At 70.9% G+C, this 55,164-nt stretch carries 58 protein-coding genes and 1 riboswitch (1 of these 59 running past the window's edge); of the genes, 27 read left to right on the top strand and 31 right to left on the bottom strand.

Features of this window, described 5'->3' with window-relative positions; genetic code table 11:
- The first annotated feature begins 196 nt into the window (after positions 1 to 196).
- From arcC to AB0B45_RS01325, 4 genes are all read left to right on the top strand, one after another.
- Positions 197 to 1,132, top strand: coding sequence for a carbamate kinase (gene arcC / locus AB0B45_RS01310; RefSeq protein ID WP_358123602.1), 936 nt, complete (start codon positions 197 to 199; stop codon positions 1,130 to 1,132).
- 10 nt (positions 1,133 to 1,142) lie between these two features.
- Positions 1,143 to 2,567 carry an amino acid permease gene (locus tag AB0B45_RS01315; protein ID WP_358123604.1) on the top strand — a complete coding sequence of 475 codons (1,425 nt, stop codon included), beginning with the start codon at positions 1,143 to 1,145 and terminating at the stop codon, positions 2,565 to 2,567.
- A complete protein-coding gene (locus AB0B45_RS01320) occupies positions 2,564 to 3,448 on the top strand; it encodes a universal stress protein (RefSeq protein ID WP_358123606.1) in 885 nt (294 codons plus the stop codon). Before AB0B45_RS01315 ends, AB0B45_RS01320 begins: the two co-directional genes overlap by 4 nt.
- A 264-nt stretch (positions 3,449 to 3,712) precedes the next feature.
- Complete coding sequence (locus AB0B45_RS01325; RefSeq protein ID WP_026214021.1) at positions 3,713 to 4,207, top strand: transcriptional regulator; 495 nt, start codon at positions 3,713 to 3,715, stop codon at positions 4,205 to 4,207.
- 274 nt (positions 4,208 to 4,481) lie between these two features.
- Here the strand turns inward: AB0B45_RS01325 and AB0B45_RS01330 are convergent, their stop codons facing one another.
- Entirely contained in the window at positions 4,482 to 5,303 is an 822-nt protein-coding gene (locus AB0B45_RS01330; protein WP_358123608.1) for an MBL fold metallo-hydrolase, read from the bottom strand.
- A gap of 50 nt (positions 5,304 to 5,353) precedes the next feature.
- Here AB0B45_RS01330 and AB0B45_RS01335 point away from each other — a divergent pair, with 50 nt between their 5' ends.
- On the top strand, positions 5,354 to 5,737 hold the full coding sequence (locus AB0B45_RS01335; RefSeq protein WP_358123610.1) for a MerR family transcriptional regulator: 384 nt from the start codon (positions 5,354 to 5,356) through the stop codon (positions 5,735 to 5,737).
- 144 nt (positions 5,738 to 5,881) lie between these two features.
- Here AB0B45_RS01335 and AB0B45_RS01340 read toward each other — a convergent pair whose 3' ends face one another.
- From AB0B45_RS01340 to AB0B45_RS01355, 4 genes are all read right to left on the bottom strand, one after another.
- Positions 5,882 to 6,535 carry a DUF6801 domain-containing protein gene (locus AB0B45_RS01340; RefSeq protein ID WP_358123612.1) on the bottom strand — a complete coding sequence of 218 codons (654 nt, stop codon included), beginning with the start codon at positions 6,533 to 6,535 and terminating at the stop codon, positions 5,882 to 5,884.
- Between the two features lie 265 nt (positions 6,536 to 6,800).
- A complete protein-coding gene (locus AB0B45_RS01345) occupies positions 6,801 to 7,247 on the bottom strand; it encodes an SAV_6107 family HEPN domain-containing protein (RefSeq protein ID WP_358123614.1) in 447 nt (148 codons plus the stop codon).
- A 465-nt stretch (positions 7,248 to 7,712) separates the two neighbouring features.
- A complete protein-coding gene (locus AB0B45_RS01350; RefSeq protein ID WP_358123616.1) occupies positions 7,713 to 7,916 on the bottom strand; it encodes a ferredoxin in 204 nt (67 codons plus the stop codon).
- Positions 7,917 to 7,932: 16 nt separating this feature from the next.
- Complete coding sequence (locus tag AB0B45_RS01355) at positions 7,933 to 9,096, bottom strand: cytochrome P450 (RefSeq protein WP_358123618.1); 1,164 nt, start codon at positions 9,094 to 9,096, stop codon at positions 7,933 to 7,935.
- A gap of 82 nt (positions 9,097 to 9,178) precedes the next feature.
- On the opposite strand from AB0B45_RS01355, the gene AB0B45_RS01360 reads away from it, so the two are divergent.
- From AB0B45_RS01360 to AB0B45_RS01380, 5 genes are all read left to right on the top strand, one after another.
- On the top strand, positions 9,179 to 9,805 hold the full coding sequence (locus AB0B45_RS01360; protein ID WP_358123620.1) for a helix-turn-helix domain-containing protein: 627 nt from the start codon (positions 9,179 to 9,181) through the stop codon (positions 9,803 to 9,805).
- Between the two features lie 114 nt (positions 9,806 to 9,919).
- Positions 9,920 to 11,092 (top strand): ROK family protein, encoded by a 1,173-nt coding sequence (locus AB0B45_RS01365; RefSeq protein ID WP_358123622.1) that lies wholly within the window; start codon positions 9,920 to 9,922, stop codon positions 11,090 to 11,092.
- 194 nt (positions 11,093 to 11,286) lie between these two features.
- Positions 11,287 to 11,523: a hypothetical protein gene (locus AB0B45_RS01370; protein WP_358123624.1), complete on the top strand. Its 237-nt coding sequence runs from the start codon at positions 11,287 to 11,289 to the stop codon at positions 11,521 to 11,523.
- Between the two features lie 66 nt (positions 11,524 to 11,589).
- A complete protein-coding gene (locus AB0B45_RS01375) occupies positions 11,590 to 11,835 on the top strand; it encodes a hypothetical protein (RefSeq protein WP_358124750.1) in 246 nt (81 codons plus the stop codon).
- Positions 11,836 to 11,925: 90 nt separating this feature from the next.
- Positions 11,926 to 12,093, top strand: coding sequence for a hypothetical protein (locus AB0B45_RS01380; RefSeq protein WP_358124753.1), 168 nt, complete (start codon positions 11,926 to 11,928; stop codon positions 12,091 to 12,093).
- Between the two features lie 86 nt (positions 12,094 to 12,179).
- Here the strand turns inward: AB0B45_RS01380 and AB0B45_RS01385 are convergent, their stop codons facing one another.
- Positions 12,180 to 12,995 (bottom strand): L,D-transpeptidase family protein, encoded by an 816-nt coding sequence (locus AB0B45_RS01385; RefSeq protein WP_358123626.1) that lies wholly within the window; start codon positions 12,993 to 12,995, stop codon positions 12,180 to 12,182.
- 97 nt (positions 12,996 to 13,092) lie between these two features.
- Here AB0B45_RS01385 and AB0B45_RS01390 point away from each other — a divergent pair, with 97 nt between their 5' ends.
- Together AB0B45_RS01390 and AB0B45_RS01395 are read left to right on the top strand one after the other, a co-directional pair.
- Entirely contained in the window at positions 13,093 to 13,572 is a 480-nt protein-coding gene (locus AB0B45_RS01390; RefSeq protein WP_358123628.1) for a YbaK/EbsC family protein, read from the top strand.
- Positions 13,569 to 14,114, top strand: a complete 546-nt coding sequence (locus AB0B45_RS01395) for a GNAT family N-acetyltransferase (RefSeq protein WP_358123630.1) — start codon at positions 13,569 to 13,571, stop codon at positions 14,112 to 14,114. Before AB0B45_RS01390 ends, AB0B45_RS01395 begins: the two co-directional genes overlap by 4 nt.
- Before the next feature lie 41 nt (positions 14,115 to 14,155).
- On the opposite strand, the gene metF is transcribed toward AB0B45_RS01395, so the two are convergent.
- Positions 14,156 to 15,076: a methylenetetrahydrofolate reductase [NAD(P)H] gene (gene metF, locus AB0B45_RS01400; protein WP_358123632.1), complete on the bottom strand. Its 921-nt coding sequence runs from the start codon at positions 15,074 to 15,076 to the stop codon at positions 14,156 to 14,158.
- Between the two features lie 98 nt (positions 15,077 to 15,174).
- On the opposite strand from metF, the gene AB0B45_RS01405 reads away from it, so the two are divergent.
- A complete protein-coding gene (locus AB0B45_RS01405; protein ID WP_358123634.1) occupies positions 15,175 to 16,221 on the top strand; it encodes a polyprenyl synthetase family protein in 1,047 nt (348 codons plus the stop codon).
- 8 nt (positions 16,222 to 16,229) lie between these two features.
- Here AB0B45_RS01405 and thiE read toward each other — a convergent pair whose 3' ends face one another.
- From thiE to AB0B45_RS01420, 3 genes are read right to left on the bottom strand one after another with little or no spacing between them, the layout of a single operon-like run.
- The gene (gene thiE / locus AB0B45_RS01410) at positions 16,230 to 16,859 is read right to left on the bottom strand and encodes a thiamine phosphate synthase (RefSeq protein ID WP_358123636.1); all 630 of its coding nucleotides are present in this window, start codon (positions 16,857 to 16,859) and stop codon (positions 16,230 to 16,232) included.
- The gene (locus tag AB0B45_RS01415) at positions 16,837 to 17,211 is read right to left on the bottom strand and encodes an Rv2175c family DNA-binding protein (protein ID WP_358123638.1); all 375 of its coding nucleotides are present in this window, start codon (positions 17,209 to 17,211) and stop codon (positions 16,837 to 16,839) included. Before AB0B45_RS01415 ends, thiE begins: the two co-directional genes overlap by 23 nt.
- A 30-nt stretch (positions 17,212 to 17,241) precedes the next feature.
- Positions 17,242 to 18,411, bottom strand: coding sequence for an FAD-dependent oxidoreductase (locus tag AB0B45_RS01420; RefSeq protein WP_358123640.1), 1,170 nt, complete (start codon positions 18,409 to 18,411; stop codon positions 17,242 to 17,244).
- A gap of 57 nt (positions 18,412 to 18,468) precedes the next feature.
- Positions 18,469 to 18,584: riboswitch (TPP riboswitch) on the top strand.
- Here AB0B45_RS01420 and AB0B45_RS01425 point away from each other — a divergent pair.
- From AB0B45_RS01425 to AB0B45_RS01450, 6 genes are all read left to right on the top strand, one after another.
- The gene (locus AB0B45_RS01425) at positions 18,573 to 19,718 is read left to right on the top strand and encodes an FAD-dependent oxidoreductase (RefSeq protein ID WP_358123642.1); all 1,146 of its coding nucleotides are present in this window, start codon (positions 18,573 to 18,575) and stop codon (positions 19,716 to 19,718) included. Its footprint overlaps the riboswitch before it by 12 nt.
- Positions 19,718 to 19,918 carry a sulfur carrier protein ThiS gene (gene thiS, locus AB0B45_RS01430; protein ID WP_358123644.1) on the top strand — a complete coding sequence of 67 codons (201 nt, stop codon included), beginning with the start codon at positions 19,718 to 19,720 and terminating at the stop codon, positions 19,916 to 19,918. Before AB0B45_RS01425 ends, thiS begins: the two co-directional genes overlap by 1 nt.
- Positions 19,911 to 20,666, top strand: coding sequence for a thiazole synthase (locus AB0B45_RS01435; RefSeq protein WP_358123646.1), 756 nt, complete (start codon positions 19,911 to 19,913; stop codon positions 20,664 to 20,666). The genes thiS and AB0B45_RS01435 overlap by 8 nt, the downstream gene beginning before the upstream one ends.
- Before the next feature lie 212 nt (positions 20,667 to 20,878).
- Complete coding sequence (gene pknB / locus AB0B45_RS01440; protein ID WP_358123648.1) at positions 20,879 to 22,813, top strand: Stk1 family PASTA domain-containing Ser/Thr kinase; 1,935 nt, start codon at positions 20,879 to 20,881, stop codon at positions 22,811 to 22,813.
- Positions 22,814 to 22,853: 40 nt separating this feature from the next.
- Entirely contained in the window at positions 22,854 to 23,996 is a 1,143-nt protein-coding gene (locus AB0B45_RS01445; protein ID WP_358123650.1) for a hypothetical protein, read from the top strand.
- Positions 23,997 to 24,152: 156 nt separating this feature from the next.
- Entirely contained in the window at positions 24,153 to 25,031 is an 879-nt protein-coding gene (locus AB0B45_RS01450) for a CAP domain-containing protein (protein ID WP_358123652.1), read from the top strand.
- Between the two features lie 115 nt (positions 25,032 to 25,146).
- Here AB0B45_RS01450 and alc read toward each other — a convergent pair whose 3' ends face one another.
- The 7 genes from alc to AB0B45_RS01485 all read right to left on the bottom strand — a co-directional run bounded on the left by alc (position 25,147) and on the right by AB0B45_RS01485 (position 32,656).
- Positions 25,147 to 26,094 (bottom strand): allantoicase, encoded by a 948-nt coding sequence (alc, locus tag AB0B45_RS01455; protein ID WP_358123654.1) that lies wholly within the window; start codon positions 26,092 to 26,094, stop codon positions 25,147 to 25,149.
- 35 nt (positions 26,095 to 26,129) lie between these two features.
- Positions 26,130 to 27,434, bottom strand: coding sequence for an allantoinase AllB (gene allB, locus AB0B45_RS01460; protein ID WP_358123656.1), 1,305 nt, complete (start codon positions 27,432 to 27,434; stop codon positions 26,130 to 26,132).
- A gap of 28 nt (positions 27,435 to 27,462) precedes the next feature.
- Positions 27,463 to 28,638, bottom strand: coding sequence for a glycerate kinase (locus tag AB0B45_RS01465; RefSeq protein ID WP_358123658.1), 1,176 nt, complete (start codon positions 28,636 to 28,638; stop codon positions 27,463 to 27,465).
- A gap of 93 nt (positions 28,639 to 28,731) precedes the next feature.
- Positions 28,732 to 30,429, bottom strand: coding sequence for a glyoxylate carboligase (gcl, locus tag AB0B45_RS01470; RefSeq protein ID WP_358124706.1), 1,698 nt, complete (start codon positions 30,427 to 30,429; stop codon positions 28,732 to 28,734).
- Between the two features lie 279 nt (positions 30,430 to 30,708).
- Complete coding sequence (locus AB0B45_RS01475; RefSeq protein WP_358123660.1) at positions 30,709 to 31,533, bottom strand: NAD(P)-binding domain-containing protein; 825 nt, start codon at positions 31,531 to 31,533, stop codon at positions 30,709 to 30,711.
- Positions 31,530 to 32,297 (bottom strand): TIM barrel protein, encoded by a 768-nt coding sequence (locus tag AB0B45_RS01480; protein ID WP_358123662.1) that lies wholly within the window; start codon positions 32,295 to 32,297, stop codon positions 31,530 to 31,532. The genes AB0B45_RS01475 and AB0B45_RS01480 overlap by 4 nt, the downstream gene beginning before the upstream one ends.
- Complete coding sequence (locus AB0B45_RS01485; protein WP_358123664.1) at positions 32,294 to 32,656, bottom strand: gamma-glutamylcyclotransferase; 363 nt, start codon at positions 32,654 to 32,656, stop codon at positions 32,294 to 32,296. Before AB0B45_RS01485 ends, AB0B45_RS01480 begins: the two co-directional genes overlap by 4 nt.
- A 174-nt stretch (positions 32,657 to 32,830) precedes the next feature.
- On the opposite strand from AB0B45_RS01485, the gene AB0B45_RS01490 reads away from it, so the two are divergent.
- Positions 32,831 to 33,979 carry a winged helix DNA-binding domain-containing protein gene (locus AB0B45_RS01490; protein WP_358123666.1) on the top strand — a complete coding sequence of 383 codons (1,149 nt, stop codon included), beginning with the start codon at positions 32,831 to 32,833 and terminating at the stop codon, positions 33,977 to 33,979.
- On the opposite strand, the gene AB0B45_RS01495 is transcribed toward AB0B45_RS01490, so the two are convergent.
- From AB0B45_RS01495 to uraD, 9 genes are all read right to left on the bottom strand, one after another.
- Positions 33,948 to 35,042 (bottom strand): XdhC family protein, encoded by a 1,095-nt coding sequence (locus AB0B45_RS01495; RefSeq protein ID WP_358123668.1) that lies wholly within the window; start codon positions 35,040 to 35,042, stop codon positions 33,948 to 33,950. The two genes, AB0B45_RS01490 and AB0B45_RS01495, sit on opposite strands and share 32 nt — an antisense overlap.
- The gene (locus AB0B45_RS01500) at positions 35,042 to 36,439 is read right to left on the bottom strand and encodes an NCS2 family permease (RefSeq protein WP_358123670.1); all 1,398 of its coding nucleotides are present in this window, start codon (positions 36,437 to 36,439) and stop codon (positions 35,042 to 35,044) included. Before AB0B45_RS01500 ends, AB0B45_RS01495 begins: the two co-directional genes overlap by 1 nt.
- A 105-nt stretch (positions 36,440 to 36,544) precedes the next feature.
- Positions 36,545 to 38,866, bottom strand: coding sequence for a molybdopterin cofactor-binding domain-containing protein (locus AB0B45_RS01505; RefSeq protein WP_358123672.1), 2,322 nt, complete (start codon positions 38,864 to 38,866; stop codon positions 36,545 to 36,547).
- Positions 38,863 to 40,242, bottom strand: a complete 1,380-nt coding sequence (locus AB0B45_RS01510; protein ID WP_358124709.1) for an 8-oxoguanine deaminase — start codon at positions 40,240 to 40,242, stop codon at positions 38,863 to 38,865. Before AB0B45_RS01510 ends, AB0B45_RS01505 begins: the two co-directional genes overlap by 4 nt.
- Before the next feature lie 2 nt (positions 40,243 to 40,244).
- Positions 40,245 to 40,718: a (2Fe-2S)-binding protein gene (locus tag AB0B45_RS01515; protein ID WP_358124712.1), complete on the bottom strand. Its 474-nt coding sequence runs from the start codon at positions 40,716 to 40,718 to the stop codon at positions 40,245 to 40,247.
- Positions 40,718 to 41,578 carry an FAD binding domain-containing protein gene (locus AB0B45_RS01520; RefSeq protein WP_358123674.1) on the bottom strand — a complete coding sequence of 287 codons (861 nt, stop codon included), beginning with the start codon at positions 41,576 to 41,578 and terminating at the stop codon, positions 40,718 to 40,720. The genes AB0B45_RS01515 and AB0B45_RS01520 overlap by 1 nt, the downstream gene beginning before the upstream one ends.
- A 3-nt stretch (positions 41,579 to 41,581) precedes the next feature.
- Positions 41,582 to 42,445 (bottom strand): factor-independent urate hydroxylase, encoded by an 864-nt coding sequence (pucL, locus tag AB0B45_RS01525; protein WP_358123676.1) that lies wholly within the window; start codon positions 42,443 to 42,445, stop codon positions 41,582 to 41,584.
- Entirely contained in the window at positions 42,446 to 42,745 is a 300-nt protein-coding gene (gene uraH, locus AB0B45_RS01530; RefSeq protein ID WP_358123678.1) for a hydroxyisourate hydrolase, read from the bottom strand.
- On the bottom strand, positions 42,742 to 43,215 hold the full coding sequence (uraD, locus tag AB0B45_RS01535; protein WP_358123680.1) for a 2-oxo-4-hydroxy-4-carboxy-5-ureidoimidazoline decarboxylase: 474 nt from the start codon (positions 43,213 to 43,215) through the stop codon (positions 42,742 to 42,744). Before uraD ends, uraH begins: the two co-directional genes overlap by 4 nt.
- Positions 43,216 to 43,348: 133 nt before the next feature.
- Here uraD and AB0B45_RS01540 point away from each other — a divergent pair, with 133 nt between their 5' ends.
- From AB0B45_RS01540 to AB0B45_RS01550, 3 genes are read left to right on the top strand one after another with little or no spacing between them, the layout of a single operon-like run.
- On the top strand, positions 43,349 to 44,896 hold the full coding sequence (locus tag AB0B45_RS01540) for a PucR family transcriptional regulator ligand-binding domain-containing protein (protein WP_358123682.1): 1,548 nt from the start codon (positions 43,349 to 43,351) through the stop codon (positions 44,894 to 44,896).
- Positions 44,897 to 44,937: 41 nt separating this feature from the next.
- Positions 44,938 to 46,422, top strand: coding sequence for a beta-N-acetylhexosaminidase (locus AB0B45_RS01545; RefSeq protein WP_358123684.1), 1,485 nt, complete (start codon positions 44,938 to 44,940; stop codon positions 46,420 to 46,422).
- 44 nt (positions 46,423 to 46,466) lie between these two features.
- On the top strand, positions 46,467 to 47,306 hold the full coding sequence (locus tag AB0B45_RS01550) for a deoxyribonuclease IV (protein WP_358123686.1): 840 nt from the start codon (positions 46,467 to 46,469) through the stop codon (positions 47,304 to 47,306).
- 347 nt (positions 47,307 to 47,653) lie between these two features.
- Here AB0B45_RS01550 and AB0B45_RS01555 read toward each other — a convergent pair whose 3' ends face one another.
- The 5 genes from AB0B45_RS01555 to AB0B45_RS01575 form a co-directional block, all read right to left on the bottom strand.
- Positions 47,654 to 49,165 (bottom strand): cation acetate symporter, encoded by a 1,512-nt coding sequence (locus AB0B45_RS01555; RefSeq protein ID WP_358123688.1) that lies wholly within the window; start codon positions 49,163 to 49,165, stop codon positions 47,654 to 47,656.
- Positions 49,162 to 49,452, bottom strand: a complete 291-nt coding sequence (locus AB0B45_RS01560) for a hypothetical protein (protein ID WP_358123690.1) — start codon at positions 49,450 to 49,452, stop codon at positions 49,162 to 49,164. The genes AB0B45_RS01555 and AB0B45_RS01560 overlap by 4 nt, the downstream gene beginning before the upstream one ends.
- On the bottom strand, positions 49,449 to 50,186 hold the full coding sequence (locus AB0B45_RS01565) for a LytTR family DNA-binding domain-containing protein (protein ID WP_358123692.1): 738 nt from the start codon (positions 50,184 to 50,186) through the stop codon (positions 49,449 to 49,451). The genes AB0B45_RS01560 and AB0B45_RS01565 overlap by 4 nt, the downstream gene beginning before the upstream one ends.
- A 66-nt stretch (positions 50,187 to 50,252) precedes the next feature.
- Complete coding sequence (locus tag AB0B45_RS01570) at positions 50,253 to 51,389, bottom strand: histidine kinase (protein WP_358123694.1); 1,137 nt, start codon at positions 51,387 to 51,389, stop codon at positions 50,253 to 50,255.
- Positions 51,390 to 51,442: 53 nt separating this feature from the next.
- Positions 51,443 to 52,075 (bottom strand): molybdopterin-dependent oxidoreductase, encoded by a 633-nt coding sequence (locus AB0B45_RS01575; protein ID WP_358123696.1) that lies wholly within the window; start codon positions 52,073 to 52,075, stop codon positions 51,443 to 51,445.
- Positions 52,076 to 52,293: 218 nt separating this feature from the next.
- On the opposite strand from AB0B45_RS01575, the gene aroF reads away from it, so the two are divergent.
- From aroF to AB0B45_RS01595, 4 genes are all read left to right on the top strand, one after another.
- A complete protein-coding gene (gene aroF, locus AB0B45_RS01580; RefSeq protein WP_358123698.1) occupies positions 52,294 to 53,328 on the top strand; it encodes a 3-deoxy-7-phosphoheptulonate synthase in 1,035 nt (344 codons plus the stop codon).
- 126 nt (positions 53,329 to 53,454) lie between these two features.
- On the top strand, positions 53,455 to 53,745 hold the full coding sequence (locus AB0B45_RS01585) for a YiaA/YiaB family inner membrane protein (RefSeq protein WP_358123700.1): 291 nt from the start codon (positions 53,455 to 53,457) through the stop codon (positions 53,743 to 53,745).
- 158 nt (positions 53,746 to 53,903) lie between these two features.
- A complete protein-coding gene (locus AB0B45_RS01590; protein ID WP_358123702.1) occupies positions 53,904 to 54,509 on the top strand; it encodes an RNA polymerase sigma factor in 606 nt (201 codons plus the stop codon).
- On the top strand, positions 54,502 to 55,164 hold the 5' portion of the coding sequence (locus AB0B45_RS01595) for a hypothetical protein (RefSeq protein WP_358123704.1). The gene runs 462 nt beyond the window's last position; the window shows 663 of its 1,125 coding nt (coding positions 1–663); it begins with the start codon at positions 54,502 to 54,504; the stop codon falls past the right edge of the window. The genes AB0B45_RS01590 and AB0B45_RS01595 overlap by 8 nt, the downstream gene beginning before the upstream one ends.

The raw sequence follows: 55,164 nt of genomic DNA on the forward strand, positions 1-55,164 counted from the left end.
AAACACCATCAAGGCACGCGCACACTGCGCAACCCTGGGGAGCTGACATGCCTTCCATCGGTGCCCTGCGGGCAAACACCATCAAGGCACGCGCACACTGCGCAACCCTGGGGAGCTGACATGCCTTCCATCGGTGCCCTGCGGGCAAACACCATCAAGGCACGCGCACACTGCGCAACCCTGGGGAGCTGACGACATGAGGGTGCTGGTCGCGCTGGGGGGCAACGCGCTCTTGCGGCGCGGCGAGAAGCCGGACGCCGAGACGCAGCAGGCGAACGTGGCCGTGGCGGTCAAGACGCTCGCCAAGGTGGCCGAGCGGCACGAGCTGATCATCACCCACGGGAACGGCCCGCAGGTGGGCCTGCTGGCGGTGGAGAGCGCCGACGACCCCAACCTGACCAAGCCCTACCCGTTCGACACGCTGGGCGCCGAGACCCAGGGCATGATCGGCTACTGGATGCAGCAGGCGCTGCAGAACGGCCTGCCGGGCCGCCAGGTGATCGCGCACGTCACCCAGACCCTGGTGTCGGCCGTCGACCCTGCCTTCCACAATCCGACCAAGTTCGTCGGCCAGGTCTACGACCAGGCCGAGGCGGAGAAACTGGCCGCCGAGTACGGCTGGACCGTCAAGCCCGACGGCCCGTACTGGCGTCGCGTGGTGCCCTCGCCCAAGCCGCAGCGCGTGGTCGAGACGCGGCTGATCCGCAAGCTGGTGCGCGACGGCGTCACCGTCGTGTGCGCGGGAGGCGGCGGCGTGCCCGTCATCCGCGACGAGAACGGACGCCTGTCGGGCGTGGAGGCCGTCATCGACAAGGACCTGACGGGCTCGCTGCTCGCCGAGGCCCTGGAATGCGACGCCTTTCTCATCCTCACCGACGTGCCGCGCGTCATGCGGGACTTCGGCACTCCCCAGCAGACCGAGATCGCCCACACCACCCCGCACGAGCTGCGTTCGATCGACTTCCCCGCCGGGTCCATGGGCCCGAAGGTGGAGGCGGTCTGCAGGTTCGTGGAGACGACGGGTGACATGGCCGCGATCGGGAAGCTGGACCAGGCCTTGGAGATCCTGGACGGCAAGGCGGGCACGATCGTCACGCCCAACGCCACCTGGCCGCTGTCCAGCACTTTGTAAGGAGGGGCCCGTGGGGTTGGCCGAGCGACTGTTCCGCATCAAGCCCACCGACGAGATCGTGGCGGAGGCCGGGCACGGAGAGGGCGGCGAGCTGCGCCGCACCATGACCCTCTGGCAGCTGACGCTGTTCAGCGTCGGCGCCACGCTCGGCACGGGGATCTTCGTCATCCTCGGCCAGGCGGTGCCGAAGGCGGGACCCGCGGTGGTGCTGGCCTTCGTGCTGGCCGCCGTCACCGCGCTGTTCTCGGCGCTGTCCTACGCCGAGCTGGCAGGGACGATCCCCGTGTCGGGCTCGTCCTACTCCTACGCCTACGCCACGCTCGGGGAGATCGTGGCGTGGGTGTGCGGCTGGTGCCTGATGCTGGAGTACGCGGTCTCCGTGGCGGCCGTGGCCGTGGGATGGGGCGAGTACGTCAACCGCTTCCTCGAAGGCGCCTTCGGCTGGACGCTGCCGGCCGCGATCACCCACTCCCCCGGCAACCAGGGCGGTGTGATCAATGTCACGGCCATCGCGATCGTCGTGCTGGCCACCTGGCTGCTGCTGCGCGGCACCTCCGAGTCGGCCACGGCGAATATGATCTTCGTGTACATCAAGGTCGCGGTGCTGATCTTCTTCTGCGTGGTCGCCTTCACCGCCTTCAACGCGGGCAACTTCACCCCCTTCGCCCCGCTGGGCGTGGCCGGCATCACCGCCGCCGCCTCCCAGGTGTTCTTCTCCTACATCGGCTTCGACGCCGCCTCCACCGCGGGCGAGGAGGCCAAGAACCCCAAGCGGGACCTGCCACTGGCGATCATTCTGTCCCTGGCCATCGTCACGGTGATCTACGTCCTGGTCGCCATGGCCGCGATCGGCGCCATGCCGTGGACCGACTTCGACCCCGACAACACAGAGGCCAGCCTGGCCCTCATCGTCGACCTGGCCACCGGCGCCACCTGGCCTGGGCTGATCGTCTCCTTCGGCGCGGTCATCGCGATCGCCAGCGTCGTCATCACCGTGCTGTACGGCCAGACCCGCATCCTGTTCGCGATGTCGCGCGACGGGCTGATCCCCAAGATCTTCGAGAAGGTCAACCCACGCCGCCAGGTGCCCGTCGCCAACACGCTCATCGTCTGCCTGTTCGTCGCCGTGCTCGCCGGGCTCGTGCCGCTCGGGCAGCTGGCCGAGGCGACCAGCATCGGCACGCTGTTCGCCTTCGCCATCGTCAACGTCGGCGTGCTGGTGCTCCGCCGTACCCGACCCGACCTGCCGCGCACCTTCCGCACGCCGCTGTTCCCCGTCACACCGGTCCTCGGCGTGATCTTCTGCCTGATCCTCATGTACGAGCTGGCCTGGGTCACCTGGGTGGCGTTCCTGCTGTGGACGGCAGGAGGTCTGCTGGCCTACTTCCTGTACGGCTACAGCCATTCGCGGCTCAACACCGGGAGCGTCCGATGAAGCTCAAGCACGTCCTCGCCGGATTCCTGCCCGACCCCCGTGGCCACGACGGCCTGGCGCTCGCCGAACTGCTGGCCGAGCAGGCGGGAGCGCGCCTGACCGTCGCCACGATCCTGCCCCCGCCGTGGACCACTCCTGGCCCAGGCAAGGCCGACGAGAGCGCGTGGCGCTCCTACCTCATGGAGCAGGTCGAGGTGGGCTTCGAGCAGGCGCGGCAGCGGCTGGGCGAGCGGGCCGAGTACGTCTCCCACTTCCACAGGGGCAGCGGGCGCGGGCTGGTGGAGGTGGCGCGCGCCTCCGACGCCGACGTCGTGGTGATCGGCTCAGGCCCGCGAGGGGCCAAGGGGCGCATCTCCCTCGGCAGCACGGCCGACCAACTCCTGCACGCCTCTCCCGTGCCGGTGCTGCTGACCCCCAAGGGCTACGCCGAGCATCCGCCAGGGCGGATCGAACGGTTGACCGTGGCCTACCGGCGCGCTCCCACCTGCGACGCGGCTCTCACGGTCGCCGCGACCGGCGCCACCACGCTGGCCGTACCGCTGCGCCTGGTGACGCTGGTGGTCGGCACCGGCCGAGCCAAGATCGAGCAGCGGATGATGGACGGCCTGCGCGCCCAGGCCATGACCGACCTGGAGAAGGCGGCCTCGGGACGGCGGCCCGAGGTGGCGGTCGAGACGGTGGAGGGCAGGAACGTCGCTCTGGCCATGGGCCAGACGGACTGGCTGGAGGGCGAGCTGATCATCCTTGCCTCCAGCGATTCGGGACCCCTGCGGCGGGTCTTCCTCGGCGACACATCGGTCAAGATCATAAGGGCCGCGCCGCGTCCTGTCCTCGTTCTGACCAGACAGCCCCTCAGTTCTCGGCAAACAGTGACGAAGTAGTGTTACGCAAGGGACAATGGAGACGTTTGAGGCGGACCCTCGCGGACCGGATTCGGCATCTTTTTTCCAATCAGCTTGACCTTAGGCGTCCACCGCTTTACCGTCACTGTCCGTAACCACACCTCGCGGCGTTCTGGGGTAAACCCAGTGGCTCGGCTACCGAAGGTGCCTGTGCAGGCACCCACCCCCCGGTGGTCCAGGCAATCGTCGCAAGGGAGCACAATTTACTGAGAGCAGCACATACAAGAGCCGGGGGGCCACACGATGCCGTCTGAGTACGCCAAGTCGCTGGGTGCAAGACTCCGCGCCATCCGCACCCAGCAGGGCCTGTCCCTGCATGGAGTCGAAGAGAAGTCGCGTGGACGCTGGAAAGCCGTCGTCGTGGGTTCCTACGAGCGTGGTGACAGGGCGGTCACGGTGCAGAAGCTTGCCGAGCTTGCCGACTTCTACGGCGTGCCGGTTTCCGAACTGCTGCCCGGGGGTGCGGCGCCCAGCCCGCTCGGGCCTACGCCGAAGCTTGTGATCGACCTGGAGCGCCTGGCGACGCTACCCAAGGAGAAGGCGGGGGCTCTGGCACGCTACGCGGCCACCATTCAGAGCCAGCGTGGCGACTACAACGGCAAGGTCCTTTCCATCCGCCAGGAGGACCTGCGTTCGCTTGCCGTCATCTATGACAAGTCGCCCAGTGAGCTGACCGAGGAGCTCATCAGCTGGGGCGTGCTGGACGCGGAGGCCCGCAGGGCCGTCGAGTCCTTCTAAAGACTCTTGTAGGCGCGGGTGGGGCGCTTCCTGGGTGATCCCGGGAAGCGCCCCTTTCGTCGGCCTCCCCCAGCGGCTATGGACCTTCGCGACGGGGCGCGCTGCGCGCGTGAGGGCTCGGGCCGGCCTCTCGTGGGAGCCGAGCTCCCCCGCACCGGGGTGGCCTGCCTGCCCCCGGACCCCGCGTCCTCGGTCTCGTTCGGCCGTGCCAGGCGTTCGCGTTGACGGTCGATCGGCTTGCGGAATCCTTTCCCGGGCCGTGTCAGGAGCCTGGTCAGGCGGATCCGATATGGCGGGCGAACTCCCACGGGTCATGCGCGGAGAACACCCGCACCTCGTCGGAGTGGTCGCGCACCAGTTCTCGCAGCCGCTCCTGGTTGGCCACTCGCAGTTCGGCGTCCACCTGCGAGTCGAGCTGCACGAAGTCGAACAGCGGGTGCGACTCGGGAGCCGTCGGGTCGACCTCCTTGTGGTAGAAGTACGCGTCGCCCGCGTGCAGCCACCACCCGTCCCCGTCCCCGTCCCTGACGGCCACGGCCGCGTGCCCGGCCGTGTGTCCGCCCAGCGGCACGAGAAGGAAGTCCGGCGACAGCCCGCGTAGCGGCTGGGCGCCCGCGAAGCCGTACCACTCCTCCCCCGCGCCCGTGCCGTACAGCTGCCAGTTGGGTCCGTGCGCCCAGTGGGCGGGGCGATAGCGGCGGCTCGGCGCCTCGGCCATCGCCGCCGCGTGCTCGGCGTCCATGACGTGCACTTCGGCATCGGGGAAGTCGGGCAGCCCTCCCGCGTGGTCGACGTCGAGGTGGGTCAGCACGATGTGGCGCACGTCCGCGGGGTCGTGGCCGAGGTCGGTCAGCCGGCGGAGCGCGGTCTCGCCCCTGTCGAGCCTGGGGGCGACCAGCTCCACCCACTCGGGGTCGAGCACCCGGCCGGGCTGTTCGACAGAGTCGACGCCGAGGCCCGTCTCGACCAGGACGAGGCCGTGGGCCTCGGTCTCGACCAGCAGCGCGTGGCTGACGGCGGCGGCCGGTTCGAGGCCTTCGTAGGTGGGGTCGACGGTACGCATGGAGGCCAGGTTCAGATGGTGAACTTTCGTCATGCCCCTAGACTGCGACTTGAAGCGCGGTTCAAGTCAAGGGGGCGTCACGGATGCTGCTCGACATCGGCGAAGTGGCCCAGCGGTCGGGTCTCGCGGCCTCTGCGCTGCGGTTCTACGAGCGCAAGGGGCTGATCAGCGCGACAGGACGGAACGGGATCAGGCGGACGTACGAACCGGAGACGCTCAGCCGGCTGGCGTTGATCGCCTGTGCGAGGAGCGCGGGGTTCACGTTGACGGAGATCGGCCGGCTGCTGCACGCCAAGCCGTCCGACGACGCGCTGCGCGAGCGGATGGCGGAGAAGGCCGGCGAACTCGACGACCGCATCGCGCAGCTCACCAGGATGCGCGACAGCCTGCGCCACGCCGCCTCGTGCACGCACGACCCGCTCATCGCCTGCCCGGAGTTCAAGCAGGTGGTCCAAGGGGCCGAATGACGACGGCCATGACGTTTCAGACGGCGGGCGGCCCTCCCGGCGTCCGCCAGTCGATCATCACCGGGCCCCGCGGCCTGAGCATCACGTTCTCCTGACACAGGTCGCGGTGGAGCACGCGACGGCCGACGAGGCCCGAGCGGCTGCTCAGATGACGATGTTCGTGGTGGCGATGGCGTGAGAAGGCAACGGTCCCTGGCAGACCACTGGCAGTGACTTGGCGACATTGCCGCCGTAGGCGTTGTACAGGTTCAGGGAGAAGCCGGAAGAGACAAGGTCGATCGTGACGGCGCCGCTGCCGGCGGCCACCCAGGGGCCGATTCTGGGGGGCACGGGCAGCGCCATGACGGCGGGCTGGCCCTCGTTCAGCGGGGCCCGCGGCAACAGCAGCGTCGCCCCGTCCGCGATGTCCAAGAAGGGTGGGGTGGCATTGGTCGCAGTGACACGTAGCGCGGTGATACTGCCGTCGACGCTGCTGGCTCTCAGGCCCCTCAGAGCGTCGACGGTGTCGGCGGGGATGGTGAGGCTGATGCGCTCGGTGGTCATGTCGAATGCCTGACGGGAGGCGAGCTGCGGAGGCACGGTGCCGGTCACATCGATCGCGAACGGCTTGCCGCCCAGGACCGGGAGCGCGCAGGTGACATCCGCGGGAGCGTGACGGGCCGTGGTCCCGGTTGGGACCGGCTGCGGCGGGTGCGGCTTGGCCCCGGGGCCTCCCAGTAGCGTGAGCGCTGTCACGCCTGCGGCCGCCACAGCCTTTGAACGGGTCCGACCTGCCGACGCCATCATGTGTGCCCTCATCCTCCACGAGCGATCGCCTTAGGTGACGATTAGATCACGCAGAGTGTTGAGCGGAGATGGTTGCCGCCTCGTGGCCTTCGAGACGCACACGATCCACCGGCTCCGAAGACCTCGAAGTCATGCCCGCCCGGCGCGGGACTCAGGAGGGGAGGTCCGGCTCGCGGAGGGATCGAGCCGGACGGCTGTGGGGCGTTTCATCCTCCCACCGACGAGAATGACGCGACCGGCCGCAGGTGAAGCCTGGGGGAACCGGGATGCGGGACCCTCAGCCCGCCAGGGGGACGTTGACGGGAAGGGCGGGTTGCCCGGGGATGCCGAGGAGCTCCTCGACCGTGGCGACGAACGTCTCCGCCTCGGCCATGAGCTCGTCGGCGTCGGCCGTGGTCACGCCGCGGACCATGCCCGCCTCCGCGGCCGCGCGCTTGGCGGCGCTGATCGAGAAGTACGTCGCCCACTCGGCGAGCCTGGGCTCGGCCTCGGGCAGCAGCTCCCACGCGCTGCGCAACCTGCGCCTGCGCCCCTCCATCGGGCGGGGACGCGCGGCCAGGATCGCCGCCGCCGCGCGCAGCGCGGCGAGGTGTGCGGCGACGTAGCGGGTGGCGGGGGTGCGGGCCGTCACGGCGTCGGCCAGGCAGGTGCGTGAGTCGGTGAGGTGCGCCCTGACTGCGGGCGACAGGCGGGGCCCGTGCGTGTCACTGAGCCTTGTCGTCATGCCAGCCTCCTTTGAGGGGTCTTGGCGGCACCCGGCGTTTCCGCCGGTGGAGCCAACACTTGCAGACCCCACCGACATTTCCGCCGGGCGACCGGACGAGGAGCTTCCCCTCTCCCCGTCCGGTCAAGGCGCGCCCACTCGTCTCCGCCGACGACGAGGACGCGCCCTTCGCCCGTGGAACCCGACCGCGGGCCCCGCATGGGGGTAGCGGGAGCCCGCGACCAGGTTCTTCGACGTGAGCCGCGAGCCTCACGCCACTCCGTCGAACATAATTTCGACGACCTGGAATGTCAACCAATTCCGCGAACACAGGTTCGATCAACCGGCTTGACCTGCGACGCGAGGACCGTGGAAAGGCACAGCACGGGCGTGGCCGAACCCGCGGACGCGGGTTCGGCCACGGAGTTCGGCGTGCGAGTGCGATGACGTCGGAAGGACGCGGCATGACCGCGGCCGTCCGAGAGGTCAGCGAGTCTGATCCGCGCGGGTGATGGCGCCGGAAGGGCAGAGCGTGAGCGCGCGGGCGACCGCGGCCTCGGCCTCAGGGGGCACCTCGGCGACCTTCAACAGGACCAGGCCCTCGTCCTCGTCCTGGTCGAACACCAGCGGCGCCGTCAGCACGCACATGCCTGCGCCGATGCACACGCCTCTGTCGGCGTTGACCTTCACCAAGCCACCTCCAGCTTCACCAGGCCACCCTCAGGGAGTGGACGCCGTAGATGCTCATATCCGTGCGCATCGGCACCTCGTCGGCGGGGACCGCCAGCCGGAGCGAGGGGAGGCGCTTGAGCAGGGCGGGGTAGGCGACGCGCATCTCGATCCTGGCCAGCTGCTGCCCGAGGCACTGGTGGATGCCGTGCCCGAAGGTCAGGTGACCGCTCGCGGGTCGCCGCACGTCCAGGACCGCGGGGTCGGGGAAGCGCGCGGGGTCGCGGTTGGCGGCGGGGATGGACAGCGCGACGCAGTCCCCGGCCTTGATGAGCGTGTCCGCGATGGTGACGTCCTCCGTGGCGGTCCTCGTCGGGCCGAAATGGATGATCGACAGGTAGCGGAGCAGCTCCTCCACCGCGTTGTCGATCACGGAGGGGTCGTCGCGGACGATCGCGAGCTGGTCCGGGTTCTGCAGCAGCGCGAACGTGCCGAGCCCGAGCATGTTGGCGGTCGTCTCGTGCCCTGCCACCAGCAGCAGGAAGCCCATGCCCGCGATCTCGTCGTCGTTCAGCTCACCCCCTGCGATCAGCCCGGTGAGCATGTCGTTCTCCGGCTCGACCCGCTTGCGCGCGATGAGGGTGTAGAAGTACTTGATCAGGTCGCCGACCTTCGCCGCCATCTCCTCGGGGGAGCTCTCCAGCCTCAGCAGCTGTGACGAGTCGCGCTGGAACTGCTCCCTGTCCTCGTACGGCACGCCGAGCAGCTCGCAGATGACCAGCGACGGGATCGGCAGCGCGAAGGATCGCACCAGGTCGGTGGGCGGCCCCTCGCGTTCCATGTCGTCGAGGCAGTCCGCGGCGATCTCCTCGATGCGGGACCTGAGCAGGTTCATCCTGCGCACGGTGAACTGCCCGGTGAGCAGCCGGCGGTAGTGCGTGTGGTCGGGCGCGTCCATGCGAAGGAAGAACCCCGGCGGCACCTCCCCCTCCGGCAGCCGCCGCGACATGAGGAGCGGATGCAGGCGCTGGGGGTTGGTGCTGAACCTGGGATCGGCCAGTACGGCACGACCCGCCGCGTGCCCTGTCACGAGCCAGCCCTGGTGCCCGTCCGCGAACGTCAGCGGCTGCACAGGCGCGGGATCGTCGAACAGCTCGTCGGGCGGATCGAACGTGCGCTGGCGGCTCATCGGGTAGGTCATTCCGCACTCCTTCGTGAGATCGACACTCCTCCAGAAAACATCATCGAATGCAAAAATTCAATCAGTGCAGTACATTAGTTCCATGATGGACGATGCAGGGCTTAGAGCGCGCAAAAAGGCCAAAACCCGGCGCGCTCTCGTCGAGGGCGCGATGCGGCTGTTCGCCGAGAAGGGGTTCGAGCAGACCACGCTCGCGGAGATAGCCGCCTCGGCCGAGGTGTCGACGCGCACGTTCTTCAGCTACTTCGCAGGCAAGGAGGAGGTCGTCTTCTTCGACGCCGAGGAGCGTCTCGACAGGACCCTCGCCATCGTCGGGCACAGGCGAGAGGGCGAGTCGGTGACGCAGTTGCTCCTGCGGGTGGTCGAAGCGGGCGCGACCTGGGACGACGACCTCGCCACCCGGCTCGCGGCCGAGCGCTTCCGGCTGGTGATGACGGTGCCCGCGCTCCAGGCGAGGGCGCTCCACCTGCTGTTCGACAGCCAGCGGCGGGTGGCCGAAGCGCTGTGCGCGGCCTATCCGGACGAGCTCGACTCGGTGTCGGCGGCGGCGGCCGTGGGGGCGATGGTCGGCGCGGCGAAGCTGGCGGCCGTCATGAGCCTGGCGAAGGGCGAGCCGTACGAGGCGGCGTGGAAGGCGGTGCGCAAGGCGGCCCAGGTCGTCGCGAGCGGGCTCGACTCGCTCGGCCGCCCCGCGAGACAGCCCGTCTGACCCTCAGCGGACACGCCACCCGGGCATCAGCCTCCGGAGAGGCCGTCTGACGCGTCGCGCTGACACGCCCGCAATTCAATTCTTGAGGAAGTTAATTAGTGCTAACATGCGTCCATGCCTGCTCCTGAGCGCCGGCCCGAACCACTCACCAGCCCAGCCGCCGCCACGGTCTTCACCATGGTCCTCACGCAGGGCCCGGTCTCGCGGGTGGAGATCGCCCGCCGTACGGGGCTGTCGTCGGCGGCGGTGACCAAGTCGGCGCGGCCGTTCATCGAGGCGGGCTATCTGGAGGAGCTGGGGGCCACCGAGCGCACGGGGCCGGGCGCGGGACGGCCCGCCAGCCCGCTGGCGATCAGGCCCGACAGGGAGTTCTTCGCGGGCGTGAAGATCACCGAGGACGAGCTGATCGGCGTCGTCACCGACCTGCGGGCACAGGTGCTGGTGTCCGCGCACAAGCCGCTGACCGGCTACTCCGTCGAGCAGGTGGTGGCCGAGATCGCGGACCTGGTCGCCGGCCTGCTGGCGACCTCCCCCTCGTACGGCGAGCGCTGCCACTCCCTCGGACTCGCCGTCTCGGGCGACGTCGACAGGGCCACGGGCCTCGTGCGCTACTCCCCCTTCCTCGGCTGGCGGCAGGTCCCGATGGCCGCCCTGGTGTCGCGGGCGACCGGGCTGAGCGTGACGGTGGAGAACGACGTCAAGTCCCTGACCGTGGCCGAGCAGTGGTTCGGCGAGGGCATAGGCGCCTCCTCGTTCGCCCTGGTCACCGTCGGGGTCGGCATCGGCTGCGGTCTCGTGATCAACGACCAGGTGGTGGCGGGCGCGCACGGGGTGGCGGGCGAGATCGGCCACATCCCCATCAGCGGCGAGGACCCGCCGTGCCACTGCGGGGGGCGCGGCTGCGTGGAGGCGGTCGCGGGCACCGCGCCCATCCTCGAGGCCGCCCGCGCCGCCACGGGCGACCCCGAGCTGACGATCGACGGGGCGATCGCGGCCGCGCACGCGGGCGACGAGGTGACCAGGGCCGTGTTCGCCAGAGCGGGCCGCGCCATCGGCCTGGCGATGGCGGCGATGGCCAACCTGGTGGGCCCCGAACGCATCATCGTGACCGGGGACGTGGTCGGTCTCGCCGCCTACGACCTGTTCGAGGAGCAGATCACCGCCTCGTTCGCCGGCCAGGCCTTCGGCGCCGCGGCCGACTGCAGGCTGATCCTGCGGCCGAGGCCCTTCGAGCAGTGGGCCCGCGGCGCCGCCGCGGTCGCCATCCAGACGCTCTTCACGCTCTAGGTCTCCACACCCCACGTCTCCACACCCCGGGTCTCCACACCCCAGATCCCCACACCCCACGTCTCTCCACACCCCACGTCTCTCCACACCCCACGTCTCTCCACACCCCACGTCTCTCCACACCCCGGGTCTCTCTCCCAGATCTCCACCCCCGTCTCCACACGACAGGCCTCCACTCTTCGGGAAGGATGCCCTTGACGACCACGCAGATCTGGCAGCCGCACGACCAGGCGGGCGGCGAGCTCCGGATGACCGAGATCCCCGCGGGGCGGCTCGTCATGGAAGCCACCTCCACCTCCGCGCTCACGTGGAACGTCAGGGAAAGCCCGGAGGGCGTCCAGGAGGTCCTGGTAAGGCCCGCGGTCACCCGGAGTGGTCAGGCTCGCCTGGCGGCTCCCCTGCGCGGACGTGACGGCCTACTGGAGCCATGACAGCAACGAGCACAGGGGCCTGCCGCCGTTCTGGCGCAAGCCGCGCGGCTGCCGGCTGAGGCGCTGGTGGAGCTGCGACAGCCGTACACCAGCCCTGGGCTGTGGCCGTACGCGACCATGATCCGCGCCTCCGACTGCCCGCTCAGCCCCGCGCACAACCGGCAGCGCACGGTCGACCTGCGGCTGATCGCAGGGCCGCTGGCCGTCCACGCGGACATGATGATGTGGCACGAGGACGAGAGCCCGGCGCGGGTGGCGGTGCAGCTGTTCGCGGTGCCGCAGATCTCGGTGGACCTCGCCGCGAGGCCGTAGAACGGGGCGGTCTCAAAGTAGCGGATGCCCGCCTCCCACGCCGCCTCGACGACCGCGTCGGCCTGGGCTTCCGAGATGGGTCGCAGGTAGTTGCCGAGGGGCCCGCCCCCGAGGCCGAGGGCGGGCAGCTTCACGCGCGCTCGTTCGATCCTGATCGGGGCGCACACACCCGAGCAGGTCACCTCCAACGTGGCCGACTTCCACCGGCCGATCCCCGAGGCCCTCTGGCGGGAACTCGACGTGATCGGCGCGCCGTGACGGCGGGGACCGGAGTCCCGCTGGGCGCGCCCTCGACGGACGCGCGCCCAGCGGCGGCGGAGGCGCCAGACCGGCGTGCCGTGCGGCTATCGCCTGAAACGGCCGCGGACGTGCACGGGCACGCCCTTGCCGAGCATCCCTGGCAGCACCTCCGCGACGTTCATCGGCAGCCGCACGCAGCCGTGGGAGGCCGGGTACAGCGGCACCGAGAGCGCCCCGTGGAAGGCGATGCCGCCGTTGAAGAAGATCGGGTTGTAGAGCTGGCCCAGGTACGACTTGTGCCAGCCCGACGCCCGCCACGTCGTCTTGAAGTCGCCCGCCGGCGTGCTGGCCGACCCGCAGAACCGCTGCGACTTGCCCTGCCACACGGCCGTCTCGCAGTACGGCACGCCGCTGCCCGACGAGGTGTGGGAGATCAGCTTCACCTGGCCGTCGACGTAGTAGACCATGAGCTGCTTGGCCAGGTTCACCTCGACTCTGGTGGACTTGCCGTTCTTGACCAGGATCTGCGGCGACTTCGGGTCCTCCAGCGCGGCCCACATGCGCTTGCCGATGGTGCTGGACGGCTTGATCCCGTTGACCTTCTGGAACGCCCACACGGCGGCGAGCGTGGTGCCGCCGTACCTGCCGTCGGGCTTGCCCGGCATGTAGCTGAGCTCCTTGAGCCGCGTCTGCAGCCACACGACCGCGGCGCCCTTGGAGCCGAGTTTCAGCATCTTGTCAGGCGCGGTGACGGTCTTGTCCACCTGCGCGATCGCGCCCGCCGCCGCGACGGGCGAGGCGATGCGCGCGACCGCGGCGGCAGGCCGCGTCTCCTGCGGGACAGCCGAGCCGCACGCTGAGAGAACGACGGTGCCCACCGTCAAGAGAGCAGCCAGGCCGAGCTGGCGTCGAGCTCCCATGCATCCATCCCCTCAAATGATTAACAATCGAATCAAAGGACCCTAGCGCACCACCATGGACCGGCAATTCTTGGGTCAATCTGTTTAGAGTGGGCGCATGCCCGAAAAGTTCTTGCACCCGAATGCTGTTCGCGTGGCATCCGCCTTGCGTGAGCTCGGCGCCCCGGGGGAGATCGTGGTCCTGCCTGAGTCGGCGCCCACGGCCACCGCGGCGGCCTCCCAGCTGGGCTGCGAGGTAGGCGCCATCGCCAACAGCCTGATCTTCGACGCCGACGGCACGCCCCTGCTGGTTCTGACCAGCGGCGCGCACCGCGTGGACGTCGAGCTGATCGCCCGCACAGCGGGGGTTCAGCGGGTGCGCAGGGCCACTCCCGAGTTCGTGCGCGAGGCGACGGGGCAGCCCATCGGCGGCGTCGCGCCCGTCGGGCATCCCGCCCCCATCCGCACGTTCGTCGACACGTGGCTGGACAAGCACGACGAGGTGTGGGCCGCGGGCGGGCACCCGCACACCGTCTTCCCCACGACGTTCGACGAGCTTGTCCGCATCACCGGCGGCACGGCGGTCGAGGTCGAGTGACCGCGATCCGCGGCACGGGGCCTGCGGAGTTCACCGACTGTCTCGACACGGTGATGGGCATCTACACCGCCGCCATGAACCCGCCGGTCGACCAGATCGCGGGCAGGCGGGCGATCATGCGCGGGCACGGCGCCAACCCGGCCTTCCGCTGCCTGTTCGCCGAGCTGCCCGACGGCCACGCCGTGGCCTTCGCCTACGGCTTCCACGGCCAGGCGGGACAGTGGTGGCACGACGTCGTCTACCGCGCGCTGCTCGAAAGGTCGGGCATCGGGGTGGCCGACGCGTGGCTCGGCGACTCGCTGGAGCTGGCCGAGATCCACGTCCACCCCGACTACCAGGGCAAGGGCATCGGCAGGGCGCTCATCCACGCCCTGTGCGAGGGGCGTCCCGAGCGGTCGGCCGTCCTGTCCACGCACGACCAGCCGACCGTGGCCAGGCATCTCTACCGGGCGCTGGGCTTCACCGACCTGCTCACCCAGTTCGTCTTCCCCGGGGGCTACGAGCACTACGCGATCGCGGGCACGCCGCTGCCTCTCCGCTGATCCCAAACGCCGGGGGCCTTCGGGAAAGCCCCCGGACGGTGTCAGGCGGACAGGGCGGCGGGCTGGAGCAGCTGGAAGACCTCGCGCGTCGCGCTCGACCTGTTGAAGGTGATGAAGTGGATGCCGGGCGCGCCCTCGTCGAGCAGCCGCTGGCACAGCTCGGCGCCGTGATCGATGCCCAGCTGCCGGACCGCGGCGGGATCGTCGGCCACGGCCTCGAAGCGGGCGGCGACATCGGGCGGGAACGGCGCGCCCGACAGCTGCTCGGACCTGGCGATCGTGCTCATCTTCGTGACGGGCATGATGCACGGGATGATCGGGGTGTCGCAGCCGCGCGCGGCCACCCTGTCCCTGAGCCTGAGGTAGTCGTCGGCCTGGAAGAACATCTGGGTGATCGCGTAGTCGGCGCCCGCCGCGCACTTCCTGACGAAGTGCTCGGTGTCGCTCTCGATGGACGGCGAGCGCGGGTGCTTGTAGGGGAAGGCCGCGACGCCGACGCAGAAGTCTCCCGCCTGGCGGATCAGCTTGACCAGCTCCTCGGCGTAGAGCACGCCTTCGGGATGCTGGGTCCACTCGCCGTTGGGGTCGCCCGGCGGGTCGCCGCGGACGGCCAGGATGTTGCGCACCCCCGCGTCGGCGAAGCGCCCGACCAGGTGGCGGAGCTCACGGATGGAGTGGTTGACCGCGGTGAAATGCGCCACAGGCGTGAGCGTCGTCTCGTGGGCCAGCCGCTCGACGATGTCGACGGTGCGGTCCCTGGTGGAGCCGCCCGCGCCGTACGTCACGGACACGAAGGTCGGCCGCAGCGCCTCCAGCTCCCTGATGGACCGCCAGAGCTGGCGCTCGCCCTCCTCGTTCTTCGGCGGGAAGAACTCGAAGGAGAAGGAACGGCCGCCAGAGGCGAGCAGATCGCGGACCGTGGGGACGCGATCGGGAAGGACGGAGGGTCGACCCAGAGCCATATGTCAAGGCTACCGGTACGGGGGCGGGCGCTGCCGCCACGTCCATATGACGGGAGCGGGAGATCGTAACGTCAGCTACAGCCCGTTACTCTCATGGCATGAGCATGGACACCCTCCGCACCGAGGTGGATCGGTCCCTCGGGGAGTTCCTCGACCGGCAACGCCCCATCGTGAACGGCCCGGACCTCGCCCCCCTGCTCAGCGCGGCCAGGGAGCTGCTCGCGGGCGGCAAGCGGCTGCGTCCCGCCTTCTGTTACTGGGGGTGGCGCGCGGCGGGCGGGCTCGACGAGCCCGGGATCTTCGTCGCGGCGGCCTCGCTGGAGCTGCTGCAGGCCAGCGCGCTGGTGCACGACGACGTGATGGACAAGAGCGACCTGCGCAGGGGCATGCCCTCGGCGCACCGCCGCTTCCAGCGCCTGCACGAGAAGAGCGACTGGTACGGCTCGGCGGAGCAGTTCGGCGAGGGCGCGGCGATCCTGCTGGGCAACCTGCTGCTGATCTGGTCCGCGGAGATGTGGCGCTCGTGCGGCCTGCCCCACCTGGACGTCACCCAGCCCTTCCACGACCACATGCGCACCGAGCTGATGTGCGGGCAGTACCTCGACCTGCTGGAGCAGGCGCACGGTGAGAACACCTTCGAGTCGGCGCTGCGGGTGGCGCTCTACAAGAGCGGCAAGTACTCGGTGGAGCAGCCGCTCAGGCTCGGCCTGACGCTCGCCGCGGGCGGGAGCGCCCCGTGGATCGACGAGCTGTGCGTGGAGTACGGCAACCGCGTCGGCATCGCCTTCCAGCTGCGCGACGACATCCTCGGCGTGTTCGGCGACCCCATGGAGACCGGCAAGCCCGCGGGCGACGACCTGCGCGAGGGCAAGCGCACCATGCTCATCGCCCGCACGCTGGCCTCGGCGACCCCCGAGGACGCCGCGACCGTCCGCAGGCTGCTCGGCGACCCCGACCTCGACTCGGAAGGGGTAGCCAAACTGCGCGGCGTCATCGAGGGCAGCGGCGCGCTCGAGGCGTGCGAGGAGATGATCGGCACGTACCTGGAGGAGGCGCTGACCTCGCTCGACGACGCGCCGATCACCGCCGAGGCCCGCTCCGCGCTGGCCGAGCTGGCGGTGGCCGCGACCACGCGCAAGACCTGACAGGCCCGCTACGCCAGCCGCTTGGCGAACTCGGCGGCCGCCGCCCCGGGGTCGTCGGCCTCGGTGATCGCCCTGACGACCACGACGCGGTTCACGCCGTACGACCTGACCTCGTCGAGGTTGTCGAGGTCGATGCCGCCGATGCCGAACCACGGACGGTCACCGAGCGCCGCCGCGTGCCTGAGCAGGCCGGGCCCTGGCGCCGGCCGTCCGGGCTTGGTCGGGGTGGGCCAGATCGGGCCGCAGCAGTAGTAGTCGACGCCCTCCTCGACGGCGGCGGCGGAGGCCTCCTGCGTCGAATGGGTGGACCGGCCGATGAGGATGTCGTCGCCGAGGATCTCTCGCGCGACGGTCACCGGCAGGTCGTCCTGGCCCAGGTGGAGGATGTCGGGGCGGGCGGCGAAGGCGAGGTCCGCCCTGTCGTTGACCGCCATGAGCCTGCCGTGGCGGTCGCACGCGTCGCGGAAGACCTCCAGCAGCGCGAGCTCCTCGCGCGCCTCCAGACCCTTCTCCCTGAGCTGGACGATGTCGACCCCGTTGCTCAGCACCGCGTCGAGGAAGTCGGCCAGGTCGCCGCGCTCCCTCCTGCCATCGGTGCAGAGGTAGAGCCTGGCCTCAGAAACCGAGCGCCTGGGCACGCCGCTTGACCTCGGTATGGCGACCTGCCTTGATCGCGTCGATGGGCGAGCCCGGCAGGGACTCGTCGGGGGTGAACAGCCAGCGCATCGCCTCGACGTCGTCGTAGCCCGCGTCGAGCAGGAGCATGAGCGTGCCCGACAGGCCCTTCACCACTTCTCCGCCGTCGAGGAACACCGCTGGAACCTGAGGACCGCCCGAGCCCCGCCGTACGCCGAGGAGCTTGTGGTCCTTCAGGAGCTGCTTGGTCCGCCCGATCGACAGATCGAGGCGGTCGGCCACTTGGGGGAGCGTCAGCCACTCGCCGACGAGCTGGTCCGTCTCCCGGTCTATCTGCGCAACAGAAAGCGTCACGAATCCACCACTACCACATCGCATTCGTCTTCAAACTACACAGTCACGTATCGCGACCTCGGGATCTTCCAGTCTGATGGGGTCCATGCGCGGCCCTGACTCGATGATCCTCCGGCCCTGGACGAGGTCGCGAGGCCTGTTGACGGTCAGCACCCCCGCCAGCCTGTCCTCGTCGGTCAACCAGCAGACCGACCATTTGGCCGCCGTGGGGTCGCCACGGCGGAGGAGGCGGGCCCCCGCGTGGTGGCCCGCGTACTGCACCATGTGACCGAACTGCTCCGACCAGAAGTACGGGACCGGATCGTACACGGCATCGTCGCCCAGCAGCGTCGCCACGGCGACCTCGGGGGCGTTGAGCGCGGTGTCCCAGTGCTCCACGCGCAGCCTGGTGTGGAAGCGGCGCGACCACCACGCGGCGCAGTCGCCGACGGCGACGACGTTCGGCAGCGAGGTGCGCAGGTGCTCGTCGGTGACGACCCCGTTGTGCAGGTCGATGTCGGAGCCCGCGAGCCACTCGACGGCGGGGCGGACGCCGATGCCCGACACCACCACGTCGGCCTCGACGAAGCCGCCGTCGACCAGCGTCACCCCTCCCTCGTCCACGGACGAGACCATGGTGTCGAGCCGCAGGTCCATGCCCTCGTACCAGGGGATGGTGTCGGCGCCCACCTCGCGGCCGACCACGTGCGAGAGCGGGGTGGGGCCGGCCTCCAGGACGGTGATCTCGCAGCCGGCCTTGCGCGCGGCGGTGGCCACCTCGGCGCCGATCCAGCTCGCCCCGATGATCGTGACCTTGGCGTTCTCGACCAGGCCGGCGCGCAGGGTCAGGGCGTCGTCGAGGGTGCGCAACACGTGCTGGTGCCCCTCGCCGTGCAGCCTGATCGGCTCGGCTCCCGTGGCGATGACCAGGCCGTCGTAGGCGATCTCGCCCTCGGTCGTCTCGACGACGCCGTCGCGCAGCCCCTTGGCCGACACCCCCGGTCTGTGCTCGACCCGCATGGCGTCGAGGTCGGCGTCGACGAAGCTCGAGTCGGCCGCGCCGAGCAGCACGGCCTTCGACAGGGGCGGGCGGTCGTAGGGCCGGTGCCGCTCCTCCCCGATCAGCGTGATCCTGCCGCTGAATCCGCGAGACCTGAGGGCCTCGACGCTGCGTATGCCTGCCAGACCCGCGCCCACAACCACGACATGATTCACGCTCATGACCTTAACCAATCCACCGCTGACGACCAGGGCCCGGGGCTTGAGTAGGCTTGTTCGGAGAAGACGCGCGGGAGTCCGGCCGTACCGGGCTGAGAGGAAGGCTTTGACGGGCCTTCGACCGCAAGACACCTGATCCGGATCATGCCGGCGAAGGGAGCGAGATGGATCTGATCGTGGGCGGCGGCGTGGTCGGCCTGTCCGTCGCCTGGCGTCTGGGCCGCTCGGGCGCGAAGGTCACGGTGATCGACCCTGCCCCCGCCTCCGGCGCCTCTCATGCGGCCGCGGGCATGCTGGCCCCGGTCAGCGAGGTCTCCTACACCGAGGAGCCGCTGCTCAGGCTGGGGTTGGCGGGGCTGAGCCGCTGGCCCGCCTTCGCCGCGGAGCTGGAGGCCGACAGCGGGCTCGCCCTCGACTACCGCACCCAGGGCACCCTGGATCTCGCCTTCGGCGGCGACGACATGGCGGCGCTCGAAGAGCTGGCCGCGTTCATGGACAAGCTCGGGCTGCCGGTGCGGCGGCTGACGGGGCGCGAATGCCGCCGCCTGGAGCCGATGCTGGCGCCGTCGGTCAGGGGCGGCGTGCTGGCCGAGGGCGACGCGTGGGTGGATCCCAGGCGCGTCACCGCGGCCCTGCTGGCCGCGCTGGAGCGGGCGGGCGTCCCGCTGGTGCGGCGGCGCGTGACAGAGCTGGTCCGCGATGGCTCGGCCGTCGTGGGCGTACGGCTGGCCCCGCCCTCCCCCGGCGCCTCGACCGGCCTCCCCGGTCCTTCCGCGGGCTCGCCGGGCGACGTCCTGCTCGGGGAGCGGGTAGTGCTCGCGGCCGGCGCGTGGAGCGGTGAGCTGACCGGCCTGCCCGTGCGCCCCGTCAAGGGCCAGATCATGCGCCTTCGCTCACCGTCCCCGCTGCTCGGCAGGTGCGTGCGCGGCATGGTCCACGGCTCGCCCATCTACCTGGTGCCGCGCGGCGACGGCGAGCTCGTCGTCGGCGCCACCCAGGAAGAGCTGGGCTTCGACACCAGCGTGACGGCCGGCGGCCTGTACGAGCTGCTGCGCGACGCCAGAGAGCTGGTCCCCGGCGTCACCGAGCTGCAGGTGGCCGACATCGTGGCGGGGCTGCGGCCGTGCACCCCCGACAACCTGCCGCTCATCGGCCCGTACGGCCCCGGCCTCGCCCTCGCCACCGGACACCACAGGGCCGGCGTGCTGCTGGCCCCGCTCACCACCGCGCTCCTCCACGGCGAGGAGGGCGAACTGGCCGCCCTGTGCTCGCCTCAGCGGTTCCAGACAGCCGGACAAGGAAGTATCTGATGCACGTGACGATCAACGGGGCTCCGCACGACGTGCCCGACGGCACCACGGTGGCCCAGGCCGTCCAGCGGCTGACCGCGCAGACCACAGGTGTGGCCGTGGCGGTCAACGACGAGGTGGTCACCAGGGGCACGTGGGCGACCACGGCGCTGGCCGACCGCGACAGGATCGAGATCCTCACGGCGGTGCAGGGTGGATGAGCTGATCATCGCTGGAGAGAAGTTCGCCTCCAGACTCATCATGGGCACGGGTGGCGCGCCCTCCCTCGAGGTGCTCGACCAGGCGCTGGTCGCCTCGGGCACCGAGCTGACCACGGTCGCCATGCGACGGCTGGACCCGGGCGCCAGAGGGTCCGTGCTCGACGTGCTGCGCTCGCGCCAGATCAAGGTCCTGCCGAACACCGCGGGATGCTTCACGGCCGGTGAGGCGGTGCTGACGGCGCGGATGGCCCGCGAGGCGCTGGGCACGAACTGGGTGAAGCTGGAGGTCATCAACGACGAGCGGACGCTGCTGCCCGACCCGATCGAGACGTTCGACGCGGCCGAGCGGCTGGTGGCCGACGGGTTCGTGGTCCTGCCGTACATCGGGGACGACCCTGCGCTGGCGCGGCGGCTGGAGCAGGCCGGGTGCGCGGCGGTGATGCCGCTGGGCGCGCCGATCGGCTCGGGGCTCGGCATCCGCAACCCGCACAACATCGAGCTGATCGTGGAGGCGGCGTCGGTGCCGGTGATCCTCGACGCGGGCATCGGCACGGCGAGCGACGCCGCGCTGGCGATGGAGCTGGGGTGCGACGCGGTGCTGCTGGCCACCGCGGTCACCCGGGCGCAGCGGCCCGACCTGATGGCGTCGGCGATGCGGGCCGCGGTGCAGGCGGGACGGCTGGCGCGGCAGGCGGGCCGCATCCCCCGCCGCCGCTACGCCGAGGCCTCCTCCCCCACCACCCCCTGATCCCGTCCCGACCCGAACGACCCCGAACCCGCCCGCACGGCCGACGAGACCCGGCGATGCGGTGAGCGGCCGGGGTCGTGGACCTCCAGGGAAACCCCAGCCCCGTCGCTACCATGACGTCCCGCCAGGCCATCTAAGATCAAGAATCAAACGGGCATCGGTTTGGGATTGTCAGGCCCTGCCGGGGGCGAATCGCCCGTAAACTCGGCCAGGTGGACACGACGATCGCTGACCCCCTGGTAGGGCGACTACTCGACGGGCGCTATCGCATCGAGTCCCGGATCGCCCGGGGCGGGATGGCGACGGTCTACCTGGCGCTCGACATCCGACTCGACCGCACGGTCGCGCTGAAGGTCATGCACCGCTCGCTGGCCGAGGACCCCGCGTTCGTGCGCAGGTTCATCGGCGAGGCCAAGTCGGTGGCCAGCCTCTCTCACCCCAACGTGGTGCACGTCTTCGACCAGGGCACCGACGGCGACGTGGTGTACCTGTCGATGGAGTACGTGCCGGGCAAGACGCTGCGCGACGTGCTGCGGGCGCGGGGCAGGCTGCCCGCCCGCGAGGCGCTGGAGATCATGATCCCCGTGCTGGCCGCGCTCGGCGCCGCCCACCAGCAGGGCATGGTCCACCGTGACATGAAGCCGGAGAACGTCCTGCTCACCGACGACGGCAGGGTCAAGGTCGTCGACTTCGGCCTGGCCAGGGCGATCGAGGCGACGAACCAGACGCGCACGGGCGTGATGATCGGCACGATCGGCTACATGTCGCCCGAGCAGGTGACCACCGGAGGGGCCGACGTCCGCAGCGACGTCTACGCCGCCGGCATCATGCTGTTCGAGCTCGTGACGGGGCGCCAGCCGTACGACGGCGAGACGCCGATGTCGGTCGCCTACCGGCACGTGCACGACACCGTCCCGCCGCCCTCGTCGCTGATCCACGAGGTGCCGCCGCTGATCGACACGCTGGTGGCGCAGGCGACCGCGCGCGATCCCGAAGACCGTCCCGCCGACGCCTCCGCGATGCTGGTGGCGGCCGTCGACGCGCACAGGATGGTGCCGAGGGAGTCGAGCCCGCCGTACACCACGGGCCAGCACTTCACGTCCAACGCCTCGCAGCCGCACCCTCAGCCGAGGGCGGCGGCGGTGCCCAACCCGACGCTGGTGGCGCCCCGCACCGAGGTGCTGACCGCGCCCGCGGGGCAGGGTGGCGAGCCGCCGACGCGCAGGCGCGGGTTCAGGCCCAACTGGTTCCTGGTGACGCTGGCCGCGCTGATGGTGGTCGCGGTCGGCCTGACCGGCTGGTACTTCTCGCAGAGCAAGTACGCGATCGTGCCCGACCTCGTCGGACGGAGCGTCGTGGCGGCCAAGAGCGAGGCCGCCAAGAACGGCTTCGTCGTCAAGGTGGCGCAGGGGCAGTACGACGAGAAGATGGAGGAGGGCAAGGTGCTCAGCACCGACCCCGCCTCCAAGACCGAGGTGGAGATCGGCCAGACGATCACGATCGTGCCCTCGCTCGGCGCCAAGCGGGTGACCGTGCCGAACGTGGAGGGCCTCGACCAGAACGACGCGGCGGTCAAGCTGGCCGAGCAGGGCCTCGAGGTCGGCAAGATCACCAAGGTCGCCAATCCGAAGGTGCAGCGCGGCCTCGTGACGCAGACCAGGCCGAGCATCGGCGACAGGGTCAAGGAGGGCACCCGCGTCAACCTGGTGCTGAGCGCGGGCCTGGTGATGCCCTACGTCATCGGCATGTCCAAGGACGAGGCCGCCCAGTTCCTCACCGAGCAGGGCTTCCAGGTGCAGGTCAACGAGGTCGACGACGACGCCGAGCCGTGCGAGGTCATCTCGCAGAACCCCAGGGCGAAGGCCGAGGTCGACCCCGGCACGATGACCAGCGTCACGGTCTCGCGCTGCGGCGGCGGCTGGATGGACTGGTTCGGCAGGAACAACAGCCAGGCCGATGACCAGGCCGAGTTCAGGATCGTCCCGAACGTGGTGTTCAAGAGCGTGCGGGACGCGACGACGGAGCTGCAGCAGCAGGGTTACCGGGTGAAGGTGCGCAACCTGACGAACGGCGAGCAGGTGCGCTTCCAGCGCCCGCTGGCCGGGGAGGAGCGACCCACCAACACCACGGTGACGATCTGGCACTGAGGGGCCGGAACGTTCTACGGCCTGGCGAGGTAGACGGGGTGTGAGACTCACCACCGCCTTGGCCGCCGCGCTGATCGCCGCCACGGGATGCGCACCCTCCGTCGGCACCTCCGCGACCGCCCCGCGCCCCGGCGCGTCCGATCGGGCCGCCCTGAGCGCCCCGGCCGTCCCCGGCGGCGGCGCGGCGACGGGAGCCGGCCGCCACGGTCCGCACGACCCCATGCCGCCCGTCTCGGGCAGTCCGCTGGCGCCGGGCAGCGGGCTGCGGCTGCTGGTCACCGGCGAGGCCGGCGCCTTCAGGCTCGACGTCGACTCGCGTGTCCGCACGAGGGTGCGCGGCCTGCCGTACGGCGAGCGGACGTGGGCCTTCACCGCGGGCTCCCGCGAGCTCGTCCTGACCACCCCGAGTGACGCCGACGCCGAAGGCCACCTGTTCCTGCTGTCCGGCGACCGGGCCAGGCGGCTCGGCGGACGCGTGCTGTTCGCGTTCGCCGCGGCGGACGGCGAGGGCGTGTGGGCGCTCCAGCGGGTCAGGGGCGACGACTGCAGCCTGCGCCCGCTCGACTTCCGCGGCCGCGAACACGGCGGGGCCCTGCGGGTCGCCTGCTCGCGGGCCCCCGCACAGGACACTCCGCAGGGCCTGCTGTCGTTCGCCGAGCAAGGACGCACCCTGCTGCTCGACAGGGCCACGGGCGACGAGGTGTTCGCCGAGCAGCGCGTGCACGCCGCCACCCGCGACTTCGTCCTGGTCTCGAAGGGATCGCGGCTGGCACTGGTCGAGCCGAAGGCGGCCCGGCGCACGCCGCTGCGGGCTCCCGCCACCGAGGGCATCCCTTCCACGGCCGAGGTGAGTCCCGACGGGCGGCGGATCGCGGTCTGGTTCGCCGATCCCGCGTGGCCGGGGCCTCGCCAGTATCTCGACGTGCAGGTGCTCGACCTCGGCACGCGGGCGTGGACGCGGCTGCCGTCCATGCCGGTGCCCACGTCGATCAAGTCGACCTCGATGGCGTGGACCCGCGACGGCCGGCTGGTCCTGGCCGGTGACTTCGTCACCACCGACAAGGTGATGCCCGCCGAGTCCGACTACGCCTCCTTCGTCGTGGCGTGGCGGCCCGGCGAGCCCCGGCTCTCACTGCGGAGGCTCGACCTGCCGCGGCGCCACCAGGTCAGGCTCAGCCCCTGAAGGCCCTGCCACGTCGCGGATTTCCGGCTCAGGTCCTGTGACCTGCAAGGATTCGTTCGGCGGGTTGTAGGAGACCTGCAAGCGGCACGGGTTAGCACTGACTCACACAGCCGGGTTTCGGCAGGGGGCCGGAGCGCGGGGGCTGCTGGAGAGATCATGACCAGAAGGTTCGTGCCGGGGTCGCTCACGGTCATGGCCATCGTGGCGCTGGCGCTGTCGGTTTCCGGCACCGCCGGAGCCTCGACCGCCGTGCCGCCCGTGACGAGCGCGGCCGACCACCCCGCGCCATGGGGGTTCTACTACTCGGGGAACGCGCTCGCCAAGGCCGACGGCAAGATCGCCGTCATGGGCTCCGGCGACGACAGCACGTCCGCGCAGGTCACCTTCGCCCTCTACGACCTGGACAGCCGTCCCGCCAATGCCGGCGGCGGCTGCGCGTACGTGGCCTTCCAGACCCTCACGTTTACCGGCGGCTGGAAGAACGCCTACGACGCCCGGCAGTGCGACGGTTCCCTCCCCAGGACCCTCAGCTTCAGCGTGGACGGCGTGAAGGGGATGCGCGTGCAGGTCTGCCAGTACGACTCTTCCACGGGCCCCGTCGGGCACTGTGGCTACGCGAGGACGCTGTACGACCTCGGCAGGCTCGACAGCCTCGACGTGGGGATGGAGAACGAGGTCGTCAGATTGATCAACGAGGCGCGCGCCACCATGAGTTGCAAGCCGCTCACCTTCGACCCGCAGCTTCGCGCCGCCGCGGTGGACCATTCCACCGACATGTCGCTCAAGAACTACTTCAGCCATGCCTCTCCCGACGATCGCGGCGCCGCCGACCGCATCACCGAGTCGGGTTTCGCTCCGGTCAGCGCCTGGGGCGAGAACATCGCCAAGGGCGAGCACACCGCCGCCGACGTGGTGGAGTCCTGGGTGAACAACCCGAGCGACAGGGCGAACATCATGGACTGCGAACTCACCCACATCGGGGTGGGGTACGCGCCCACGGGCGGCTACTGGACGCTGCTCCTGGCCCGCCACTGACCGACCCGTCCACCGCCCTGCGAGGGCCCGCCGTAACGCTCCGTGGAGCCGCACACGGGCCCGCGTCCACCAGGCCAGGCCTAGCAGAGGAGCAGAACACGGGACCGCTCCTCTGCTAGGCCTGCGTGCCGAGGAGGCGGACGCGGGCCAGGCCGCCGTCGGGGTAGATGTCGATCCGGACGTACGCCGCCGCGGGCGCGTCCTCCAGCCGGAAGCGGTGTGCCGTGTCGGGCTGCAGCCGCGTCTCGGGCAGCAGCTCGAACCACGTCTCGCCGTCCACGCTGCCCTTCAGCGACGCCGCGCCCGGCGCGTTGAACAACAGGTTGGTGGTGTCGAGCTCGACCAGCTTGATCACGCCGAGCGTCGCGAGGCGGATGACGAGCCAGTCGTTGCCTTCGTCGCGCCTGCGGGCGGTCTCCCAGCCCTCGGCCTGGTGCCTGGCCAGGCCCGGAGCGAGGGCGTTGTTGGGCGCCGAGTAGAACTCGTCGGAGCAGGCGGTGACGACCGCGCCGTTGGCCAGCGCCGCCAGGTCTAGCCCGAGCCCCTCGTACACCGACAGGTCGGGACGGACCTCGCCGTGCACGCGCAGGCGGGCGATGCCGCCGTCGGGGAACATGTTGAGCCTGACGTGGGTGTAGCGGTGCTCGTCGGACACCTCGAAGGCGTGCTCGGCGTCGCCCTTCAGGTCGACCTTGGGGACGATCTCCACCCAGTCGGCCTCGGCCAGCTCGGCCGCGCTCGGGTAGCCCTCCACGGCGCAGGCCTCGACGGAGGCGTGGGGCGGGTAGTTGCCCTTGAACCACGCCGTGTCGATCACCACGCCGCGGATCACGCCCGGCATGCCCAGGCGCACGATCGCCCAGTCGTGGCCGGGCTCACGACGGCGGCGGGTCTCCCACCCGTCGTACACCTGGCCCTTGTTGCCGAACGTCTCGGCCTTGAAGCCGGGACGGCCGGGCCTGATCAGGCTCTCCTTCTCGGCGAACGACTCGTCGTTGGCCGCCACGACCGAGCCGCCGACGGTGCGCAGGGCCAGATCGGGAAGGGTGGTGAAGTCGGGCATGTGGTTCGCTCTCTCCTGGTCGGTCTCGATGCGGGTCAGAGGAAGGCGCCGCGGGGCGGCGCGGTGACGTCCACGGGGACGCCGCGCAGCCACGTGGTGCGGACGGCGCCCTTGAGCGTGCGTCCGTGGTAGGGCGTGACGGGGTTCTTGTGGTGGAGGGCGGCGGCGTCGACGGGGAGGTCGGCCGCGGGGTCGAAGGCGACGAGGTCGGCGTCGTGGCCAGGGACCAGGCCGCCCTTGCCGCGGATGCCCGCCAGCGCGGCGGGGTTGGCCGACATCCAGCGCACCACGTCGGCCAGGCCGTGACCGCGGGTCGCGGCCTCGGTCCAGATCACCGGCAGGCCGAGCTGGAGCGAGGCGATGCCGCCCCACGCGGCGGCGAAGTCGGGCAGCTTGAGATCGGCGGTCGACGGCGAGTGGTCGGAGACGACGCAGCTCAGCACGCCGTCGGCGAGCCCCGCCCAGAGGCGGTCGCGGTTGTCGGCGGAGCGGATGGGCGGGCAGCACTTGAAGGCGGTGTCGCCCTCGGGCACCTGCTCGGCGGTGAGGGTGAGGTAGTGCGGGCAGGTCTCCGCCGAGACGCGCACGCCGTCACGCTGGGCCGCCGCCAGCGGCTCCAGGCACTCGGCGCCGGAGACGTGCAGGATGTGGACGCGGGCGCCGGTCTGCCTGGCCAGCTCGATCACCTGCTCGACCGCGCGCCGCTCCGACGCGCCAGGGCGCGAGCGCAGGAACTCGGGATAGGTCGGTCCCGTGGGCTCCAGCAGCAGGGAGGGGTCCTCCGCGTGGACGACCATGAGCCCGTCGAACTCGGCGATGACCTTGAGCGCCTGCCGTACCTCGTCGGGGGTCAGCGGGGGGAACTCCTCCACGCCCGACGGGGAAAGGAAGCACTTGAAGCCGTGGACGCCGCGCTCGTGCAGCGGGCGCAGGTCGCCGAGGTTGCCGGGGATCGCGCCGCCCCAGAAGCCGACGTCCACGTAACACTGGCCGCCTGCGGCCTCCTGTTTGGCGGTGAGCGCGCCGGCGGTGACGGTGGGCGGCAGCGAGTTGAGCGGCATGTCGACGATCGTCGTCACCCCGCCCGCGGCGGCCGCGCGGGTGGCGGAGGCGAAGCCCTCCCAGTGGGTACGGCCGGGCTCGTTGACGTGCACGTGGGTGTCGACCAGGCCGGGCAGCAGGGCCAGGTCGCCGAGGTCGACGTCCTGGCCCGCGTCGAGAGGGGCGTCGTAGGCGTGCAGGGCCGCGATCTTCCCCTCGCGCACGGCCACGGCCGCGGGGCGCTCACCGTCGGGCGTGATCGCCCTACGGGATCGGACGACGAGCTCGTATCCGGTCATCTCCTGCCTTTCCTCGAAGCGGGGCGCATCAGCTCAGCCGATCGGCGGCGACGCGGGCGGCCAGACGTTCGAGGAGGGGACCTGCCTCGGCCATGCAGCGGGCGGGGTCCGGCTCGATGTCGGTGAGCGCGTAGGCCGCCTCGATGCCGGCCGCCCTGAGCGCCTCGTCGCTGAGCGTACGGCGGCCGCAGACTGCGATCACGGGAACGCCCGCCTTCGCCGCGGCCTGGGCGACGCCGACGGGGGCCTTGCCGCGCAGCGACTGCTCGTCGAGCGAGCCCTCGCCGGTGACGACCAGCCGCGCGCCCCGCACCTGGTCCTCGAAGCCGAGGAGTTCGAGCAGGTACTCGATGCCGGGGCGGATCTCGGCGTGCAGGAAGGCGAGGGCGGCGAAGCCCACGCCTCCCGCCGCGCCCGCGCCCGGCGCGCCCGCGACGCCCATGGGGCGGGGGGTGCCGTCGTGCTCGACCGCGCCGAGCAGGCCGTGGGTCTGGGTGGCGACGGCGGCCAGCCGGCCGAGCGCGCCTTCCAGCAGGACGACGTCGTCGCGGGTGGCGCCCTTCTGCGGGCCGTAGACGGCGGCGGCGCCGTGCGGGCCGAGCAGCGGGTTGTCGACGTCGCTCGCGACGACGAACTCCACCCCTGAAATGTCGACAAATCCGGAAATATCGATCTTGGCCAGCTCCCGCAGCGCCGCCCCGCCCCTGCCCAGCTCGTCACCATTGGCGTCGAGCAGGCGGGCGCCCAGCGCCTGGACCATCCCCGCCCCTCCGTCGGTGGAGGCGCTGCCGCCCAGCCCGAGCACGATCCTGCGGGCGCCGCGCCGTACGGCGTCGGCGATGAGCTCGCCGGTGCCCCTGCTGGTGGCCGTCAGCGGCTCGAGGTCGCCTGGGAGCCTGCGCAGACCCGAGGCCTCGGCCAGCTCGACGACCGCGACGGGATAGGGATCGGCGTCCGCGTGGGCGGCCGCGGTGGGGAGCCAGGCGTAGGAGGCCTGCACCTGCGTGCCCGTCGGCCCCGTCACCTTCAGCGTCACACGGGTGAAACCGCACGCCACGGCGGCGTCGACGGTGCCGTCGCCGCCGTCGGCCACCGGCAGCTCGACGGTGGGGACGCCCAGGCCCGCCGACACCCTCGCGGCGACCTCCGCCGCCGTCAGCGACCCCTTGAACTTGTCAGGGGCGACAAGAACATGCTCAACCACTGCGACACTCCCAGGCCGATGATGAAGAATGGGCTGGCACGCCTTCCTGCCCGGTGCGAGCGGGCAGGAGGGCGTGCCTGCGATGACCCATCATCACACTTCGGCCGGAAGCGGCTCGAACTCGCGCACCGCGTCGATCGACAGCCCGTGCGGGGTGTTGGCCTCCCGCTCGATCATGATCTCCACGAGCACCGGCCGCGACGTGCGCGCCGCCTCCTTGGTCGCCCACTCCAGCGAGGAGCGGATCTCCGCGGGGTCGAAGACGCGGACGCCCGCGCAGCCGTACGCCTCCATGATCTTGACGTTGTCGGTGCCGTACTCGTCGAAGTGGATGTCCACCTGGTAGTTCATCTCGTACGGCAGCGAAGCCTGCCTGATCAGGCCGAGGTACTCGTTGTTGAGCATGACGAGCACGAACGGCACGTCGTACTGCGCCGCGACGGCGAGCTCCTCGACCAGGTACTGGAAGCCGTAGTCGCCGACCACCCCGACCACCTGCGCGTCCGGCGCCGCCTTCTTGACGCCGATCGCGGCGGGGATCTCCCAGCCGAGCGGCCCCGCCTGCCCGCACACCTGGTAGCGGCGCGGCTTGAAGGCCTTCTGGTGCTGGCCGCCCCAGATCTGGTAGAGCCCGATGGCGGTGACGAAGTAGGTGTCCTCGTCGAAGAAGTCGTTGATCTCCTTGTAGACGCGCGGCGCCTTGACGGGGATGTCGTCGAAGTCCTCGCGCCTGGTGAGCGTCCTGCGCAGCTCCCGCACCCGCTCGACCCACGCTCCCGGGGCACGGCTGACGCCGCGCGCCTTCGCCAGGTCGATCATCGCCCGCAGGAACAGCCTGGTGTCGGAGACGATGCCGAGGTCGGGCTCGAAGACCCTGCCGAGCTGGGTGGGCTCGATGTCGACGTGGATGAACGTGCGCTCGCCCCGGTAGACGTCCAGCGAGCCGGTGTGGCGGTCGCCGAAGCGGGAGCCGAGGGCCAGCACGAGGTCCGACTCGAGGAAGGAGGCGTTGCCGTACCTCTGGGAGGTCTGGATGCCTGTCATCCCGCTGTGGAGCGGGTGGTCGTCGGGGATGGAGCCCTTGCCCATGAGCGTGACCTGCACGGGCACCTGCAGCAGCTCGGCCAGCTCCACCAGCTCGGCGGAGGCGCCGGCGCCGATGACACCGCCACCCGACAGCAGCAGCGGGCGCTCGGCGGCCAGCAGCAGGTCCAGCGCCTTTTCGACGCGGGGCAGGTGCGGCTCGACGGCGGCCACGGGCAGCGGGGCGTCGATGGCGGGGTCGTACTCGATGATCTGGCGGGCGATGTCGACGGGGATGTCGATCAGCACAGGGCCCGGACGGCCGGAACGGGCGATGCGGAAGGCCTCGCGGAAGATCCACGGCGCCTGTCCCGCCTCCTTGATCTGCACGGCCCACTTGGTCACGGGCGTGGCGATGGCGACGATGTCCACCGCCTGGAAGGCCTCCTGGTGCAGCTTGGTGGAGGCGGCCTGCCCTGTGACGCAGACGATCGGGATGGAGTCGGCGAGCGCGGTGTAGAGACCGGTGATCATGTTGGTGCCCGCCGGACCCGAGGTGCCGATGGCCAGGCCGACGCGGCCGTTGGTGCGGGCCCAGCCGTCGGCCATGTGGGTGGCGCCCTCCTCGTGCCTGACGACGAGGTGCTCGATGCCGCCGAGCTCCTCCATCGCCTTGTACAGCGGCAGGATGGCCGCCCCCGGGCAGCCGAAGGCGACGTCGACGCCCTCGGACTTGAGGACCTCCACGACCGCGTTCATCGCGGGCATCTTCATCGCAGCTCCTTGAGTGTGGAGAACCCCGCCTTCAGACGGGGGAGAAAACGCGGCACGAAGCCGCACGGTTCGATATCGTGTTCGATGGCGTCGATAACCAAGCCGCCGCATGCGTGAAACGCACCATCCTCGCCGCCGGGCTGGCGGAGAGGTGAAACGCCTGTGGAGCTGGTGTAAGACCTCAAGGGAAGACCTTCCTGGCGGGCGACCGGCGGTGAAGCAGGAAACCTCACGGGCGCCCCTGGGAACCCCTCCCCTCAGGGAGGGGGGATGTCAACGACTGAGCCTTTCGATCACCAGGAGAAGGACGGAGTGGTCGAGCGAGCCGTGCCCCTGCGCGCGGGCGGCCGCGATGAGCTGCGCGGTGAGCGCGGACATGGGCAGCGCGACCTCGGCGGTGCGAGCGGCGTCGAGGATGATGCCCATGTCCTTGTGGTGCAGGTCGATCCTGAAGCCCGGCTGGAAGCTGCGGGCCAGCATCGACTCACGCTTGAGGTCGAGGATGCGGCTGGCGGCCAGCCCTCCCGCGAGCACGTCGAGCCCGGCCGCGGCGTCCACGCCCGCGGCCTCCATCAGCACGATGGCCTCGGCCACGAGCGCGTAGGTTCCGCCGACGACGAGCTGGTTGGCGGCCTTGACGAACTGTCCCGCGCCAGGACCGCCGACGAGCTTGAAGGTCTTGCCCACGGCCGCGAAGATCGGCCTGGCCGCCTCGAAGTCGCTCTCCGCGCCGCCGACCATGATGGAAAGGACGCCGTCGATCGCGCCCTTCTCGCCGCCGGAGACGGGGGCGTCGAGCGTGCGCTTCCACCGCTCGGCCAGCTTGCGCGAGGTCTGCGGCGTGATGGTGGAGAAGTCGATGTAGAGCGCGTCCTGAGGGGCGTGCGCGACGATCTCGGGGAAGACGGCCTCGACCTGCGGGTCGGCGGGGAGCATCGTGATGACGACCTCCGCCTCCCGGACCGCCTCGGCGAGGCTCGCCGCGGCAGGGAACGGCCTGGGCACGACGTCGTAGCCCACGACCTCGTGTCCCGCCTTGACCAGGTGCTCGGCCATGGGCAGTCCCATGATCCCGAGCCCGATGAAACCAATCCTCACGCGACGAACTCCTGTTCATGTGTCGGGGCCGGCCACTGCGAGACCCAGCCGAAGTCGAGATCGGGGTCCTTGTACTCCAGGCCGACCCAGCCCTCGTAGCCGTCGAGCAGCTCGGGTAGCGGCAGGGAACCGGTGCCTGGACGGCCGCGGCCCGGGTTGTCGGCGATCTGCACGTGCCCCGTCAGCGGGTGCGCGAGCGCGGCGGGCAGGTCCTCGCCCATGCGCGCCAGGTGGTAGAGGTCGCAGAGGAAGCGCACGTTCGGCTGCCCGACCGCCTCGATCACGTCGGTCGCCGCCTTGACGGAGACCAGCGGGTAGGAGGGCGACTCGTAGACGTTGAGCGCCTCGACGAGCACGACCGCGTCGATCGCCGCGGCCTTGCGGGCGGCCAGGGCGAGGTTCTCCAGCGCCGGTTCGGTCTCGCCGTTGTTGCCGTAGAGGGCGTTGAGCGCCCGGCAGCCGAGCCGTCCCGCGATCCCTACCGCGACGTCGATGTTGTCCCTGAACCTGGCCGCGTCGCCCGGGCGTCCGACGAGGCCGCGGCCGCCGTCGGCGATGTCGTCGACGAAGTTCAGGCCGACGAGCCGCACGCCCGCGTTCCTGATCGCGTCGATGAAGGAGTCCACCTCCCTGTCGCCTGGCACGGCCTGGTCGAAGGGCCACCAGAACTCCACCGCGTCGAAGCCGGCCGCCTTGGCGGCGGCGGGACGTTCGAGCAGCGGGAGCTGGGTGAACAGGATCGAGCAGTTGACGTCGAACCTCACGAAACCCACCTTCCTTGCGAGGTGATGTCGATGAGCGGCACGTGCGAGGTGACCGGCTTGCGCAGCAGCATCGCCAGCGACGAGCCGCCGTCGGCCAGCTCGATCACCCCGAGCTCCAGCTCGGGCGGCTCGGCCGGCAGCAGGCGGTCCCGCAGGACGTCCATGTCGACGTCGTACAGCTCGCCCGCGATGGCGGCGCCCCCGTGCGCGACGGGCACGAGCGCGGGGCAACGCCCGCCGACCGAGTAGAACCGGTACTTGGGCGCCGTCTCGGTCTGGGCGACGAGCGGCGCGCCGTCGAGGAGGTGGTGCAGCGGCCCGCCTCGCATCGCGCCGCCGTTGAGGAACATCAGGGCCATCGCAGGCTCCTCTCGTCGGGAGAGGCCCGTAGTTCTGCCGTCGGCAGCGCGGTACCTAGTGTGCCAACCAGTAGACACACCCGCCCTCCGCCGGGTCTACCGGCAGGAAGTCCGAAGCTGCGGGGCCGAGAGCGCGGGGGGATTGTGCGTTGGTCCAACCCTTATGCTCCATGCATGCGCATGAGTACGGCACAGCGCCGCGCCCGCCTCGGGGTCAGGCACCTGCTCGCCGAGCAGGGCGGGAGCGTCGAGGAGGCGGCCGAGGCCGTGGTGGCGCTGCACGGCACCGACCCTGCGACGGTGTTCCTGTCGGCGGCGGCGCGGGCAGGCTCGAAGGGCCCCGAGCCGATGGAGAGGGCCCTGTACGAGGACAGGACGCTGGTCAGGATGACCGGCATGCGGCGCACGATCTTCGTGGTGCCGCGCGCTCTCGCTCCCGTCGTCCACCACTCCAGCGCGCTCGCCGTCGCGGTGAAGGAGCGCAAGCTGCTCACCCGGCACTTCGAGGAGGGCGGCGGCTTCGACGGGGAGTGGATCTCCCGGGTCGAGGGCAAGGTGCTGGAGGCGCTGCGCCTGCACGGTGAGGCGACGGCGGCCACGCTGGGCACGCTAGTGCCCGAGCTGCGCGAGCAGCTCGTCTACGCGGCGGGCAAGCCGTACGAGGCCAGGCAGGGGGTCGGCACCAGGCTGCTGTTCCTGATGGCGGCCGAGGGCCTGATCGTCAGGCAGGGGCGGCCCTCGGGCTCGTGGATCAGCGGGCAGCACCGGTGGGCACTGGCGCCCGAGATGCCTCTCATGGCCGTGCGGGACGCGCGGGCCGAGCTGGTGCGCAGGTGGCTGGCCGCCTACGGCCCCGGCACCGAGGCCGACCTGAAGTGGTGGACCGGCTGGTCGCTCGGCGACGTGCGCAAGGCTCTGGCGGCGGTGGGCGCGACGGAGGTCGAGCTGGAGGACGGGCCGGCGGGCTACGTCCTGCCGGGCGACGTCGAGGCGGACGAGCCCGAGCCGTGGGCGGCTTTCCTGCCCGCGCTCGACCCGACGCCGATGGGCTGGCAGCAGCGTGACTGGTACCTGCCGCAGGCGCATCGGGCCGAGCTGTTCGACCGGTCGGGCAACGTCGGCCCGACCGTGTGGTGGAACGGCGCCGTCGTCGGCGGGTGGGGCCAGCGGGCGGACGGCGAGGTGGTGTGGCGGCTGCTGGAGGACGTCGGCTCGGACGCCCGCCAGGCCGTCGAGCGGGCGGCGGAGGGTGTCACGGCGTGGCTGGACGGGGTGACGGTGACGCCGCGCTTCAGGACCCCGCTGGAGCGCGCGCTCCGCTGAGCCGGTCGTTCGTGAACGTGTGAATCGGCCCGTCCGACTTCGACAACGGTACGCCGCTGCCGCCGCGCCGGGCGGCGACGATCTCCGCCACGATCGACACGGCGGTCTCCTCAGGCGTGCGCGCGCCCAGGTCGAGGCCGATGGGCGAGCGCAGCGTGCCGAGCTCCTCCTCGGTCAGCCCCTGCTCGCGCAGGCGCCGCATCCTGTCCCTGTGCGTACGGCGTGAGCCCATCGCCCCCACGTACGCCGCTCCCGTCCGCAGCGCCACCTCCAGCAGCGGCACGTCGAACTTCGCGTCGTGGGTCAGGACGGCGATGACCGTGCGGGAGTCCACCTCGGTCGCCGCCAGGTAGCGGTGCGGCCAGTCCACGACCACCTCGTGGGCGTCGGGGAAGCGCCGCCTGGTGGCGAAGACGGGGCGGGCGTCGCAGACCGTGACGTGGTAGCCGAGCAGGCGGCCCGCCCTGGTGAGCGCGGCGGCGAAGTCGATGGCGCCGAAGACGAGCATCCGCGGCGGCGGGGTGTGCGACTCGACGAACAGCTCGACTCTCCGCTCGCCGCAGCCGATCTCGCGTACGCCGGTCAGTCCCGCTTCGAGCATCGCCCTGGTCTCGGCGACGACGACCGCGTCGAGGTCGTCGTCGCCCATGTCGCCCTCGTGGCGGTCGGGCCACACCACGATGGCGTCGGCCGCGTCGCCGAACGCCCTGGCCACCGCGACGCGCTCGCCCTGCCGTACGGGCTGGAGGAAGCGGGGACTGGGCCATACGAGCACCTCGATGATGCCGCCGCAGGTCAGGCCGACCGCGAAGGCGTCGTCGTCGCCGTAGCCGAACGTCTGGCGGACGGGGACGCCGCCGGCGGCGACCTCCAGGCACAGCTCGTAGACCGCGCCCTCGACGCAGCCGCCGGACACGCTTCCGATGGCCTCCCCGTCGGCCGACACCGCCAGCGCCGCGCCCGCGGGGCGGGGGGCGCTGCCGGTGGTCGAGACGACGGAGGCGACGGCGAAGGGCCTGCCCGAGGCGGCCCAGGCCTTCAGCTCCTCCAGGAGTTCGAACATCAGCCGATCAGGCTCTCGATGAAGCCGACGCCGAAGTACCCGACGAAGATCACGCTGATCAGCCAGAGCAGCCAGTGGATCTCGTCGAAGCGGCCGCGGGCGGCCTTGATGACGGTGTAGGCGATGACGCCCGCGCCGACGCCGTTGGTGATGGAGTAGGTGAAGGGCATCAGCGCGATCGTCAGGAACGCGGGGATCGCCAGGTCGAGGGAGTCCCACTCGATCTTGCGGGCCGCGGTCATCATGAGCGCGCCGACCAGCACCAGCGCGGGGGCCGCCGCCTGTGCGGGCACGACGGCGGCCAGCGGCGTGAGGAACATGGCCGCGGCGAACAGCGCTCCTGTGACGAGGCTGGCGAGGCCGGTGCGAGCGCCCTCCCCCACCCCCGCGGCGGACTCGACGACGACGGTGTTCGCCGAGGCCCCTGTGCCGCCGCCGATGATCGCGCCGAGGCCGTCGATGGTCAGGATCTTGCCGATGCCCTGGATGCGGCCCTCGGAGTCGGCCATGCCCGCCTCCTCGCCGAGGCCGAGGATGGTGCCCATCGCGTCGAAGAAGCCGGACAGGACCAGTGTGAACAGCACGACGGTCGCGGTGAGGAAGCCCGCCGAGCCGAACCCGCCGAACAGGTCGACGCCGAACAGCAGCCCGAAGTCGGGTGTGGCGATGATCTGCGAGGGCATCTCGGGCGTGACGACGCCCCACTTCAGCCCCGGCACCGCGGCGTTGACGACGATGGCGAGGACCGTCGCGGAGACGATGCCGATGAGCAGGGCGCCTGGCACCTTCCTGACGAACAGGGCGATGGTCAGCAGCAGTCCCGCGCAGAAGACCACGATCGGCCAGCCGGCCAGGTGGCCGCCGACGCCGAGGGTCACGGGCGTGCCCGCGCCCTTGCCGACGAATCCGGCGTCCACCAGCCCGATCAGCGCGATGAACATGCCGATGCCGACGCCGATGGCGTGCTTGATGGGCGTGGGGATGGCGTCCATGATGAGCTGCCTGACCCCGGTGAGGGCGAGGATCACGATGACCACGCCCTCCAGGACGACCAGGCCCATCGCCTGCGCCCAGGTCATGTGCGGGGCCGCCTGGAAGGCCACGACGGGCGCGACGCCCAGGCCCGAGGCGAGGGCGAACGGCGCGTTGCCGACCAGGCCCATCAGGATCGTGGTGAGCGCCGCCGACAGCGTGACGGCCGTGGTGAGCTGCGGGATCGTCATGGTGGCGCCGGTCACGTCCTTGGCGCCGCTCAGGATGATCGGGATGAGCAGGATGATGTAGGCGACGGCCACGAACGTGGTGATGCCGCCGCGCACCTCTCGGCCTACCGTGGTGCCCCTCGCGGCCAGGTCGAAGAAGTCTCCTGTGACGGGCTTGGGCTTCAGCTGGGTCATGGTCGGGGCCCTCCTCAGGGCATGGTCGACCTGCGGCGGGGCATGACAGGCCGCGCCGCGGGGGTGTGGTTGTGGGGCCGCCGCGGACAGGGCGGCCCCCGTTGATCAACTCACTGCTGCGCCGAGTGTGATGTGCTCGGGGCGGACCGGCACCCTGTTGAGTGCGAGACCCGTGGCGTCGCGGATGGCCGCGACGATCGCGGGCGTGGAGGAGAGCGTGGGTGGCTCTCCGGCCCCGCGCAGCCCGTACGGCGCGCGCGGGTCGGCGTTCTCGAGGATCTCCAGCCGCATCGGCGGCATGTCCTGGATGGTCGGGATGAGGTAGTCGGTGAAGGACGGGTTGCGCACCTTGCCGTCGCGCACCACGATCTCCTCCATCACCGCGAGGCCGAGGCCCTGGGCGCTGCCGCCGTGGATCTGGCCCTCGAGGGAGAGCCTGTTGATGATCCGGCCGACGTCCTGGACGGCCGCCAGCTCGACGACCTTCACCAGGCCGAGTTCGACGTCGACGTCCACCACCGCGCGGTGGACGCACAGGGCGAGCTGGGTGTGCGAGTCGCCCTGCCCTGTCACCTTGTCCATGCCGGTGGTCGGCTCATGGTGGTACTCGCGGGTCTCCTCGATGGCGTCGTCGCCGAGGATCTCCTCGAGCGAGGCGATCACGCCCGCGCTCGCGGAGACCACCTTGCCGCCGACCAGCGACAGGTCGTCGTGCTCGAGCCGCTCGAAGAGCCGGTCGCGCACGGCCTCGCAGGCCGCCTTGACCGCGCCGCCCGTCATGTAGGTCTGGCGGGAGGCCGAGCTCGAGCCCGCGTCGCCCACCTGGTTGTCGGCGGGGTGGATGACGACCCTCTCGACGCCCAGCTCGGTGCGAGCGATCTGGGCCTCGACGGTGACCAGCCCCTGTCCCACCTCGGCCGCCGCGGTGTGCACCAGCGCGGTGGCCTCTCCCCCGACGACCTCCAGGCGGACCCTGGCGGTGGAGTAGTCGTCGTACCCCTCGGAGAAGCAGATGTTCTTCAGCCCGACGCCGTAGCCGACGCCGCGCATGACGCCCTCGCCGTGGGTGGTCTGCGACGCGCCGCCCGGCAGGTTCCTGATGTCGGCGGCGTCGAGATCGGCGGGCATCGGCAGGGTGCGGGCCTGCTCCAGCATCTCGGCCATGGGCAGCGGCGCCCACAGCACCTGTCCCGTGGCCAGTCTGGTGCCCTGGGAGGCGGCGTTGCGCTGCCTGACCGTGACGGGGTCGAGCCCGCACGCGGCGGCCAGCCTGTCCATCATCGACTCGTAGGCGAAGCACGCCTGCACCGCGCCGAAGCCGCGCATCGCGCCGCACGGCGGGTTGTTGGTGTAGACGCCGTACGCGTCGATCTTGATGTTGGGGATGTCGTAGGGCCCGACGCCGAGGGAGGCGGCGTTGCCGACCACGTTGAGCGTGGCCGAGGTGTAGGCGCCGCCGTCGAGCAGGATCTCCACGTCCGCGTAGACGATCCTGCCGTCCTTGGTGGCCCCGTACTCGTAGCGCATCTCGGCCGGGTGCCTGTGCACGTGGCCGAAGAACGACTCGTGCCTGTTGTAGACCATCTTGACGGGCCGTCCCGTCCGCATGGCCAGCATCGCGGCGTGGATCTGCATCGACAGGTCCTCGCGGCCGCCGAACGCCCCTCCCACGCCTGACAGCGTCATCCGGATCTTGGACTCGGGCAGTCCGAGGCAGGGCCCGATCTGCTTGAGGTCGTTGTGCATCCACTGGGTGGCGACGTAGAGGTCCACCCCGCCGTCGTCGGCCGGTACGGCCAGCCCCGACTCGGGCCCGAGGAAGGCCTGGTCCTGGATGCCGACCTCGAAGGTGCCGGTGACCACGACCTCGGCGGCGGCCCTGGCCGACTCGACGTCGCCCACCCGCACCGGCTGGTGCCTGGCGGGATTGGGCCGCTCCTGCACCCGCGGATAGCTCGGGTCGAAGGCGGCCCTGCGGGCGTCGACGAGCGGGTCGAGCACCTCCCACTCGATCGCGATCTTCTCCAGCGCCCTGCGCGCGATCTCGGGATGGTCGGCGGCCACCAGCGCGATCGGCTCGCCCTGGTGGCGGACCTCGCCGATGGCCAGGACCGGCTGGTCCCAGGTGTGGTCGAGCCCGAAGTGCTTGCGTCCTGGCACGTCCTCCTCGGTCAGCACGGCGTGCACGCCCGGGTGAGCCAGGGCCGCGGAGGTGTCGATGGACACGATGCGGGCGCGGGGATGCGGGCTGCGCAGCGTCGCGCCCCACAGCATCCCGTCGATCCACAGGTCGGAGGAGTAGGCGAACTCCCCCTTGACCTTGAGCGTGCCGTCGGGCCGCAGCGGGCTGTCGCCCACGCCGCCCTGACCGGGCACGGCGATCTCGTGCGGCGCTCTCAGCGGTGTGCTCTGCCGGGAGCCGTTCACCCGTGCACCTCCTTCGCGGCGCTGATTCCCTGCTCGGACGCCAGGCGCAGCAGCCTGCGGTGGGCGTCCGCCCCCGCGCGTCCGGCCACGTCCTGGGGGACCGTGCGCAGCTCGTCGTCCTCGACGACGGTCTCCCCGCCGACCAGCAGCCTGGCCAGAGGCGGCTGCCTGGTGCCGAAGACCAGCTGGCACACCGGGTCGGTGACGGCGGAGCCGAACGGGCCGTCCACGCGCCACAGCGCGATGTCGGCGAGCTTGCCCGGCTCGAGCGAGCCGAGTTCGTCCTGCCTGCCGAGGTTGCGCGCGCCGCCCAGCGTGGCCATCTCCAGCGCCTGCCTGGCGGTGAGCGCGGTGGGCCCGTAGCGGGCGCGCTGGAACAGCAGCGCCTGCCGCATCTCGCCCGCCATCGTGGTCAGCTCGGAGGAGGCGTTGCCGTCGACGCCGAGGCCCACGTTGGCGCCGCGCGCCAGCATCTCCGACACGCGGGCGATCCCCGCGCCGAGCCGCCCGTTGGACGAGGGGCAGTGCGCCGAGCCGGTGCCGGTGGCGGCGAACTTCTCGATGTCGCCGTCGCTGAGGTGGACGGTGTGCGCGAACCACACGTCGGGGCCGAGCCAGCCGAGCTTCTCCATGTAGTCGACCGGCCGCATCCCGAACTGCTCCACGCAGTGCTCGTCCTCGTCGAGGGTCTCGGCCAGGTGGGTGTGCAGGCGCACGTTCGCGGCCCTTGCCAGGGAGGCGGCCTCGGTCATCAGCTCGGCGCTGACGGAGAACGGCGAGCAGGGCGCCACCGCGACCCGCAGCTTGGAGGAGAAGGAGGGGTCGTGGTAGGCGTCGATCGCCTCCTGCGTGGCGGCGAGGATCTCGTCGAGCTTCTCGACCACGACGTCCGGCGGCAGCCCTCCCTGCGACCTGCCCCTGTCCATGGACCCGCGGGCGGGGTGGAATCTGAGCCCGATCGAGCGGGCCGCCTCGATCTCGGCGCCGAACAGGTCGCCGCGGCCCTTGGGGAAGACGTAGTGGTGGTCGGAGGAGGTCGTGCAGCCGGACAGGGCCAGCCAGCCGAGCCCCGCCGTCGCCGCGCCGTGCACCACCTCGGCGTCCATCGCCGCCCATACCTGGTAGAGCGCCACCAGCCACTCGAACAGCGTCGCGTCCTGCGCGAGGCCCTGCGAGGCCCACTGGTAGAGGTGGTGGTGGGTGTTGACCAGGCCGGGGGTGGCCAGGCAGCCGCGCCCGTCGATCCGCTCGGCGTCGCCCTCGGGCGGGCCCGAGGGGGCTCCGTGGCCGATCTCGACGATCGTGTCGCCTTGGATCCTGATGAATCCCGACTCGATCTCGGGGCCCACGACCGGCGCGATGCGGACGTTCTCGATGATCACCGGAGCGCCGCCTTCCTGCTGGCGGCCAACCGTACGGCGTCGAGGATCTTCTCGTAGCCCGTGCACCTGCACAGGTTGCCGGCCAGCGCCTCGCGGATCTCCGCGTCGGACGGCCGGTCGTTGTGCTGGATGAGGTCGTGCGCCTGGACGATCAGGCCGGGCGTGCAGAAGCCGCACTGCACGGCGCCGCACTCGACGAAGGCCTCCTGCACGGGGTCGAGCCTGTCGCCGTCGGCGAGCCCCTCCACCGTGCGGACCTCGCGTCCTTCGACCTGGCCCGCCGCGACCAGGCACGAGCAGACGGGCGTGCCGTCGAGGTAGACCGTACAAGAGCCGCATTCGCCCTGCTCGCAGGCGTTCTTGGAGCCCGGCAGGCCCACCCGCTCGCGCAGCACGTAGAGCAGGCTCTCGCCCTCCCACACATCGTCGACGGCCTCGGTGCGGCCGTTGACGGTGAAGTTCACGCGCATCACGCGGCCCTCACTTTCCTGTAGTCGTTCCAGGCCCACGTCAGAGTTCGGCGGGCCATGACCGCGATCGCGTGCCTGCGGTAGTCGGCCGTGCCGCGAACGTCGTCGATCGGCGAGGCCGCCGCCGCGCACAGCTCGCCGAACCGCTTGAGCACGGCGGGGTCGAGACGCGCGTCCCAGTCCAGCTCGGCGGCCATGAACGCCTCGGCCTCCAGCGCCCTGCGCGGCGTCGGAGCCGCGGAGCCGATCCCGGTGCCGACGCGCCGCTCCGACGGGTGCAGTGCCACGGCGAACGAGCACACCGCGATCACCATGGCGTTGCGGGTGCCGACCTTGGAGAAGTACTGCGGCCCCTCGGCGGGCTTCATGTGGAAGGCCCTGATCAGCTCGTCGGGGCGCAGCGCGCTGCGCTTGACCCCCAGGTAGAACTCGGACGCGGGGATCAGCCTGACCCCTCCGTCGCGTGACTCCACCTCGATCACGGCGTCCCCCGCCAGCAGCGGCGGATGGCTGTCACCGGCGGGCGAGGCCGCGCCGAGGTTGCCGCCGACCGACCCGCGGTTGCGGATCTGCGGCGAGCCGACCGTCCGCGCCGCCTGCGCGAGGCCCGGCAGCGCGCCGGGCAGCTCCTCGATGATCCGCACGTACGGCACGCCCGCGCCGACCCTGTACGCGCCGTCGACCAGCTCGATCGTCTGGAGCTCGGCGACCTGGTTCAGGTCCAGCAGGGACGCGGGCCTGTGCACGTCGAAGTTGATCTCGACCATCACGTCGGTGCCGCCCTGGATGGGCACCGCCCCCGGCTGGTCGGCCTTGGCCTCCAGCGCCTCCGCCCATGTCGTGGGCCGCAGAAAGTCCATGTCTCACTCCCAGGCGAACGCGGCGTCGGGCGCGTCCTCGCGGAGCACGCTGCCCTCGATCAGCCCGTAGGGCCGGTCGGCGGCGTAGAAGACCTCGTTGTCGTTGTCCAGGCCGAACGGCGCCAGGTCCACGAGGAAGTGGTGCTTGTTCGGCATCGCGAAGCGAACCTCGCACACCTCCTGCCTCGTCTCCAGTACCCGCCGTCCCATGGCGTACAGCGTCTGCTGCAGCGAGAGGCTGTAGGTCTCGGCGAAGGCGTCGAGCAGTGCCTGTCGCACGTCGGCGTAGGACTTGCCGAAGTCGGCGGCGGCCGAGGCGTGCCGCCACTGGGCGGCCACCGCGGTGGCGAGGATCCTGTCGTGGGTCGGCTGCAGGGTGGTGTACTCGTCGACGATGTAGCCGTGGAACTCCGAGTCGGTGGAGTTGAGCACCACCAGGTCCTTCAGGCCGGAGACCACGCTCGTGCGGCCGTCGCGGTCGTGGTGGACGACGCAGGTGCGCACCTCCCCGCCGCTGCGCACGAAGGAGTGGCCGCCGCTGATGCGCTCCCACGCGTACTCCTCGATCTCCACCCTGGCGTGGTGGATGGTCGGCTGGGAGTCGACGAAGTGCCTGGCCAGCAGGAGGGCGAAGTCCTCGATCTGGTCGACGCCGTGCTTCTTGGCGAAGGCGTAGGCGGTGTTCTTCTGCGTGTCGGTGGGCAGCACGGCGGCGTTGTCGCCCGTCAGGTGGACCGGCTCCATCTCACCCGACAGGGAGCTGCTGACGTTGATGTCCTTGAGGTGGTGGACCTCGCCGTCGCGGACGACGCGGACGAGCCTGGTCTCGGCCTTGCCGTACCGGTTGGGTCCGAGGATGACTGACATCTAGCTCCCTCTGTAGGTGGAGTAGGCGAACGGGCTGAGGAGGAGGGGGACGTGGTAGTGCTCGGCGGGATCGGCGACGGTGAAGGTGATGACGACCTCCGGGTAGAAGGTGTCCCGGAGGTAGGAGCCGGTGTCGAACACCACGCGGTGCACGCCCGCTCCCGGGCTCCAGCCCTTGATCCGGCCGTCGTCGTCCGTACGGCCCTGCGCCACGACCTGTCCCTGGTGCTCCAGCCGTACCTGGACACCCACGGCGGGCCGTCCCGTGACCGCGTCGAGCACGTGCGTCGAGAAGCTCATATCTTCGCCACCCTCAGCTTGGTGATCTTGGCTAGTTCGTCCCGTACGACCTCGCGCTCGGTGGCGGGGTCGTTGGCCAGGCGTTCCTTCAGCCGGGCGAGCATCCGCTCGCCCGACAGGCCGGTGGCGCAGATCAGGTAGACGTGGCCGAACCTCTCCTCGTAGGCGCGGTTGCCCTCGGCCAGCGCCTGGCGCAGGTGGTCCTCGACGCCCGACTGCTCCTGCCTGCTCCAGGCGGACTCGCGGCCGGCGCCCTCGGCCCGCTCCCCGATCCTCGGGTGGGCCGCGAGCGCCTCCTCGACGTCCGGCCATGCCAGGCCGCGCACGGCGGCGTCGGCGGCGGCGGTCAGCGCGGCCAGGTCCTGGTACGGACGCAGCGCGGCCACCTCGCGGGCGAAGGCCCGGGAGGCGCAGCAGGCCAGCAGCTCCTTCTCCGCCTCGTCGGCGCTGAGTGCGTTGAGGTTCGGCATGTCATGAGTACACACAGCCCTGATGTCCCCGGTCCAGCAGCAAGAACTCCGAAGTGCGCGGGGGGTTGGCCAGGTCTTTTCGTGTCATGCTCCAATGCACGTCCTGTTCACCCATCGGTTACCCTCCGAGTGCATGCGGCTCAACGCGTTGCTCGACATGCCTGAACTGGGCCTGTCGGTCGTGGCAGGCCACGACGATCTGGAGCGGCCCATCAGGTGGGTCGTCACTACCGATCTGCTCGATCCCGGGCGCTATCTCAGCGGCGGCGAGCTGGTCCTCACCGGGCTGATCTGGCGGCGCGCGCCCGCCGACAGCGAGACCTTCGTCAGGGCGCTGGCCAGTGCGGGCGCCTCGGGCCTCGGCGCCTGCGAGGCGCGCAGCGGCGACCTGCCCGCCGATCTGGTCGACGCCTGCCGCAGGCATCGGATGCCGCTCTTCCACGTGCCGCAGGCGCTGTCGTTCGCCGAGGTCACCGAGCACATCGTGCGCCACCTGTCGACGGCCCGCGCCTCGGACGTGACCGCGGTCCTCGACCGGCACCGCCAGCTCGTCTCGGGGGCGGGGCTCGACCCCGTCCTGGAGATGATCGGGCGGGACCTCGGCATGCGCTGCTGGGTCCTCACGCCCTCGGGGCGGCTGGTGTCGGGCTCGAGCCCGCTGGACCGCGACACGGCCATGGCCATGGCCAGGACGTTCCTGACCGTCAAGCGGCTGCCGTGCTCCCGCAACGGTTACTCGATCTTCCCTGTCGACGAGCAGACCACCTCCAGGGTGGCCGACTGGTTCGTCGCGTTCGAGGGCTGCTTCACCGACTGGCCCGAGGAACGGCAGGCGCTGGCGGGCGAGCTCGCGGCGGTCGCCGCGCTGGAGCGGATCCGCCTGGACGACAGGCTCAGCCCCGAGGGGCGCATCGCCCAGGAGCTGGTCCGCCTGGTGTTCACCGAGGGCAAGCCCAGCGACATCCTGCCCAGGCTGGAGGTCACGGGACTGGCGGGGGCGCCGGGCTACGTCGCCCTCGCCGCAGCGGCGCACGGCACCCTGCGCCCTGCCGAGCTGCGCGCGGTCGTCAAGGAGATCCTGTACGCGGCCGTCTCCAGCGGCGCGGGACCGCCGTCCGGGGTGGGCGGCGCTCTGACGCCGCTCGCGATCGGGGTCGTCGGCGACGAGGCGATCGCGCTCATCCCCTCGGACGATCGCGAGCTCGTCGGCCGCGTCCGCGCCGCCGTGCACGAGCTGGCCCCAGGGCTGACGGGCAGCGGGCTGACCGTGGGCGTCAGCGGGATCGCCCAGGTCGAGGGGCTGCGCGGCGCGGTCGAGGAGGCCAGGTACGCCCGTCGCATGGCCGAGGGCAAGCCGGGGCCCGACGCGGTCGTCGGCCAGGACGAGCTGGCGACGCACGTCCTGCTGCTGGCCTCGGTGCCCGACGACGTGCGCCACATGTTCAGGGTCCGCCTGCTGGATCCGTTGCGCTCCTACGACCAGGTGCACAAGGCCGACCTGGTCCGCACGCTGGAGGCCTTCCTCCAGTGCTCCGGCTCGTGGACCAAGTGCTCGGAGCTGCTCCACGTCCACGTCAACACTCTGCGCTACCGCATCCAGCGTATCCAGGACCTGACGGGCAGGGACCTGTCGCGGCTGGAGGACAGGGTGGACTTCTTCCTCGCCCTGCGCCTGCAATAAGGTGTTATATGTAAAGAAGCCTTACAATTTGGGAGCGCCCGTTGCCGCACCGCCGACTCGCCGCGCTGATGACGGCGTCCGCTCTCGCCACCGCGTGCGCGTCCGACGTGCCCGGGCCGAAAGGCGCGCCCCTGATCCCCCTTCCCGCCTCCGTGCGGATGACGGAGGGAACGTTCACCCTGGCCCCCGGCGCGCGGATCGGCCTGCGCGCGAGCGGGGGCGCGCGTGTCGCCGAGGAACTGGCCCGCCTGCTGCGCCGCTCCACCGGCTACGCGCTGCCCGTGGTCCGGCAGGAGGCGGAGATCACGCTGGAGGAGGCGGGCGGGCGCGATCTCGGCAGGGAGGGCTACACCCTGGACGTCACCCCCGACAGGGTACGGCTGGCCGCCTCCACGCCCGAGGGCCTGTTCCGCGGCGTGCAGACGCTCCGCCAGCTCCTGCCCGCCAAGGTCGAGAGCGCCACCCCGCAGCGGGGCCCGTGGATGATCGCGGGCCTCAGCATCGAGGACAGGCCGCGCTTCCCCTACCGCGGCGTCATGCTCGACGTCGCCCGCCACTTCTTCACCGTCGACCAGGTCAAGCGCTACATCGACCTGGCCGTCGCCTACAAGGTCAACCACCTGCACCTGCACCTCACCGACGACCAGGGCTGGCGCATCGAGATCAAGAGCTGGCCCCTGCTGGCCACCGACGGCTTCTACACCCAGGACGACTACCGCGAGATCGTGCGCTACGCCGCCGACCGGTTCGTCACCGTCGTCCCCGAGATCGACACGCCCGGGCACACCAACGCCGCCCTGGCCGCCTACGCCGAGCTGAACTGCGACGGCAAGGCGCGCGAGCCGTACAAGGGGAGGGAGGTGGGCTTCAGCTCGCTGTGCACGGGCAAGGAGATCACCTACCGCTTCCTCGACGACGTCGTGCGCGAGATGGCCGAGCTGACGCCTGGGCCGTACCTCGACCTGGGCGGCGACGAGGCGCACAGCACCTCGCCCGAGGACTACGAGAAGTTCGTCGCCCGCGCCCAGCAGATCGTCGACAAGTACGGCAAGCGGCTCATGGGCTGGGCCGAGATCACCTCCGGCACGGTGGCCCAGCACTGGAACCCGCGCGAGGCCGACCGCGCCGTGGCCGCCGTGGCCAGGGGCGCCAAGCTGGTCATGTCCCCCGCCGACCGCTCCTACCTAGACATGAAGTACACCCAGGACACCGAGTACGGCCTGGACTGGGCGGGCCTGGTCGAGGTCGGCGACAGCTACGCGTGGGATCCCGCCACGCTCGTCGAGGGCGTCGCGGAGAAGGACGTCCTGGGCGTCGAGGCCCCGCTGTGGACCGAGACGCTGGAGACGCCCGGCGCGCTGGAGTACATGACCTACCCGCGGCTGCCGGGCATCGCCGAGATCGGCTGGTCACGGCCCTCCGGCCGCTCGTGGGAGGACTACAAGGGGCGGCTGGCCGCCCACGGCCCCCGCTGGAGCGCGCAGTCGGTGAACTTCTACCGCTCCCCGGACGTCGCCTGGGACTGATCACCACCTGGAATGTCACCCCGTGCGCCTAGACTGGCCACATCATGAGCCCTACATCTCTCATCGGCGGACACGTCTCCGTCACCGGCGGCCTGGCGACGGGCGGCCTGAAGTACATGGCCGAGATCGGCGCGGAGATGATCCAGGTGTTCGTCACGAACCCGCGTGGCTGGGCGCTGACGATGGGCAAGCCGGAGGAGGACGCCAAGCTCGCCGAGTCGGGCGTCGACTCCTTCATCCACACGCCCTATCTGGTGAACTTCGGCTCACCGAGTCCCGAGACCCTGGCCAGCTCGGTCGCCATCACCCGCCACACGCTGCTGCGCGGGATCGCGACGGGCTCCAAGGGCGTGGTCGTGCACACGGGCTCGGCGGTCAGCCAGTCCCGTGACGCCGCCATGCGCCAGCTGCACGAGCACCTGCTGCCGCTGCTGGAGGAGCTCCCGGACGACGGCCCCGACCTGCTGCTGGAGCCGATGGCGGGCCAGGGCGCGATGCTGTGCGCCACCGTCCAGGACCTGGAGCCCTACCTGGCGGCGCTCGACTGGCATCCCAAGGCGGGCATCTGCCTCGACACCTGCCACGCGTTCGCCGCGGGCCACGACCTGACCGCCCCTCACGGGGTCCAGGAGACCTTCGACGCGCTCCACCGAATCGCGCCTGGCCGGCTGAAGCTGATCCACGCCAACGACTCCAAGGACGTGTGCGGGGCGAAGAAGGACCGCCACGAGAACATCGGGGCGGGTCACATCGGCGCCCAGCCGTTCGCCGACCTGATGCGGCACCCGGCGGTGGCGGGCGTGCCGATCTGCATCGAGACGCCGGGCAAGGCCGACAAGCACCGCGAGGACATCGAGCTGCTGAAGAAGCTGCGCGACGCCTGAGGCACGCGAGAGCCGTCCGGCTGGAGCAGACGTAAAGGGGCGCCGCTCGCGCGACCCGGCCGCCCCCGTATGGCCGGATCGCGGTCCGGCACGCAGCTACAGCGGGCGCCCCTCCACGTCGTCGGCGGGCGGGCCCTACCCCCCGGTAAAGGGCCCGACCGCCGTTTCGGTGACCAGCAGGTCACCGGAGGATCCGCGCATCAGGCCTGTGTGAGCCTTGCGGCTCGCCCCCCCGATGCGACGGAGTGGCTCTCGATGCCGAAACACTACGGATGCGATCTTGAACGTGAAACCCTCTTCAAGAACAGCTCGTCGAACGGTCAGTAGTCATCGACGTACGGAGAGTATCAATGCGATGAGTGGCCATCCCCGAGCGACGAGCGGTCATCGAGGGAGCCGGCGACCTCCTCGGGCAGGTGCATCCTGGCCATCATCCGATCCACGCCCATAGGCACGCGACCTGGTGTGACCAGGGAAATCACCACCATCACGACGAAGGCGAGCGGCACGGTGAAGGTCGCGTGATACTCGGACACCAGCCAGAGTTTCACGCCCACCACGTCGCCGACGGCCAAGGCGACGGTGAGTCCACCGCCCACCGCGAACCCCGCGCCCGCCCCCGCGGCGGTCAGCCGCCGCCACCAGATGCCGAGCAGCAGCAGCGGGCAGAAGGTGGCCGCCGACAGGCCGAACCCGAGCAGCACGCCCAGCACGGAGCCGCCGGGGGTGGTGAGCGAGGTCAGCGTCAGCGTCGTCAGCGCCACGGCGGCCGTGGCGAGGCGGAAGGCGCTCACACCCGCCCGCGTCACGCAGGCCGACACCGCGCCGCCCACGGCGGCCAGCACGCCGCACGAGGTGGCCAGAAAGGCCGCGAAGGCCCCCGCCGCCAGCATCCCGGTCAGGACGTCGCCCGCGAGGCCAGGGAGCATCATGCCGGGCAGCAGGAGCACGACCTCCTCGCCCTGGGCCTCGGGCACGTGGACGTGGCCGAGGATGCCGTAGAGCGGCGGCACCAGGAAGAAGAGGCCGAGCAACACCTGGGTGGCCACGATCGAGCGCCGCGCGCCGCGCCCGTCGCGGTTGGTGTAGACGCGGGCGATGATGTGCGGCAACCCCATGGTGCCCAGCGCGCAGGCCAGCAGCACGGTCAGCACGCCGGCCGGCGACGGGTCGCCCGAGCTCTTCAGCACGTCCGCGTACGGCGCCGCGAACCCCGCCACCTCCAGCGGCCCCGTCTCGGCCGGGCACCGCCACACGCACCACAGCACGAGCGCCACCCCGGCGAACACGATGAGCTTGAGCCAGTACTGCACCGCCTGGACGCTCGTCACGCTGCCCATCCCGCCCGCGAGCGTGACGACGACGGAGACGAGCGTCACCGACAGCCAGCCCGTCCACGGCGGTGACCCGGTCAGCAGGTGCAGCACCACCCCCGCCGAGTGCAGCTGCGCGACGAGGTAGAGCAGGCCGATCGCCAGTACGTAGCAGGTGGCGACCCTGCGCAGCGCGGCCGACCCGAGCCGCCACTGCGCGAAGTCGGGCAGCGTGTAGGTGCCCGAGCGGCGCAGCGGCGCCACCACCAGGGCGAGGATCACGACATAGCCCGCCGTCGCGCCCACCGGGTACCACAGGGCGGGCGCGCCCTGCGTGGCGATCATCCCCGCGAGCCCCAGGCAGGCCACGGACGAGGTGAACTCCGCGCTGATCGCCGCGCCGTTCCACCACGGCCGCACGGTCCGCGCCGCCACGTAGAACTCCGACACCGTCGCGTAGCGCCTTGGCCGTACCGCGCCGACGATCACCGAGATGATGACCACGAACGTGATGCCGGCCGCCGACGCGGCGACGGCGCTGCTCACGGCTCGTGTTCCGCGCGTTCGGCCCGTCTGAGCTGGAGTACGGCCAGCGCCACCCACAGCGGCTGGACGGCCAGCGTCACCAGCAGCCAGTCGCGTTCGGACGTCAGCAGCGGCAGGGCGACCAGCACGACGACCACCGCGGCCACCGTGACCAGCGCCCTCCTGGCCTGCCTGCCCATGAGCTTTCTGACCTCGGCGTCGCCGTCGGGGCCGTCGAGCCCGAGCGGCACGGAAGTCCGCTGCACGGCGGCGGGCCTCCTGGGCACGACCACCCGCCTGGCGTTCATGTGAGCGTCTTGAACTGTCGCACCAGCTGCTCCCTGACCTGCCTGGTGTGGCGGCGGCTGACCGGCAGCGTCTCCTTGCCGACCGTCAGCAGCACTCTGCCGCCCTCGAAGCGCAGCTCGCTGACGTGGCGGGCGGACACGAGCGTGCTGCGGTGCACCCTGATGAAGCCGTCGCCCGCCCACCTGCGCTCCAGCGCGGCCAGCGACATGCGCACCAGGTAGCCGCCGTCGGGCGTGTGCAGGCGCACATAGTCGCCCTTGGCCTCGGCGTACCAGACCGCCTGCTGCGGCACGAACCTGGTGACCCCGCTGAGCTCGACGGGGATGACGTCGTCAGCCCCGTACTCGGAGGTGGGGGCGGCGGCCGCCTCGAGCCTGCGCACCGCCTCGGCGAGCCGCTCGGCGCGTACCGGCTTGAGGAGGTAGTCGACCGCTTCCAGCTCGAAGGCCTGCACCGCGCAGTCGTCGTGGGCGGTGACGAACACCAGCCTGGGCGGGCTCGGGAACCCGCCGATCAGCCTGGCCAGGTCGAGCCCGTCGAGCCCCGGCATGCGGATGTCGAGGAAGACGCCGTCGAGCCGGTCTCCCGCGCCGATCATCTGCACCATGTCCTGCAGCGCGGTGACCCCGTCGGAGGCGGTCACGACGTGCTCGACCCTGGGATCCCGACGGAGCAGGTAGGCCAGCTCCTCCAAGGCGGGCACCTCGTCGTCGACGGCCAGAACGCGTAGCATGCGTTCCAAGTTGCCTCAAGAACGCACAGGTCACAAGCGACACGCCAGCTTAGAGTAAAGAATTGACTACAAAGAGCTATGGATGGCCTTGGGGACGCGCATCTTCACCTTGGTGCCGGCGCCCACGGCGGTCTCCACGACCAGGCCGTAACCCTCGCCGTAGATCTGCCGCATCCTGACGTCGACGTTGGCCAGCCCGATGCCGCCGCCCCTGCGGCGCGGGTCGTCGTCGAGCACCTCACGGGCGCGCTCGGGCTCCATGCCCGTGCCGTTGTCCTCGACCGTGATGTGCGCCTCGGGCCCCGCGTCGCGAACCACGACCCTGACCTCGCCGGTGCCGTCGCGACCGCCCATGCCGTGCTTGATGGCGTTCTCCACCAGCGGCTGCAGGCACAGGAACGGCACCGGCACCGGCAGCACCTCGGGCGCCACCTGCACGCTGAAGCGCAGCCTGTCGCCGAAGCGGGCCCGCTCCAGCAGCAGGTAGCGGTCCACGCAGGTCAGCTCGTCGGCGAGCGTCGTGAAGTCGCGGGCCCTGCGCAGCGCGTAGCGGGAGAAGTCGGCGAAGTCGAGGATGAGCTCGCGGGCCCTGCACGGATCGGTCCTGACGAACGAGGCGATCGTGGTCAGCGCGTTGTAGACGAAGTGCGGGGAGATCTGGGCGCGCAGCGCGCGCAGCTCGGCCTCCATCGCGCGCCGCCTGGAGGAGTCGAGCTCGGCCAGCTCCAGCTGTCCCGAGACCCAGCTGGCCACCTCGGTCACCGTGCGCACCAGCGCCGCGCTCAGCTCCTCGTCGTAGGCGGCCAGCGCGCCCACGACCTTGCCCTCGACGGTCAGCGGCACCACGACCGCGCCGTTCGGCTCCCCCGCGAACACGTGCGGCCGCCCGGAGGCGAGCGAGGTGCGCGCGTGCGCCAGCACCTCCTCGGGGCAGGCCCCGTCACAGGCCAGCGCGGCGTCGGTGGAGGTGATCGCGACGGCCGAGGTGCCGAGCAGCGCCCTCAGATGCCGTACGGCCTTGCGCGCCGACTCCCTCGTCAGCCCCGTCCGCAGCGAGGGCGCCGCCATCGCCGCGATGTGCAGGGTCGTGAACGTGGCCTCGTCCTTCCAGCCACCCTCGGGTAGCACGGGACGCCGTCTGGCCAGGGCGAACCCCGCGATGAACGCGAAGGCGGCCAGAACCACGCAAGCGGTGGTCGACATGCGCGCAACGGTAGCCAACAACGCACCGTGTCCGGGTGGGAACGATGCGAGATCTAGGGAGGCGGCCCCTCGCCCGGCTCCTCCTGGTAGGAGTAGCGCTGCTCCTTCCACGGATCGGCCACGTTGTGGTAGCCGCGCTCCTCCCAGAAGCCGCGTCTGTCCTCCGTCAGGTACTCCACCGCCCGCACCCACTTCACGCTCTTCCACGCGTACAGGTGCGGGACGACGATGCGCACAGGGAAGCCCCGCTCGGGGGCCAGCGGCTTCTCATCGAGCTCCGTGGCGAACAGCGTGCCTGGAGCCGTCAGGTCGGACATCCTGAGATTGGCGCTGTAGCCGTACTCCGCCCAGATCATCACGTGGTGGACGCCGCCGGCGGGTGGCGCGGCCGCCATGATGGTCTGCGCCGTCACGCCGGCCCACTCGTTGCCCATGAGTGAGAACTTCGTCACGCAGTGGAAGTCGGCGATGACCGACGTCCGCGGCAGCCGCTCGAAGTCCTCCCACGTGAAGCGGTGCTCCTCGCCCGAGGCCGTCGCGCCGAAGACCTGGAAGTCCCAGGTGTCCTGCTTGAATCGCGGAACCCGGCCGTAGTGGATGACGGGTCGGCCGCGTGGAATGTACTGGCCTGGGGGCAGGCGCGACTCTTCCACGATCACTCCCTCGCCGACTGTGTTCAAGGCCATCCTCCCATCCCGCTCGGTGCCGCCCCGACGCGGTGCCTGGTTGCCACGCCTCCGGCATGCGCTACTATTGCGGCACTATGCACATCACCTTCCTGTTTTGGTATGGCGACGGACCCGATCGGACCGTTCGCCATCTGGTGATGCGCTAGCACACAGGCGAAACGAAGGCCCCGGGTCCACAAGGACCCGGGGCCTTCGTCATTTCCAAGGAGAGAATCATGGTCATCGTGATGGGCCCCGAGGCGACCCAGGCCGACGTCGAGGCAGTGGTCGGCCTCGTGCAGGCGGCAGGAGTGGAAGCGTTCGTCAGCAGGGGCGTGCAGCGCACGATCGTCGGCCTGGTAGGCGACGTCACGCAGCTCAGTACCGTCAACCTACGTGGCATGAGCGGGGTGCGCGACGTCATGCGGGTGTCGACGCCGTACAAGCTGGTGAGCAGGGAGAACCACCCCGACCGGTCCACCGTGCACGTCGGCGGGGTGCCGATCGGCCCCGACACCGTGACGCTCATCGCCGGCCCTTGTGCGGTCGAGACGCCGCAGCAGACGCTCGAGGCGGCCCAGATGGCCCAGGCCGCGGGCGCGACCCTGTTGCGAGGCGGCGCCTACAAGCCGCGCACCTCCCCCTACGCCTTCCAGGGACTCGGCGAGAAGGGCCTGCGCATCCTCGCCGACGTGCGCGAGGAGACCGGGCTGCCGATCGTGACCGAGGTCGTGGACGCCCACGACGTCGACCTTGTCGCCTCCTACGCCGACATGCTGCAGGTCGGCACCCGCAACGCGCAGAACTTCGCGCTGCTGCAGGCCGTCGGCGCGGCGGGCAAGCCTGTCATGCTCAAGCGCGGCATGAACGCCACCATCGAGGAGTGGCTCATGGCGGCCGAGTACATCGCCCAGCGCGGCAACCTCGACATCGTGCTCTGCGAGCGGGGCATCCGCACCTTCGAGACCGCCACCCGCAACACCCTCGACGTGTCGGCCGTCCCCGTCGCCCAGCGGCTGTCGCACCTGCCGGTCATCATCGACCCCTCCCACTCGGGCGGCCGGCGTGACCTGGTGCTGCCGCTGACCCGGGCCGCCATCGCGGTCGGCGCCGACGGCGTCATCGTGGACGTGCACCCGCACCCCGAGCAGGCCCTGTGCGACGGCCCGCAGGCCCTGGTCGACGGCGACCTGCGCGAGCTCGCCACGATCATGCGGACGTTCCCCGGGCTGATGGGCAGGGGCGTCGTCGGCGACGCACTCGCGGTCTGACCCGATCCGAGGGTCGATGGGCTTCGGGCTGGTACGGCGGGCGCGCCACGAACCGCCTGCCGTACTCACGAGTAACTAAGTAGTTCTCCGCATGTGTCGGCGTTCACGGAACATCATCATCGAGCCATGAACAAACCGATCCAGCCCACCCAGACAACCGCCTACTACATCCAGTCGGTCCTCTCCTTCGGCCTGTCAGTGGCCGCGGTGGCGATCGGCGTGGCCTACCTGCCGGTCTCCGGATGGATCAGGGCCTTTCTCACGGTCGGCGTCCTGTACGTGATCACGTCGGCGTTCACCCTGGCCAAGGTGGTGCGCGACCGTCAGGAGCTCAGCGCGGTGACCAACCGCGTCGACCAGGCCCGCCTCGACAAACTCCTCGCCGAACACGACCCCTTCAAGCTCGACACCCCCTGAGACCGGCCCTTCTGGGACACGCTCCTCGGGGTCCTTTGCTCTTCGGACCGCCGTCCATCGCGAAATCTGGCCAGATCCCACATTTCATCGTCGAGAGTGCGAAGAAGATTCCGGAGTTCGGGCAATCAGCGCTGATCACTTCTCGAGAAGGGCGCCGGATGCATGACCCTGACCCCTACCCCTCCGACACGGATGCCGAGGGGACGACCGACGCGGCGATCATCGAGAAGTCGCGCCACGAGCCCGAGTGGTTCTCGATGATCTTTGATCGGTACTTCACCTCGATACGCCGGTACGCGGCGGCCAGGCTCGGGCCGAGTGCCGCTGACGACGTCGCCGCCGAGACGTTTCTCGCCGCTTTCGACCAGCGGGACCGCTACGACCTGACCTGCCCCGAGGCTCGGGCCTGGCTCTACGGGATCGTCACCAACCTGATCGGAAGGCACCGCCGGAGCGAGATCCGGTTCTATCGCGCCCTCGGCCGCTCGGTGACCAGGGACGACGTCGGCAACCACGCCGACCGGGTGGCGGATCAGGTGGCCGCCGAGCAATTGAGCCCCGCGTTGGCGCGGGGCCTGGCGGGGCTGTCCAAGGGAGACCGTGACGCGTTGCTGCTCATCGCCTGCGCCCAGCTCAGGTACGCCGAGGTGGCGCACGCCCTTTCCATCCCGATCGGCACCGTCGGCTCCCGGGTCAACCGGGCCAGACGCAAGCTCCGCAAGACATTGGGCCCCACGGCACGGGAGGTAGTGGACCATGGATGAGCTGCAGCAGTTGCGGGATCGTCACGACGCGCTGGCGGATCCCCCTCCGGAGAGCATCGCCGCGGCCCGTTCCCGGCTGACCGCGCACATCCGCCAGGCCCCGGTCAGGAACACGTCATGGCTTTCGGCCGCCCGCCGTGCCCGGCCCGCGTGGGGGCTCGGCCTGGCCGGCATGACCGCTCTCACGCTGGTCGCGGCGATCGCGGTGGCCGGTCCCGGAGTGGATCGGGACCGACCCGGAGGACGGCCGGCCAGCCCGGGTCTCGAACTGCTCCCACTCGAGTCGCGCCCGGTCGAGTTGCGCCCGGTCGCCAACGCGGAGGACCTGGCCAACAACGCGGCGGTGGTGGCCGCGGGCGATTCCGAGGCCACGTTCAAGCCCACGCAATGGGCGTACGTGAAAACCCAGTACGCCCAGACTCAAGGGGACGGCGGCGAAGGGCTGTTCGGCTCCCCCAAGAGGACGACGATCCATGAGATGTGGCGCCGCGTGGACGACAAGAAGTTCGCCGTCAAGGAGAACGGGAAGCTGGAGGTGATCGACGGCTCGGAGTTCGAGGTGGCCTACCCATGGCTGTTCTCGCTGCCGACCGAGCCCGCCGCGTTGCTCGCCCGCGTCTACGAGCAAGTCGACGCCGAGGACGCCAAGAGGCGC

Origin of the sequence: Nonomuraea sp. NPDC049152 (genome assembly GCF_040648355.1) — a bacterium.
GTDB lineage: Bacteria > Actinomycetota > Actinomycetes > Streptosporangiales > Streptosporangiaceae > Nonomuraea.

Excerpts from the sequence above, each read along its gene's own strand:
- arcC (WP_358123602.1), top strand. The coding sequence starts at position 197 with ATGAGGGTGCTGGTCGCGCTGGGGGGCAACGCGCTCTTGCGGCGCGGC.
- AB0B45_RS01320 (WP_358123606.1), top strand. The coding sequence starts at position 2,564 with ATGAAGCTCAAGCACGTCCTCGCCGGATTCCTGCCCGACCCCCGTGGC.
- AB0B45_RS01325 (WP_026214021.1), top strand. The coding sequence starts at position 3,713 with ATGCCGTCTGAGTACGCCAAGTCGCTGGGTGCAAGACTCCGCGCCATC.
- AB0B45_RS01330 (WP_358123608.1), bottom strand. The coding sequence starts at position 5,303 with ATGACGAAAGTTCACCATCTGAACCTGGCCTCCATGCGTACCGTCGAC.
- AB0B45_RS01335 (WP_358123610.1), top strand. The coding sequence starts at position 5,354 with ATGCTGCTCGACATCGGCGAAGTGGCCCAGCGGTCGGGTCTCGCGGCC.
- AB0B45_RS01340 (WP_358123612.1), bottom strand. The coding sequence starts at position 6,535 with ATGAGGGCACACATGATGGCGTCGGCAGGTCGGACCCGTTCAAAGGCT.
- AB0B45_RS01345 (WP_358123614.1), bottom strand. The coding sequence starts at position 7,247 with ATGACGACAAGGCTCAGTGACACGCACGGGCCCCGCCTGTCGCCCGCA.
- AB0B45_RS01355 (WP_358123618.1), bottom strand. The coding sequence starts at position 9,096 with ATGACCTACCCGATGAGCCGCCAGCGCACGTTCGATCCGCCCGACGAG.
- AB0B45_RS01360 (WP_358123620.1), top strand. The coding sequence starts at position 9,179 with ATGATGGACGATGCAGGGCTTAGAGCGCGCAAAAAGGCCAAAACCCGG.
- AB0B45_RS01365 (WP_358123622.1), top strand. The coding sequence starts at position 9,920 with ATGCCTGCTCCTGAGCGCCGGCCCGAACCACTCACCAGCCCAGCCGCC.
- AB0B45_RS01385 (WP_358123626.1), bottom strand. The coding sequence starts at position 12,995 with ATGGGAGCTCGACGCCAGCTCGGCCTGGCTGCTCTCTTGACGGTGGGC.
- AB0B45_RS01390 (WP_358123628.1), top strand. The coding sequence starts at position 13,093 with ATGCCCGAAAAGTTCTTGCACCCGAATGCTGTTCGCGTGGCATCCGCC.
- metF (WP_358123632.1), bottom strand. The coding sequence starts at position 15,076 with ATGGCTCTGGGTCGACCCTCCGTCCTTCCCGATCGCGTCCCCACGGTC.
- AB0B45_RS01405 (WP_358123634.1), top strand. The coding sequence starts at position 15,175 with ATGAGCATGGACACCCTCCGCACCGAGGTGGATCGGTCCCTCGGGGAG.
- AB0B45_RS01420 (WP_358123640.1), bottom strand. The coding sequence starts at position 18,411 with ATGAGCGTGAATCATGTCGTGGTTGTGGGCGCGGGTCTGGCAGGCATA.
- AB0B45_RS01425 (WP_358123642.1), top strand. The coding sequence starts at position 18,573 with ATGGATCTGATCGTGGGCGGCGGCGTGGTCGGCCTGTCCGTCGCCTGG.
- thiS (WP_358123644.1), top strand. The coding sequence starts at position 19,718 with ATGCACGTGACGATCAACGGGGCTCCGCACGACGTGCCCGACGGCACC.
- AB0B45_RS01450 (WP_358123652.1), top strand. The coding sequence starts at position 24,153 with ATGACCAGAAGGTTCGTGCCGGGGTCGCTCACGGTCATGGCCATCGTG.
- alc (WP_358123654.1), bottom strand. The coding sequence starts at position 26,094 with ATGCCCGACTTCACCACCCTTCCCGATCTGGCCCTGCGCACCGTCGGC.
- allB (WP_358123656.1), bottom strand. The coding sequence starts at position 27,434 with ATGACCGGATACGAGCTCGTCGTCCGATCCCGTAGGGCGATCACGCCC.
- gcl (WP_358124706.1), bottom strand. The coding sequence starts at position 30,429 with ATGCCCGCGATGAACGCGGTCGTGGAGGTCCTCAAGTCCGAGGGCGTC.
- AB0B45_RS01485 (WP_358123664.1), bottom strand. The coding sequence starts at position 32,656 with ATGGCCCTGATGTTCCTCAACGGCGGCGCGATGCGAGGCGGGCCGCTG.
- AB0B45_RS01490 (WP_358123666.1), top strand. The coding sequence starts at position 32,831 with ATGCGCATGAGTACGGCACAGCGCCGCGCCCGCCTCGGGGTCAGGCAC.
- AB0B45_RS01495 (WP_358123668.1), bottom strand. The coding sequence starts at position 35,042 with ATGTTCGAACTCCTGGAGGAGCTGAAGGCCTGGGCCGCCTCGGGCAGG.
- AB0B45_RS01500 (WP_358123670.1), bottom strand. The coding sequence starts at position 36,439 with ATGACCCAGCTGAAGCCCAAGCCCGTCACAGGAGACTTCTTCGACCTG.
- AB0B45_RS01515 (WP_358124712.1), bottom strand. The coding sequence starts at position 40,718 with ATGCGCGTGAACTTCACCGTCAACGGCCGCACCGAGGCCGTCGACGAT.
- AB0B45_RS01520 (WP_358123674.1), bottom strand. The coding sequence starts at position 41,578 with ATGGACTTTCTGCGGCCCACGACATGGGCGGAGGCGCTGGAGGCCAAG.
- pucL (WP_358123676.1), bottom strand. The coding sequence starts at position 42,445 with ATGTCAGTCATCCTCGGACCCAACCGGTACGGCAAGGCCGAGACCAGG.
- uraH (WP_358123678.1), bottom strand. The coding sequence starts at position 42,745 with ATGAGCTTCTCGACGCACGTGCTCGACGCGGTCACGGGACGGCCCGCC.
- uraD (WP_358123680.1), bottom strand. The coding sequence starts at position 43,215 with ATGCCGAACCTCAACGCACTCAGCGCCGACGAGGCGGAGAAGGAGCTG.
- AB0B45_RS01540 (WP_358123682.1), top strand. The coding sequence starts at position 43,349 with ATGCGGCTCAACGCGTTGCTCGACATGCCTGAACTGGGCCTGTCGGTC.
- AB0B45_RS01550 (WP_358123686.1), top strand. The coding sequence starts at position 46,467 with ATGAGCCCTACATCTCTCATCGGCGGACACGTCTCCGTCACCGGCGGC.
- AB0B45_RS01560 (WP_358123690.1), bottom strand. The coding sequence starts at position 49,452 with ATGAACGCCAGGCGGGTGGTCGTGCCCAGGAGGCCCGCCGCCGTGCAG.
- AB0B45_RS01565 (WP_358123692.1), bottom strand. The coding sequence starts at position 50,186 with ATGCTACGCGTTCTGGCCGTCGACGACGAGGTGCCCGCCTTGGAGGAG.
- AB0B45_RS01570 (WP_358123694.1), bottom strand. The coding sequence starts at position 51,389 with ATGTCGACCACCGCTTGCGTGGTTCTGGCCGCCTTCGCGTTCATCGCG.
- AB0B45_RS01575 (WP_358123696.1), bottom strand. The coding sequence starts at position 52,075 with ATGGCCTTGAACACAGTCGGCGAGGGAGTGATCGTGGAAGAGTCGCGC.
- aroF (WP_358123698.1), top strand. The coding sequence starts at position 52,294 with ATGGTCATCGTGATGGGCCCCGAGGCGACCCAGGCCGACGTCGAGGCA.
- AB0B45_RS01585 (WP_358123700.1), top strand. The coding sequence starts at position 53,455 with ATGAACAAACCGATCCAGCCCACCCAGACAACCGCCTACTACATCCAG.
- AB0B45_RS01590 (WP_358123702.1), top strand. The coding sequence starts at position 53,904 with ATGCATGACCCTGACCCCTACCCCTCCGACACGGATGCCGAGGGGACG.